Annotated in this window: 40 protein-coding genes and 1 tRNA gene; 27 read left to right on the top strand and 14 right to left on the bottom strand. The window is 38.8% G+C overall.

What is annotated here, in order from left to right; all coding sequences use genetic code 11:
* From VK541_RS08625 to VK541_RS08595, 7 genes are all read left to right on the top strand, one after another.
* Positions 1-359: S8 family serine peptidase (locus VK541_RS08625; RefSeq protein ID WP_324368944.1), on the top strand; the 359-nt coding region annotated here is incomplete at its 5' end.
* 927 nt (positions 360-1,286) lie between these two features.
* Positions 1,287-4,475: a SusC/RagA family TonB-linked outer membrane protein gene (locus tag VK541_RS08620; protein WP_324368940.1), complete on the top strand. Its 3,189-nt coding sequence runs from the start codon at positions 1,287-1,289 to the stop codon at positions 4,473-4,475.
* A 13-nt stretch (positions 4,476-4,488) separates the two neighbouring features.
* Complete coding sequence (locus VK541_RS08615; protein ID WP_324368938.1) at positions 4,489-5,961, top strand: SusD/RagB family nutrient-binding outer membrane lipoprotein; 1,473 nt, start codon at positions 4,489-4,491, stop codon at positions 5,959-5,961.
* A gap of 20 nt (positions 5,962-5,981) precedes the next feature.
* Positions 5,982-6,641, top strand: a complete 660-nt coding sequence (locus VK541_RS08610; protein ID WP_324368936.1) for an immunoglobulin-like domain-containing protein — start codon at positions 5,982-5,984, stop codon at positions 6,639-6,641.
* 10 nt (positions 6,642-6,651) lie between these two features.
* Positions 6,652-7,137 (top strand): lipid-binding protein, encoded by a 486-nt coding sequence (locus VK541_RS08605; protein WP_324368934.1) that lies wholly within the window; start codon positions 6,652-6,654, stop codon positions 7,135-7,137.
* A gap of 379 nt (positions 7,138-7,516) precedes the next feature.
* Positions 7,517-10,666 (top strand): TonB-dependent receptor, encoded by a 3,150-nt coding sequence (locus VK541_RS08600; RefSeq protein WP_324368932.1) that lies wholly within the window; start codon positions 7,517-7,519, stop codon positions 10,664-10,666.
* A gap of 11 nt (positions 10,667-10,677) precedes the next feature.
* Entirely contained in the window at positions 10,678-12,183 is a 1,506-nt protein-coding gene (locus VK541_RS08595; RefSeq protein ID WP_324368930.1) for a RagB/SusD family nutrient uptake outer membrane protein, read from the top strand.
* A 230-nt stretch (positions 12,184-12,413) separates the two neighbouring features.
* Here VK541_RS08595 and VK541_RS08590 read toward each other — a convergent pair whose 3' ends face one another.
* The 3 genes from VK541_RS08590 to VK541_RS08580 form a co-directional block, all read right to left on the bottom strand.
* Positions 12,414-12,584, bottom strand: a complete 171-nt coding sequence (locus VK541_RS08590) for a hypothetical protein (RefSeq protein ID WP_324368928.1) — start codon at positions 12,582-12,584, stop codon at positions 12,414-12,416.
* A gap of 94 nt (positions 12,585-12,678) precedes the next feature.
* Positions 12,679-13,317, bottom strand: coding sequence for a hypothetical protein (locus VK541_RS08585; RefSeq protein ID WP_324368926.1), 639 nt, complete (start codon positions 13,315-13,317; stop codon positions 12,679-12,681).
* Between the two features lie 229 nt (positions 13,318-13,546).
* On the bottom strand, positions 13,547-14,488 hold the full coding sequence (locus tag VK541_RS08580; protein ID WP_324368924.1) for an LD-carboxypeptidase: 942 nt from the start codon (positions 14,486-14,488) through the stop codon (positions 13,547-13,549).
* Positions 14,489-14,528: 40 nt separating this feature from the next.
* Here VK541_RS08580 and metG point away from each other — a divergent pair, with 40 nt between their 5' ends.
* The 7 genes from metG to VK541_RS08545 all read left to right on the top strand — a co-directional run bounded on the left by metG (position 14,529) and on the right by VK541_RS08545 (position 21,168).
* A complete protein-coding gene (gene metG / locus VK541_RS08575) occupies positions 14,529-16,637 on the top strand; it encodes a methionine--tRNA ligase (protein WP_324368922.1) in 2,109 nt (702 codons plus the stop codon).
* Between the two features lie 99 nt (positions 16,638-16,736).
* Positions 16,737-16,808, top strand: a tRNA-Arg gene (locus VK541_RS08570).
* Between the two features lie 247 nt (positions 16,809-17,055).
* A complete protein-coding gene (locus VK541_RS08565; RefSeq protein WP_324368920.1) occupies positions 17,056-18,285 on the top strand; it encodes a site-specific integrase in 1,230 nt (409 codons plus the stop codon).
* Positions 18,286-18,380: 95 nt separating this feature from the next.
* Positions 18,381-18,635 carry a hypothetical protein gene (locus VK541_RS08560; RefSeq protein WP_324368917.1) on the top strand — a complete coding sequence of 85 codons (255 nt, stop codon included), beginning with the start codon at positions 18,381-18,383 and terminating at the stop codon, positions 18,633-18,635.
* On the top strand, positions 18,622-18,753 hold the full coding sequence (locus VK541_RS08555) for a hypothetical protein (protein WP_324368915.1): 132 nt from the start codon (positions 18,622-18,624) through the stop codon (positions 18,751-18,753). Before VK541_RS08560 ends, VK541_RS08555 begins: the two co-directional genes overlap by 14 nt.
* Before the next feature lie 523 nt (positions 18,754-19,276).
* Positions 19,277-20,626, top strand: coding sequence for a hypothetical protein (locus VK541_RS08550; protein WP_324368913.1), 1,350 nt, complete (start codon positions 19,277-19,279; stop codon positions 20,624-20,626).
* Between the two features lie 71 nt (positions 20,627-20,697).
* Positions 20,698-21,168, top strand: coding sequence for a hypothetical protein (locus VK541_RS08545; protein ID WP_324368911.1), 471 nt, complete (start codon positions 20,698-20,700; stop codon positions 21,166-21,168).
* Positions 21,169-21,323: 155 nt separating this feature from the next.
* Here the strand turns inward: VK541_RS08545 and VK541_RS08540 are convergent, their stop codons facing one another.
* Positions 21,324-24,119 (bottom strand): S8 family peptidase, encoded by a 2,796-nt coding sequence (locus tag VK541_RS08540; protein WP_324368909.1) that lies wholly within the window; start codon positions 24,117-24,119, stop codon positions 21,324-21,326.
* A gap of 3 nt (positions 24,120-24,122) precedes the next feature.
* Entirely contained in the window at positions 24,123-26,111 is a 1,989-nt protein-coding gene (locus VK541_RS08535; protein WP_324368908.1) for a hypothetical protein, read from the bottom strand.
* A gap of 204 nt (positions 26,112-26,315) precedes the next feature.
* On the opposite strand from VK541_RS08535, the gene VK541_RS08530 reads away from it, so the two are divergent.
* The 3 genes from VK541_RS08530 to VK541_RS08520 all read left to right on the top strand — a co-directional run bounded on the left by VK541_RS08530 (position 26,316) and on the right by VK541_RS08520 (position 28,660).
* Entirely contained in the window at positions 26,316-27,557 is a 1,242-nt protein-coding gene (locus VK541_RS08530; RefSeq protein WP_324368905.1) for an O-antigen ligase family protein, read from the top strand.
* Between the two features lie 526 nt (positions 27,558-28,083).
* Entirely contained in the window at positions 28,084-28,362 is a 279-nt protein-coding gene (locus tag VK541_RS08525; RefSeq protein ID WP_324368904.1) for a helix-turn-helix domain-containing protein, read from the top strand.
* 4 nt (positions 28,363-28,366) lie between these two features.
* Positions 28,367-28,660: a hypothetical protein gene (locus VK541_RS08520; RefSeq protein WP_324368901.1), complete on the top strand. Its 294-nt coding sequence runs from the start codon at positions 28,367-28,369 to the stop codon at positions 28,658-28,660.
* Between the two features lie 449 nt (positions 28,661-29,109).
* Here the strand turns inward: VK541_RS08520 and VK541_RS08515 are convergent, their stop codons facing one another.
* The 5 genes from VK541_RS08515 to VK541_RS08495 form a co-directional block, all read right to left on the bottom strand.
* Positions 29,110-29,910, bottom strand: coding sequence for a hypothetical protein (locus tag VK541_RS08515; protein WP_324368899.1), 801 nt, complete (start codon positions 29,908-29,910; stop codon positions 29,110-29,112).
* A gap of 8 nt (positions 29,911-29,918) precedes the next feature.
* Positions 29,919-30,140, bottom strand: coding sequence for a hypothetical protein (locus tag VK541_RS08510; protein WP_324368897.1), 222 nt, complete (start codon positions 30,138-30,140; stop codon positions 29,919-29,921).
* Positions 30,141-30,203: 63 nt separating this feature from the next.
* Positions 30,204-31,697, bottom strand: a complete 1,494-nt coding sequence (locus VK541_RS08505; protein WP_324368895.1) for a ThiF family adenylyltransferase — start codon at positions 31,695-31,697, stop codon at positions 30,204-30,206.
* Positions 31,694-32,074, bottom strand: coding sequence for a hypothetical protein (locus VK541_RS08500; protein ID WP_324368893.1), 381 nt, complete (start codon positions 32,072-32,074; stop codon positions 31,694-31,696). The genes VK541_RS08505 and VK541_RS08500 overlap by 4 nt, the downstream gene beginning before the upstream one ends.
* On the bottom strand, positions 32,074-32,517 hold the full coding sequence (locus VK541_RS08495; RefSeq protein ID WP_324368891.1) for a multiubiquitin domain-containing protein: 444 nt from the start codon (positions 32,515-32,517) through the stop codon (positions 32,074-32,076). The genes VK541_RS08500 and VK541_RS08495 overlap by 1 nt, the downstream gene beginning before the upstream one ends.
* Before the next feature lie 255 nt (positions 32,518-32,772).
* Between VK541_RS08495 and VK541_RS08490 the strand changes: the two genes are divergently transcribed.
* From VK541_RS08490 to VK541_RS08480, 3 genes are all read left to right on the top strand, one after another.
* Positions 32,773-33,195 carry a hypothetical protein gene (locus VK541_RS08490; RefSeq protein WP_324368889.1) on the top strand — a complete coding sequence of 141 codons (423 nt, stop codon included), beginning with the start codon at positions 32,773-32,775 and terminating at the stop codon, positions 33,193-33,195.
* Between the two features lie 11 nt (positions 33,196-33,206).
* Entirely contained in the window at positions 33,207-33,620 is a 414-nt protein-coding gene (locus VK541_RS08485) for a hypothetical protein (RefSeq protein ID WP_324368887.1), read from the top strand.
* 412 nt (positions 33,621-34,032) lie between these two features.
* Positions 34,033-35,493 carry a hypothetical protein gene (locus VK541_RS08480; RefSeq protein ID WP_324368885.1) on the top strand — a complete coding sequence of 487 codons (1,461 nt, stop codon included), beginning with the start codon at positions 34,033-34,035 and terminating at the stop codon, positions 35,491-35,493.
* 767 nt (positions 35,494-36,260) lie between these two features.
* Here VK541_RS08480 and VK541_RS08475 read toward each other — a convergent pair.
* The 4 genes from VK541_RS08475 to VK541_RS08460 form a co-directional block, all read right to left on the bottom strand.
* Positions 36,261-36,866 carry a hypothetical protein gene (locus VK541_RS08475; protein WP_324368883.1) on the bottom strand — a complete coding sequence of 202 codons (606 nt, stop codon included), beginning with the start codon at positions 36,864-36,866 and terminating at the stop codon, positions 36,261-36,263.
* Positions 36,844-37,305 carry a hypothetical protein gene (locus tag VK541_RS08470; protein WP_324368881.1) on the bottom strand — a complete coding sequence of 154 codons (462 nt, stop codon included), beginning with the start codon at positions 37,303-37,305 and terminating at the stop codon, positions 36,844-36,846. The genes VK541_RS08475 and VK541_RS08470 overlap by 23 nt, the downstream gene beginning before the upstream one ends.
* Positions 37,306-37,674: 369 nt before the next feature.
* The gene (locus VK541_RS08465; protein ID WP_324368879.1) at positions 37,675-38,424 is read right to left on the bottom strand and encodes a metallophosphoesterase; all 750 of its coding nucleotides are present in this window, start codon (positions 38,422-38,424) and stop codon (positions 37,675-37,677) included.
* A gap of 4 nt (positions 38,425-38,428) precedes the next feature.
* Entirely contained in the window at positions 38,429-39,046 is a 618-nt protein-coding gene (locus VK541_RS08460; protein WP_324368877.1) for a hypothetical protein, read from the bottom strand.
* Between the two features lie 476 nt (positions 39,047-39,522).
* Between VK541_RS08460 and VK541_RS08455 the strand changes: the two genes are divergently transcribed.
* The 7 genes from VK541_RS08455 to VK541_RS08425 all read left to right on the top strand — a co-directional run.
* The gene (locus VK541_RS08455; protein WP_324368875.1) at positions 39,523-40,566 is read left to right on the top strand and encodes a hypothetical protein; all 1,044 of its coding nucleotides are present in this window, start codon (positions 39,523-39,525) and stop codon (positions 40,564-40,566) included.
* 95 nt (positions 40,567-40,661) lie between these two features.
* Positions 40,662-41,840 carry a site-specific integrase gene (locus tag VK541_RS08450; protein ID WP_324368872.1) on the top strand — a complete coding sequence of 393 codons (1,179 nt, stop codon included), beginning with the start codon at positions 40,662-40,664 and terminating at the stop codon, positions 41,838-41,840.
* Between the two features lie 102 nt (positions 41,841-41,942).
* On the top strand, positions 41,943-42,494 hold the full coding sequence (locus VK541_RS08445) for a hypothetical protein (protein WP_324368869.1): 552 nt from the start codon (positions 41,943-41,945) through the stop codon (positions 42,492-42,494).
* 165 nt (positions 42,495-42,659) lie between these two features.
* Positions 42,660-42,998 (top strand): hypothetical protein, encoded by a 339-nt coding sequence (locus VK541_RS08440; RefSeq protein ID WP_324368867.1) that lies wholly within the window; start codon positions 42,660-42,662, stop codon positions 42,996-42,998.
* Positions 42,999-43,345: 347 nt separating this feature from the next.
* Positions 43,346-43,855, top strand: coding sequence for a hypothetical protein (locus VK541_RS08435; RefSeq protein ID WP_324368865.1), 510 nt, complete (start codon positions 43,346-43,348; stop codon positions 43,853-43,855).
* Between the two features lie 255 nt (positions 43,856-44,110).
* Complete coding sequence (locus tag VK541_RS08430) at positions 44,111-45,439, top strand: protein kinase domain-containing protein (RefSeq protein WP_324368863.1); 1,329 nt, start codon at positions 44,111-44,113, stop codon at positions 45,437-45,439.
* A 7-nt stretch (positions 45,440-45,446) separates the two neighbouring features.
* Positions 45,447-46,104, top strand: a 658-nt coding sequence (locus VK541_RS08425; protein ID WP_324368860.1) for a PP2C family protein-serine/threonine phosphatase, incomplete at its 3' end; no start/stop codon positions are given.

The raw sequence follows: 46,104 nt of genomic DNA, 5'->3' as shown, positions 1-46,104 counted from the left end.
AGGGTAATAGACAATCTTATTCAAGCTATGGAGCGGGGATGGATCTTGTTGCACCGAGTGGTCTTCCCGGACAAACCGGCTCCAATGGTCAGCTTCAATTAAACGGGGATGTTTATAGTACAGACAGAATGGGGGCGTTGGGATATGTTACCACTACTAGTTTTTTAGGCGGACATTATGTAAATTTATTTGGAGGGACCTCTGCGGCTGCGCCTCAGGTTTCGGGTGCCGCTGCTCTGCTCCTATCAGTCAATCCTGATTTGACCGGCACTCAAATTGCGGAACGACTGACTGCTTCCGCAACAGATATGGGAACGGCTAACTGGGATCAATATTTTGGTTATGGCCGATTAATGTAACCTCTGCTTACAATACTTTATTTGATGATTCATTCCGGCTTATTACATCCGATTGGCTGAATTTTCCCTATTTCTGTGCAAATATGGACGGAGAGCAAATAATATGGAGTATTTACGTGCCACCTGGCGCCACAGTTGCCTGGACCGGACTTAAAGTCAATTTCCTGGGATCAACAACATCGCCAACTGTGACTATGATACATAAACCGGGATATACTAGTGGTGTCGCGAAGGTCACCGCAACGATAACAATCCCAGGATATGGCATAATAACCAGAACAAGTTCACCCATTTTACTTAAAGGGAATTGTATATAATTCTACTATTTGCCGACTTGCTGATCAATACGAAATCTTTCAAAGCAGTTATTGCAAGCTAATACCTAGTTAGAACTTTTTCGGTGAAATCAATTAATAATTTACCAGTAAAAGAGAGCTGCTTTTTTGGTTAAAGTGAACGAATATCCCATATCCTTTTCGCTTCCATCGCGAGAGGGATATGGGATATTAGTAAAAACGCAGAAGTATTATTTATTTAATTCTTTAAAAGCCGACCTTTGGTTAAATGCTGTTTTTTAGTGGATTAGTCACGGTCTTTTAATTTCAGATTAATTGTCAGAAATCCAAAGTTTATAGATATCTGACAGGCTAGGGCAACGTGTATTTTGTTACAATCAGTATTTCAGATGTTAAAAAAAGTTAAATATTTGGTGAAAATCTACATTATACCGTCATTTCGAAATAATATTCTTTTTTGATTGCTTAAGGACAATATTGTTCTGCAAAACCTTAAAAAGGTGGTGCTATTGAGTCCATTAATCTGTCATTGTATTGTCATATAATATTTCAGTATTATAAAATAATTATGCTTGCATACCAAAATCGGTATATTTAGCCCAATTATTAACTAACCTAAATTTTATTTTTTATGAAAAAACTTTTACAAAGTTTGTTCATATTGCTGTTCGTCGCAAGCTCTGCGATGGCGCAAGACCGAACAATTACTGGTACAGTTACAGGAAAGGATGATGGCCAGCCACTTCCCGGAGTAACTGTTTTAGTTAAGGGAACAAAAATTGGCACTCAAACAGGCTCGGATGGTAAATTTGCATTATCAGTACCATCAAACGCAGCTCAACTGGAATTTTCTTATTTGGGTTATGCTACTCAGACGTTAGCCGCTACAGGTGCTGTTGTAAATGTTGCGTTGGAGTCTGATTCCAAATCACTTACAGAGGTGGTTGTAACAGCTTTGGGTATCTCTAAAGAGAAAAAAACCCTGGGTTACTCTCAAACCACTGTAAAAAGCGATGTAATTAACGCTTCATCTCCAGTTGGTTTATTAACCGGTTTGCAAGGTAAGGTTGCGGGTTTGAACATTTCAAACGTATCTGGTTCACCAGGCGGTACAACTAAGGTTATTTTACGTGGATATTCTTCAATATTCGGTAACAACCAGCCATTGTATGTAATTGATGGGGTACCATTTGACAACTCACGTTTGGGTTCAGACAACAACTATGATTTTGGTAACAGTGGTAACGATATCGATCCGAACATTATCGATAACATGAGTATCCTGAAAGGTTCTGAAGCGACAGCACTTTATGGTGGTCGTGGTTCAAACGGTGTTATCATCATTACAACCAAAAAAGGTAAAGCAGGTAAACCTATTGTTGATTTTAACTCAAGCACATCATTAACAAACGTGGCTATCACCTATACGCCACAGGATGTTTATGGACAAGGCTGGGGACAAGAGTTCATCCTATCTGAAAACGGTAGTTGGGGCCCTAAGCTGGATGGTGTTGTAAGGCCTTGGGGTGCAACAGGCGCAACATTAGGCTCTAAACAACTGATCAAACCATTTGTTGCGATAAAAGATAATGTAGCCGGAGCGTTTGATAACGGACTTGAGCTGAACAACAGCGTATCAATAAGAGGCGGTAGCGATGTGTCTACCTATTTTTTGTCATACGCTAATGTGTACAGTGATGGTGTTTTGCCAAGTAAAGCAGATTTGTATAAAAAGAACAACTTTACATTTAGCGGCAGTACCAAGTATAAAAACTTTACAGCAGATGCGTCTTTAAACTACGTTAACAACGTACGGAACTTTGTCGCCACTGGTCAAGGTAGTACTGCAGGCAGCACTTTTTATGAGAGCTTACTGCAGATGGCTGTTGACGTTCCAATTAAAGATCTAAGGGATTATAAAAACGAGTTTTTTAATGTTGATAATTATTTCACACCATTTGCTGAAAACCCTTTCTATTCATTGTATGAGAATGGCGCAAAGCAAACCAGCAACAGGGTTTATGGTAACATTAACTTAAACTATAAAGCAGCCAGCTGGCTTACTATTAACTTCCAGCAAAGTGCCGATGTATCTAATCGTTATGATAAGATCTGGAACAACAAAAACAAACCTTCTCCGGGCAGTTGGAATGATGGTAATAACGTTGAAAACGCACCAAGAGCAGCGGATATAGGTAGTGTTACTGATGAATCATTCAATCAGTTTGAATACGACACAAAATTGCAGGCTTTATTTACTAAACAATTGAGTTCGGATTTTGATCTTAATGGTCTGGTTGGTGCCAGCTATAATGACAGGGGTACACGTGCTTTAAGCACAAGTATTGAGGATTTGGCTATACCGGGCTTTTACCAGATCAACAATTCGCTTAACAAACCATCAAGCGCAGAATCTAATGTTCACAGAAAGATCATGGGTTTCTACGGACAGGCAACTGTTGGTTACAAAGGTTATGCTTATGTGACTGTTACCGGGCGTGAAGATATTACTTCAACGTTATTCCCGGGTAAAAACAGCTACTTCTATCCTGCGGTGAACGGATCATTCATTCTTTCAGACGCGTTGAACTTCACCGGAAGCATTGTAACCTTTGCTAAGATAAGGGCAGGTTATGGTGAAACAGGTGCCGATGCCGATCCTTACAGTATATACAACACATTGTCTGCGACCAATATACCATTGGGTTTTGGTAATACATCATTCCCAATAAACAATGTGGCTGGTTATTCTATTAATAACACCTTATATCAATCTTCATTAAAACCAGAGCGTGTTTCTGAATATGAAATAGGTGGTGATTTCAGGTTCCTGGGTGACAGGGTTACCTTAGATGTTACTTACTATAACCGTATTCGTAAAAACCAACCGCTTCCGGCCCCTATATCACCATCATCTGGTTATACTTCAGCCTATATCAACTTTGCCAAGGCAAGAAACCGTGGTGTCGAGCTTGCCTTAGGAATAGTACCAGTTAAAACAGCAGATGTTAGATGGGATGTTAACTATACTTTCAGCAGAGACAGAAGTCTTGTGCTTGAACTTTCTCCGGGTATAGAAAGGCTTACATTACGTAGCGCTTATGATGCAAGTTTAGTTGCCCTTAAAGGTCAGCCGCTTGGTGTTATCCAGGCGCCGGTTGCAGCAACAGACCCTGAAGGTCATATTATTGTTGACAGCCAGGGTTTCCCAACTCAGAAATCTGATGTTGGAACTTATGGTAATATCCAGGCTGATTTCAGAATGGGTGTTAACAGTACAGTAAAATATAAAAACGTTTCTTTAGGTTTTACAGTTGACTACAGCAAGGGCGGTGTATTTTACTCAGGTACGGCAGATTTGCTGAACTTTGTGGGTAATGATACTAAAACGCTGTATAACGATCGTAACCCATGGATCGTGCCAAACTCGGTACAAGCTGTTAAAAACGCGGCGGGCGAAACAACCGGCTATGTAGAAAATACTACCCCGCTTAGCGAAGCCAACGTAACCAGTTATTACTATCCAACAAGTAATAAAGGTACTTCATACCAAAACCGCATATTAGACAGGACTTTTGCAAAACTACGCGAGGTTGTTATCACTTATGACTTACCTAAATCAGTAGCGGCAAAAATAGGCGGTTCAAGTGCATCCATAAGAATATTTGGAAGAAACCTGTATACCTGGTTGCCTTCGTCAAACAGGACTGTTGACCCCGAGGTATCTAACTTAGGCAGCGATTTGGGTAGTGAGTTTGGTGAGTTCAGAACTTCGCCACCATTAAGAAACTACGGCGCATCTTTAAGGGTTTCATTTTAATATTAGAGACATCATGAAAAGAAAGAATATATATATAAAAACAGCCATCGTTACATTGTTAGTAACGGTTGGTTCGGTAGGATGTAAAAAAATTACCAATATAAATGAAAGTCCTAACAATCCAGCGTTAGAAAAAGCTACGCCACAGGTATTATTCCCGTCGGCCGTACTATCAACGGCAGGAAGGGTTGGTGGCGAGTTAGCCATCATAGGTAACATTTGGTCGCAATTTTATGCACAAAACAATGTTTCCAGCCAGTACAGGGATATCGATTCATATAACCTGCAACGTCAGGACAGAAACGGTAGCTACAATGAGTTGTTTGCCGGTGCGTTAAGCGATTATCAATTAACCATAACACAAGCTAAAGCGCAAGGTTTAAATAACTATCTGCTGTTTGCAACACTTATGAAAGCGTATACCTACCAGGTATTGGTTGATTTGTATGACAAGGTTCCGTACACTGAAGCATTACAGGGCGAATCCAACAAACAGCCAAAGTTTGACGATGGGTATGCCATTTATACATCTTTATTAGCTGAAATTGATGCCGCATTAGCAGCAAGCGCATCAGCTGATGACCTTATAACCGAGGAGAAAAAGATAGATTTCGTATTCAATGGTGAAATAGCAAAATGGAGACTTTTTGCCAATACCTTGAAATTGAAAATGTATTTGCGTATGGTTAATGCCAAACCTGCTGAGGCAGAAGCCGGGATTAAAAAACTTTATGCGGATGGCGCTGAGTTTTTAACAGAAGATGCGGGTATTATAGATATCTATACTGATGCCCCTGATTTGGGAAACCCGATGTACGAGTACAACATCCGGCGGTTAAATACAACCACTAACTTAAAAGCCAGCAAAACCTTTGTTACTTGGTTGGCTGATAATAACGACGGGCGCAAATTAGCTTATTTTAATACAGCTACACCGGTTGGTATTGAGCAAGGCGACTTTAACAGTACAGCTACCACTGCATTTACTAATGCATATCAGCAATCTACAGATCCTGTGCTTTTCTTCTCAGCTGCCGAATCTTATTTTATGCAGGCCGAAGCAAGGTTACGTTACTTTAACGGCGCGGGCGCTGAAGATTTATTTGATACTGGTGTTGAAGCTGCATTTGCACAGTATGATTTAGCTGCGCCGGCAAAAACAGGTGTTTATAAATATCCTACTGCCGGTAACCTTCAAGATAAGTTAAAGGCCATCATCATTCAGAAATGGGCATCGTTACCAGGTTCACATGCATTAGAAGCATTTTTTGAACAGGAGCGTACCGGCTACCCGGAAACCACTACTAAATATACAACTGATCCAGGTTACATCGGCGGCCAGTGGGTATATTCAAAAGGTGGTGTTACAGGTGGAAGGTTGCCTAAGAGATTGGTTTATCCTGATTCGGAAAGGAGTAAAAACCCAAATACACCGGCGGAAGTGCCTATTACTACACCAGTATGGTGGGGATTACCTAATCTATAACCTATTAATCAAGTAAAATCATGAAAAAGTATATAAATTATATAGGATTAGCATTTGTTGCACTGGTATTATTTTCATGCGGCAAAGAAACATTTAGCTATCCCGAGGGGCAAGTGGGTATATCTAAAATAACAAATTACCCCGAAGTTGAAACAAAAGGCGATCACTTAACGCTAGTAAATCAGGGTTCTGTTTATACAGATGCAGGTGCTACATCTACCGCAGGTGGTAAGGATATCGAGTATAAAACAGAAGGCACCGTTAACACAGCTGTACCGGGCGTATATAAGATAAGCTACACTGCTTTTAATGCAGATGGATTCTCTGCAGGAGATTTCAGAACCGTTGTAGTTATAGGCAACAATGTAGCTGCTAACGATTTTTCTGGTAATTATGCCCGTAATACAAATGCCTCAGTAGCCAAATGGACCAAAGTGTCAAATGGTGTATATAGCGTATTTAACCCGGGCGGTGCACCAGGAACAAATCTTACTGTTAAGATCATCAACTATGAAGGCAATAAGATTGTTATACCTGAGCAAATATCAAGTGATGGATCTATAACCAGTTCTGATCAGGAGTCAACTACTCCGGCTGCCGGCGGTAAATTATCACAATATAAAATGATAATTGTTAACGGCGGTTATGGCGCTGCGCTTAGGATTTTTGACAAAATTTAAATTTAAAGACATGAAAAAAGCAAATATATTATACTCTTTACTCTCATTACTGTTAGTAATGACAACGATGTCATCTTGTAAAAAAGACCAAGAAATAGGTGGTACCGCTGTACAGGAATTATCAGGAGAATGGTGGGTTACTGCGGATGATGGCGGCGGCGCAACTGACTATTTTAAGATTTCTACCTATAATACAGCAGCCAACATACCTACAGAAATGTGGATCGATGATGCAAAGAATTTTTATGGTCTTAAAGCCAAAATAAAAGCAGATGTTGCAAATAAAACATTCAGTGCTACGGACGCAGATGAATTGTATTTTGGTGTTACAGTAACCATTACTGATGGCAAAGTTATAAAAGACGCTGCTACAGCTTCGGGAACAGGCAATAAAACAGATTCGATATATTTTAAAGCGGAGTACAGTGATGATCCGGGTACTATTTATACCTACTCCGGTTATAAAAGAACCCGTTTCAGTCAAGACGATCATTAAAATGGCATAGCTTTTATACAGTAATAAAAAGCAGTGTATCTTTCAAAGATTACACTGCTTTTTTTATTTAATCAAATCCCGATAGTGAGTTGGCAATACAGGGCACCACGTATAACTTAGACGATTATTGTGAATAAAATGTTAAAAAAAGTTAATTGTTTTGTTAAAAATCACTTGGAGACAATCATTCGAAATATTGTTCTGTTATTTGTTGTTTTTTAGATTATAATTTTTAGATTTCAGCCTTTATAGGCCATAATTGCGCCTTTCTTTTGTCGGTATACTGTCATTATTTTTTAACGTGTAGCGAAAAAATTATGCTTGCATACCAAAAGAATTATATTTAGCACAATTATTAACTAACCTAAATTTTATTTTTATGAAAAAACTTTTACAAAGTTTGTTCATATTGCTGGTTGTCGCGGGCTCTGCGATGGCGCAGCAAAGAACAATTACTGGTATTGTTACTGACCAAAAAGATGGGAATCCGCTTCCCGGGGTAACAGTAAGAATTCCCGGGTCTCAAGGAGGCACCATTACATCCGCATCTGGTAAGTTTGTTTTGCAGGTTTCGTCTAACGCAACTAGCCTGGAATTTTCTTATCTTGGTTATGTAAACCAAACACTGGCAATCGGAAATTCGAATGTTGTTAATGCCGTTTTATTGGAAGATTCGAAAATCCTCAATGAAGTAGTTGTTGTGGCTTATGGCACATCAACTAAAGCAGCTCTTACCGGATCTGTTGCATCATTGAGCGCTGAAGATCTTGAAAATAGGGTAATTACCAACATTAGTAATGTTTTGGCTGGAGTTGCTCCCGGGATTCAGGCAAATGCGGGGAACGGGCAGCCTGGAACAGGTTCAAATATTAGAATTCGAGGATTTGGATCGATTTCAGCTTCAAATGCACCGCTCTATGTTGTTGATGGTGCTGTTTATGATGGATCATTAGCCGACATTAATTCAAATGACATCGAAACAGTATCTTTATTAAAGGATGCATCTTCGTCTGCTCTTTATGGAGCAAGGGGTGCAAATGGTGTAATTATCATTACTACAAAAAAAGGGAAGCTCGGAGAAGCAAAACTAAGTATTAACTTAAATCAGGGAATTTCGGAAAGAGGTATTCCTGAATATGATAGAGTTGGTACTTTGGATTATTATCCTGCAATGTGGCAGGCGTTGCGAAACAGTTTGGTTTATCCAAGAACAGGCACTCCATTGAGCCCTGCCGCTGCTGCAACACAGGCGTCAAATACAATTCAAACTCAATTGGTTTATAATCCTTTTAACGTCCCTAATAATCAAATCGTTGGAGCTGACGGAAAATTGAACCCCAATGCCTCATTGTTATACGATGACTTTGACTGGATCGAGCCGCTAGCAAGAACCGGAAAAAGAAGCGATTTTAATATGAGTTTGGGTGGAAATACAGGGAAATCTGATTACTATGTTTCTTTGGGATATTTAAATGATAAGGGATACATTGAGAAGTCGGATTTCAACAAGTTCAACGGACGTGTAAACGTAAATTCACAGATTAAACCCTGGTTAAAAACCGGATTGAATGTTTCCGGAACACTTTCTAAAGGAAATCTCGCCAGTGATGCTTCAACAGGGAATGCAACAAGTTTTGTAAACGCTTTTTCGTTTGCAAGAGGCATAGGGCCAATATATCCGGTAAGAGCATATGATGCAACCGGAAATCCCATCTTTAATGAAACCGGAGAGCAATGGTGGGATTACGGAGCACATCCTGGTGCAGTTGCCCGTCCTGGGGGTGCATCACAAGGCCGGCATGTTGTTTATGAAACAAGGTTAAATGACAACCTATTTAACAGAACGGCATTAAATGCCAGAACCTTTGCCGAAATAAAATTTTTAAAGGATTTTACATTTAAAACCAATGTGAGTTTGGATGTGAGCGACAGGCTGGAAAGCACATTTTGGAACAGAACCGTCGGTGATGGAGTTTCAAGTGACGGTTATGGATATAAAGAGTCAACCAAGACACAAAGCTTTACATTTAACCAGTTGTTAAGCTACGATAAGACTATTGGTGAACATGCATTTAATGTATTGGCCGCCCATGAAAATTATGACCTGGATGTCAGAAGCCTTTCGGCAGATAAAACCGGACAGATTTTGGAAGGAAATACCGAATTTCCAAACTTTGTAACCCCAACTGGTGCAGGTGGTTTTAGGGATACCTACAGAATTGAGTCCGTATTTGGCAGAGCGACTTATAACTATGCAAGTAAGTATTTTGTAGAAGGTTCATTAAGAAGGGACGGGAGTTCTAAATTTTCTGCTGACTCAAGATGGGGAACGTTTTATTCCGCAGGGGCTTCCTGGATCATTTCGAAAGAAAATTTCATGAGCGGCACTACCTGGGTTAACAATCTTAAACTGAAGGCTTCTTATGGGTCGGTAGCTAACGATGGCCTAGAGGGTTACTATAGGTATCAGGCATTCTACGATTTAGGCTGGAACAACGGGACTGAGCCTGGTATTTTATTATCAACAGTAGCTACTCCGGATTTGAAATGGGAATCTCAAAATACACTAAACTTAGGCCTGTCATTCTCGTTATTTGATAATAGAATATACGGAGAGTTTGAGGCGTTTAAAAAAGGGTCGTCTAATTTGTTATTTGACGTACCACAACCATTATCAGATCCTGTTACTACAATAGCCCAAAACATAGGATCCATGTATAATAAGGGTTTAGAACTCCAATTAGGTGCTGAGCCAATTAGAACCAAAGATTTTTCATGGAATATTTTGACAAACTGGAGCATAATCAGAAATAAGATTACAAAAATGCCTGAGAAGAACCCGGTAATTACTGTTGGTACCAAACGCAGAGAAGTCGGTAAGGATCTTTACAATTTCTGGCTGCGTCAGTGGGCCGGTGTTGATCCTGCTGATGGATCTTCGTTGTATATTCCTAATGACGGGGTAACAACAGACCTAAGGACAGTAAATGGTCAAACTTATACTACGAACTTTAACAACGCAAAATTTGCGTATTCAGGTTCGGCACTGCCAAAGCTTTTTGGTTCTGTAACCAACACATTGGACTATAAAGCTTTTTCTTTTTCCTTCCTGATCAACTACCAGATAGGCGGCAAATTTTACGACAGTAACTATGCAGGTTTAATGAGTGTCGCATACGGTTCTGCATTACACAAAGATGTATTGAAATCGTGGACACCGGAAAATCCTAACTCAAATATTCCAAGATTAGATATAGGAAGTACGACATTTATCAATGCGGCTTCAAGCAGATGGCTAATTGATGCTTCTTACGTGAGCTTCCGCAACGCAAGCTTATCTTATAAGCTTCCAAAAAGCTTGCTGGGTAAAATAGACGTGTCCGGCGCAAGGATCTTTGTGCTTGGAGAAAATCTCGGTATAATATCAAAAAGAAAGGGCATGAACCCAACTGAATCCTTCGATGGAACAAATAGCAGCACGTATTTGCCAAGCAGAATGATTAGTATAGGCTTAAATGTTTCTTTATAAAAAGGTAGATTATGAAAAAGATTAAAAATATATTATTTGGAGGGCTATTGACTTTAGCCCTTGCAGCCTGCAAAAAGGAATATCTAGCTACAAAACCAACGGATGCGGTAGATAATAGCCTGGTATTTACTACAACTCAAAACGCAGACGTAGCTTTGAATGGAATTTACCGATACATGTTTGAAAGAACAACAGCGGTAACCGTGAACCAGCAAAATAAACCGGGAGTTGGCGGCATCATGTTGCTTCAGGATTTTCTTGGGGAAGATTTGCACATATCTACCACGAACTGGTTTTCGGCAGAAGCTTCCTGGAATGCCCATAGGGCAGACAATAACATCGCCGTATCTTATCCTTATCGGACGTTCTACCGCATCATTGGAAACGCAAATTATATCATCGACAATATAGATGGTGCCTCAGGATCTGATGAAGATAAAAAAAGAATAAAATCAGAAGCCTTGACCTTGAGAGGGTGGGCCCATTATTATTTGGTACAGCTTTTTGGAAAACGTTACGATGCGGGTGCAAAACCAAATGCTCAACTTGGGGTCCCTTTATTGCTTTCCTCAACAGATTCAAATAAACCAAGAGCTACAGTTGAAGAAGTTTACGCAGCAGTTAACAAAGATTTGGATGATGCGATTGCTTTAAGCAGTGTCTCCCGTTCTAATAAAAGCCACATTAATGTTTGGGTTACTAAAGGGATTAAAGCGAGAGTAGCGCTAACAATGCAGGATTATCCTAATGCGATTAAATATGCAAAGGAAGTTGTGGATGGTAATGTCTTTCCTTTAATGAGCATAGCTGATTATCAAAAAGGGTTTAATGACAATGCGTTAAGTGAATATATGTGGGCATCAATGCCTTCTATTGATCAGGATGATACCTTCGGCTCTTTTTTCGGACAAATTGCATATAATGCAAATACTTCATTTATGAGAGCCAATCCTAAAAGAATCAATTCTGCATTGTATAATCTAATACCTGCAACTGATGTGCGCAAGTCTATGTGGGAACCGGCTCCTACAGTGGCAAATTTTCCATTACCTGCCACTAATTTTAGCAGACAGCCGTATATGAGCAGGAAATTCTCTGTAAAACTAACGGAAGGAAGTAGTTTAGGCGATGTTCCTTTAATGAGGTCTGCAGAAATTTATCTGATCCTGGCCGAAGCCTATGCAAATACTCCTGGTTCTGAAGCATCAGCCCAAAGCACGCTATTTACCTTAGTGAGTAAGAGAGACCCAGGTGCTGTAATTTCAATAAGCACAGGACAAGCTTTAATTGATGAAATTATATTTCAAAGAAGGATTGAACTTTGGGGGGAGGGTGCCAGATGGTTAGATTTAAAGCGTCTAAACCAACCCCTTGATAGAACCAAAGCTCCGAATTTTGTTTCTACGGCTGTAGCATCAACAATGACTATTCCTGCTGGGGATCTAAAATGGCAGTACCTAATCCCGAGAGCTGAAATGGAAGCTAATAGCGGAATTGCAGGACAACAAAACCCATAAGGATTTCAAATAGAATATTAAAAGGCCTCCAGTTTATATTGGAGGCCTTTTGTGTAAGAGAAAGACTAGGGTTATTTGTTGATTAAAGAGCTAGTGCTGCCATCTACGCTTTCCAATCACCATCGCCCTGTTATCCTCTATATGGCCCACAGGGAAATTAAACATGCTGGAATATGTATTGGTTAGGTAGCCAGAGGCCAAAACTTTTAAGAGCAGGATCGGCTGATAGTTTAATGCACCCGAATATGATAGGCCTCGAGAAGAGGAGCTACATTAATCGCATTGATAACCGTATCCACTACCCTGACGGTATCAGCAGGGATGAGTTCATCAAAAGTTGGTGGAAAAGCCATGAGCTGATCCTGGTAATAATGTTTGAAAACAGGTTTTTTTGAGGCCATGTTGTTCTGGTGTTTGTGACTTAAATATCTGAAATCGGATATTTAAACCAAATAAAACCCCGATCATGATTATGATACGGACTCTATGATATTATTATTCTGGCATAGGTGCAACAGGTTCGAAATTTATGCAAACGTTATATCCCGCGAGACGGCCAGCATCAAAAGAAACTTGATCAGGGGCTCGCCCAGGATATGAATTATTAAATTCATATTGCATTCTAAGCCATTTAGGAGAAGCCTGATTTCTTAATATACAACGTTTCAAAACCCAAGAGATAATGCATCCACTACTAACAACAATAGGCCCTAGAGTTGTTTCTCCGGGCTGCAACACATATCCCAAGTTTACTTGTTTTTGCATTCCAGGAGAAGATACATTTCCGACCAGCAATTTGACCTGCATATCAGTACAGATTGAAGTTTCTTGACTTGTACCAAAGTAGTTATGATAAAAAACACCGTCCATGTAACCTGCTTTATACCCTCTATCATATGCATCGTCTGCATATCTTCCAAATCCTGGGTCGCTATTTAAATTCACTGGGCTTTCCACACCCTGATAGGACGTGATAGGGGACACATAATCGTAAGGGCATGAAGAATAAACTTCAACTACCTGTTTCAACTTATTGTTAGGAAGAGTGTACTTCTTTCCGGGAGGTTGAGAGTCATTTGGTTTGCATGCGGTCAAGGCTACGAAGCCGAAGAGCATTAACTTAAATGGTTTCATATTAAACAATTAAGGGTGATCTATTAAATATAACGCAAATAATTCACGCAATCAAAGAGCAATAGTAACGATTCTGTTACAAGAAGCCTTCTAAAGGAGAAACCACAACTCGATTTACTAAATGTCGCCAGCGGTCCTGCCAGAGACCTGGAGATTTATATTCCGGAATAAATGAAGAGCAGCTAAACACTTTTGTTTAGCGCATGTGTATTAAAAAGACTCTAGATCATCACTTATGATGCAGACTCTTTATGTTTATTCCATCGTTTGTTATACTAAGGGTCACCTCACTCCCCACCACCATCGCCCTGTTGTCCTCGATATGCCCTACAGGGAAATTAAAACATACCGGATAATCATATTCCTTTACAATTTCCCAAATGATCTCTTCGGGAGATTGGCCGAACGGTATTTTTTCTTCTTTGATCTCATTGAATGCACCAACGATAAGCCCTTTTAGTTTTGCCAGCTTACCGCTGCGTTTCAGCATGCGCATCATGCGGTCTATGGAAACCTCGCGCTCCCCCACATCTTCAATGAAAAGAATCTTGTCTGTATAGTCCATTTCCGATTGGGAGCCCTCTACCATGACCAGTAGGGTCAGGTTGCCGCCTATTAGTATGCCGCTCGCCTGGCCCAGCCTGTTTGCTACAAGCGCTGAAGGGCTCCTATCTTTAGACTGGGTGATTGCCTTGTAGTTATATTCTATTTTTTCACCAAATAAGGCTTTTCTTAAAGATTCCAACGATTCGGGCATGGCTTCGTCAAATGTATATGGCATCTGTGCATGGATGCTCTGGATTCCAAAACTTGCGAAGATATGAGAAAGCAGAACCGTAATGTCACTAAACCCGACAATCCATTTGGGATTTGCGGCAAATGCGGTAAAATCGAGTTCGTCAATGATCCTGATGGTGCCGTACCCGCCCCTTCCGGCAATAATTGCCTTAATATCAGGATCATCTAAATAATGCTGCAGATCTTGTGTCCTTAATGCGTCATCACCGGCAAATTGGTGATGCTCAGCGCTTACGGTTTGTCCTGTCTCTACTTCCAGCCCCCAGGATTTGAAAATAGCTATTGCTCCGTCTATGCTTTGCGGAAGCTTACTGGCGGGACAAACTATTGCAATTTTATCACCTTTTTTTAAATATGCCGGCTGTTGAATCATTACTAAAAGACTTATCTTTGCCAAAATAATAAAAATAGTTTTGGATAGCAGTAAAATAAAAAGATATACCGTTACGGCCGCTTTGCCTTATACCAACGGGCCGGTGCACATTGGTCATTTGGCCGGAGTTTACCTGCCTGCTGATACTTATGTGAGGTATCTTCGTTCGAATAAAAGAGAGGTAAAATTTGTTTGCGGATCTGATGAAAATGGTGTGCCCATTACCCTAAAGGCAAAAAAAGAAGGAGTGAGCCCGCAGGTGGTCGTAGATAAATACCACAAGATCATTGGCGATTCTTTTAAAGAATTTGGTGTTTCATTTGACATTTATCACCGGACATCCTCTTTAATGCACCACCAGACGGCTTCTGGTTTTTTTGAAACGCTGTATGAAAAAGGAGTGTTTACTGAAGAGGTTACCGAACAGTACTATGATGAAAAGGCGCAGGCCTTTCTGGCAGACAGGTACATTACCGGGACTTGTCCGAGATGCGGAAATGAAAATGCGTATGGTGATCAGTGCGAAAATTGCGGCAGCACCTTAAATGCAACTGACCTGATCAATCCAAAATCTACCTTGTCTGGTGAGCCGCCGGTGAGAAAAGAGACCAAAAACTGGTTTTTGCCGCTCGATAAGTATGAAGATCAGTTAAGAAAATATATAGAGAGCCACAAGGAGTGGAAACCAAATGTGTACGGCCAATGCCAAAGCTGGCTGAATGCGGGTTTGCAGCCGCGGGCGATGACCAGGGACCTGGACTGGGGAATTAAGGTTCCGCTTAAAGATGCGGAAGGCAAAGTACTCTACGTCTGGTTTGACGCGCCTATCGGCTACATTTCTGCTACCAAAGAATTGTTTGAATACGCCCGTCTGGATGTATGGAACCCGATGGCTGAGGAGTACTATATCAACCAGAATGAAGTAGAGAAAGGAAGCTGGGAGGAGTACTGGAAAGATGATGAAACCAAGCTGGTGCATTTTATTGGTAAGGACAATATTGTTTTTCATTGTATCATTTTTCCTGCCATGCTCATGGCTCATGGAGGTTATATTTTAGCGGATAATGTGCCGGCAAATGAGTTTTTGAATCTGGAAGGGCAGAAAATTTCGACTTCAAAAAACTGGGCGGTCTGGCTGAACGAATACCTGGTGGAGTTTAAGGGCAAGCAGGATGTGCTGCGGTATGTTCTGACGGCTACTGCGCCTGAAACAAAGGATAATGATTTTACCTGGAAAGATTTTCAGGCCAGGAATAACAATGAGCTGGTTGCTGTATTTGGCAATTTCATCAACCGTGTGGTGGTGCTTACCCATAAATATTTTGAGGGTAAGGTACCGATGTGCATGCATGTTACGCCTGAGGATCAGCAGGTATTGGACGACCTGGCAGCTTTCCCTGCTAAAATAAGCGCTTCTATTGAAAACTACCGTTTCAGAGAGGCTTTGTCGGAAGTGATGAATGTCGCACGTCTTGGCAATAAATATCTGGCAGATACTGAACCCTGGAAAGTGATCAAGACCGATGAAGACCGTGTACGTACAATTCTGAACATCAGTTTGCAGATTGCGGCGACACTGGAAATATTGATTGAGCCCTTCCTGCCGTTTACTGCAGATAAGCTGATGAAAATGCTGAACTATGGCGGGCATATGTGGGAAGATGCGGGTAAGACCAATTTGCTGCACCGTGGTCACCAGTTGAACGAGCCGGTTTTGCTGTTTGAAAAGATTGAGGATGAAGAGGTACAGGCGCAGATAGATAAACTGAACAAAAGTAAAGTAGATAATATTGCGGCGACGGCAGTTGTTGCTTCGCCTAAGGAAAACATTGATTTTGATCAGTTTAGTGCGGTCGATATCAGGGTAGCGACGGTTATTGCGGCGGAAAAGGTAGAGAAGACCAAGAAGCTTTTGAAGCTTACTTTAGATACCGGGATAGATCAGCGCACGGTGGTATCGGGTATCGCAGAGTATTATAAACCGGAGGATATCGTCGGACAACAAGTGAGCCTGGTGGTAAACCTTGCCCCGAGGGAGATCAAGGGAATTGTATCGCAGGGAATGATCCTGATGTCTGAAGATGCGGAGGGTAAACTGGCATTTGTGGCTCCTGTTGACAAGCATAACAACGGCAGTGTAGTAAGGTAAGCTCAAATTGTTTGATTACTTTTTTAATTTTAAAGGCATTGTTTTATTATTATATTTGCGCCTGCGATTTGAAGCTTTATTGCTTTTGAATCGTAAATTGGTTTCGTAGTTCAACGGATAGAATAGAAGTTTCCTAAACTTTAGATATGGGTTCGATTCCCGTCGAGACCACTAAAATGAGTATCAAAACGTATAAAAGCCTGCAAATCGTTGATTTGGAGGCTTTTTTGTTTTAGTAAGGCATCAAATTATTCAATTATTGTCATTCAAATAGTGAGTAATTCGGTGAGTTACGAATCCAAGTGGCTTTACTCACTGGAAGTGATATAAGGCATTGATATATAGGTGGTTCGAAAAATGGACATCTTGATTACGAGTCGCTGCAATTCTAATTTTGTTCACTTAAAAATTAGATATTATGAGCGCGAATTATTCTTTGCTTTTCTACTTAAAAAAACCCAAAAATTATGTACAGGGAGACAGGGTGCCTGTGTACATTCGGGTTACTGTCAATGGTTTACCAAAAGAATTGTCAGCAGGACGTGAATGCAGTCCGTCGTTGTGGTCATCCAAGGCTGGTAGAGCCATTGGCAATAAAGAAGAAGCACGATTATTAAACCGATACTTGGAAACCCTCGAGATACGGATGAAGGAAATCCACACTGAGCTAGTACGGGAAAAAGTTGAGATCACTGCTCAATTAATGAAGGATAAATATTTAGGGCTCGCTGATCGGCGGCATTATTTGTTGGAAGTTTTTGCAGATCATAATGTAAAAATCGAAGCTTTAATAGGTAAGGGCTTTAAACAAAGTACCCTCAAGGGGTATAAAACTTCTTTTGCGCATATGAGTTCTTATTTACTGAAGTGCTACGGAAAACCTGATGTCGACGTGTGTGTTATCGATTTTGCTTTTGTAACTGGATATGAATTTTATCTTCGGTCAAATAAAGGCTGTTGTCCAACGACTGCCGCTAAATACATGGTACATTTCCAGAAAATTACAAACCTTTGTCTCGCCTACCAATGGATTAAAGCAGACCCCTTTGCTTTTTATAAAAATACAGCCAAGGCTAAGGAACGGGAATATTTGACCCAGGAAGAGCTGGATATTGTTGGCCAAAAACATTTTAGTATACAGAGACTTGCCCAAGTACGCGATATATTTGTTTTCAGCTGTTACACTGGACTTGCATATATAGATGTCAAGAAGCTCCGTCGTACAGATCTTAAAAATGGAGTGGATGGTAATCTTTGGATTTTTACTGATCGGGAGAAAACGGGAACGGAAACTCATATCCCTTTAATGAATGGGGCTATTGAACTAGTTGACCGTTATAGGGATCATACCGAGTCCGTAGATAAGGGTCTTATGTTTCCAGTGTTAAGTAATCAGAGAATGAATAGTTACCTGAAGGAGATCGCAGATGTCTGTGGAATTACTAAATCTCTGACTTTCCATATGGCCCGCCATACCTTCGCTACAACAGTTACCCTGAACAATAATGTGCCCATTGAAACAGTTTCTAAAATGCTTGGGCATAAGAGTATTAAGACTACCCAACATTATGCGAAAATTCTTGATTTGAAAGTTGGAAAAGATATGGCTATGCTTAATCAAAAATATGGGAGAACTAAAAATGCGTAGAAACCTTGATATAGATAAAGGAATGGCTGGCCTGCAAGTGATAGCCCTGCTAGATGTAATATGATAAATACCTTAATTAAAGCTAACTTGATAACATGAAAGATTTGCTTAATTCGGTTATCGACCGAAAAAACATACTGAATAACCATGATGTGCTTAGGGAACTTTACAAAAGCCTTAAATTTTTAGAGGTATGCTTTTTGAGCAGAAAATACAGTTATACCAAACAACAGGTCGCTATTTTTTTCAGGTCGATGTCCGCACGATTAACAGGCTTCTGGAAGTCAACAGAATGGAATTGGAACATAGAGGCCAATGAAGTTTTTACCGGTAAGGTTGAAGCAGTTTAAGGATCTGCTTGAGAAACAGAAGGACATGCATGTCCCGCAGTTGACGGAAGATGAAGAAAATGAGCTGGTTGGCGCACGTGCGGCAAGATTAAATGTTTTATTTTTATGGCCTTTCTAAATGTAGCCATTCTATTGTAGGTGGTCTTTATTATATGGCCCGCGCGCATTTGTGGCCTGCTAAAAAGGGAACGGTTTTTCAAACGTTCCCTTTTTAGCTTTGGGCATTTACGTAAAAATTTCCGAAATGTTCAGAACGCCAAAACGGTAAATATCATCTATAACTGTAGAGTTTCTGAGACCTACTGTAGGTCGGACTTTTAGCAGCCTATTAGATAGTCTTGTTGCAATTGGTAAAATCCATATTAGGATTCTGAAATTGCCAATTTTGGATTTTCCCCAATCTCAACATCAATTTAATGTAAACGATATCATTCATGATATAATTTCCATTTTAGGTTTTCTCATGATTTGGTATATTATTGATTGAACGGAATTATCTTTATTGATGAATATAAATCACACGGCGACCACACATACTAAATTATGCCAAATATTTTCGTTGTAACGCTAAAAAATTTTTGAAATAAAAAGAATGTGACTAACTTAGCAAAAACATAAAATTTTAAATTAAACGCTTCATCATGAAAACAAAGCTCAGTGCAGTTTTTTTAGCACTTCTATTTATCGGCATTTTCTTCGCATGTCGTAAAGATTCCTCAAGTCCAAATTCTGCAGTAGTAAAAGAACAGTTGGCAGATCCTAATTACCCGATGAATGTTGCTCAGGGTAAGATGTATTATAAATCCCTTATAAAGAAAGAAGGTAAAATTGTACTCAAATCGGCGATCTCCACTTCTTCCGAGACGCGGAAGAACAAGAAATTCGCAATTTTCAGTAAGGCAATAACAACTGAAAGTTCCAAATTTACTTATTTGGAAATGCCTTTGGTTTATAACAAAAGGCCGTCGGTTATCTTGTCGTTTAACAACGTCAAGGAAAGTAAAGATGTCATTCAAAAAATACTTCGTGGAAGCTTTGACAGATTGGTTATTTATAAAGATAAGGCAACGGGTAAAGTCAATCAGAGGATTATCACCTTTGTTCCTGATGTAAGCTGTCTTGGAAAATTTTCCAAAGATGTTAAATCTAACAGAACCGGTAAACTTGACCGAAATTTTAGTGGCTGGTTAGTCTATTCTAAATGGGATGGTACAAAACTGTTTGCTATTAAGATCAATAATGGTAGGGCCAAACACAGCATTAAATACAAAGGTAAAAAGAATATTAAAGAATTAGCTTCAACTAGCACCGAAAACTGTGTTACTTATGAGACTATTGAATATGAAATAGATTGCTTCACAGTTACCGCCGAGGGCGGTGAGGAAGTAGAGATCTGTAATTGGTCGGAAACGGGAGCTGTTTGGTATGAAACGATTTGCGAACCAGTGGAGGATGAAGAATGGGAAGAACCTGGAGATCCAGAGTGTTATGAAGATAATACCTGTTCTGAAGGTGGAGACTATGACGATGCAGAAGCAGTTTTTGATACGGATTGTGAGAGCTTTTCTTTTAAAAAAACTACTGCTGCCAACTGGCAGGAAGCCGGTCTGAATAAGATTTCGTTAAAAATGGCGTGGATCGGTAGTGGTGGTTCTGTTTTGGCATACCGGAACATTCAAGTGAATCATCTGGTTTATGGACTTCCGACATTTTACACAAATGCAAACGGCACCACAACTCCACTGAGTGGGGGTGAGGCAGCAAACATTGCCGCCGCTGCTACAGAATGGGCACGAAACATGACATATACAGAATTTCGGGCTTCGCCGACGTATCCATCTGATGCCGCCATGCAAACCTATTTTAAAGCTCAGGTAAATACCTATATGTCGAGCCATATGGGCACGGCTGGTGTAACTGGAAGCGGTAGTAGCGCTATTGTTTTTAACGATGAGGAAAGGAGTCATTATACAGACCCAAATGATTGTTAATGAAATTCGTTCTAATTTTTATTTGTATTTTGATCAGTTGTTCAGATATATTTGCTCAATCTAAAAAAAATATGGAACTGCAAGAGGTAATTTTTGACACCGCAAAACTACGGACATTTGTTGACGATAATTTTGTAGACATTAAATTGACCAAGTTGGAAAAGACCGCGGCAGGACATCCGTTGATATTATTGCAGTTCAATAAAATGCTGGCACCAATGGCGACCAAATTCTCTTGTTTTGGAATCCCAGTAGACAGCCTGTATATCTATCAAAAAAGTGAGAATGAATATTGCACATATATTATTTTGCAGATCGACAAAGCTAGTTTTAATAAATTGAGTATTCACCTTGGTTATCCAGAAAATGTTCCCAAGGAGGATTATATAAAACGAGATTTTGATTTTCTTTTTTGGCCGCTCAAAAGTTTTAATATGTTTGTCAATAAGGCATATTTTCGTGATTCCACATCCGATACGTATATAATTCAGGCATATAATATGCCATACAAGGAAATCTTTGATAAAACAACGATTTATTAATCGAAACTCTTAATCAACAAGAGCCCGGACTATTTATGTTCGGGCTCTTGTTATACTAACATTATATATGACAGGGGGGAATTATATCTGAATGCTCCTCTTGAAATATTTGTCACATATTATTAGAAAGATCCCACATCTGAGAAAATATCTGCCTATTTTATAACAAGCATTTTTAAAGCCTTGCGATAAGATTTATATTTCATTTCATAAAAGTACATTCCGCTAGCTAAATCAGCAACTTTGAGATCTATGTGATTCAAGCCCTGAGGATAATCTTGGTCAGAAATTGTTTGGAGCCTTTTGCCAAGGGGGTCAAACAAAGTCAGACTTACCCTTCCAGACTCTGGGATAAAGAAAGCTATAGTTCCTGTATTATATACGGGATTTGGAAAAATAGTTTTTAATTCTGGTTGGATCTTACTGTTCGACATAACTTCATCATAAACAGATTTCTTACTTGCGTTTCGTCCGCTGGCTATTATATCTTCGAGGGAATTTCCGGCTAATAAAGCAAAGCTGAAAGAAGTGGTTGATTTCGCTTTTATCAGAACAGGTCCATAACCTAAGTATGAACAAATATCTGATTTTTCGGATATATTTTCTCCCAATTCGGATTTTTTTATCCCGCTAGAAATCAATTCAAATTTTTCATTTTTAGTAAGTCGACTATCTGAGAGCGGATTACCTGGCATACCATCTACGAGAGGGTAGTAATTAGCAAATAAATTTTCATTCAGGAGCTTAACGCCGGCAAAGACGGTCGGATCTTTTTTGGCATAAGCATAGGCAACTTTATCAGTTTTGTCAAACTTTGTTAAATCATTTGAGTTATCACTGATATCCCAGTCCGTAAATAATCCCAGGTAAAAGTTATTTAACGGGAAATTATTGGTGTTGGTTACCGAGTAGGTTACAATAATATAGTTTTCCGCGTTAATACCTTTAAAGGCTTTATGTTTTTGATCGATTATTATTTTGAGTCCGTTATTGTTGCTTAAGTCGTCGAAAGAGGCCGATAGGATAGCTATCGTGTCGCTTTTAAGTTGCTGGTGAACTTTTAGTTTTGTCTGAAAATCCTCATCAGCGAAGGTTGACGAGTTTCTAGTGTTATTAGATAGTTGACTGCTTGACATTCCTGCAATCAATGAACATTCATATAACAGATTCTCTGAATTATAGATAAAGCCCTTTCCAAGAGCTGCATCTGTATTCCGATATCCAACCCTGCCATTGCTAGTGGCGGTTGTTGTTATTTTATTGAAACTATAGTCGAGATAATCGTTATTTATTAACTTATTGAAGTATTCGCTATAAGAATAGCCGTCATCATTGCTATAAGTTATTTTGAACTCGACAATAGTATTGATTGATAGCTCTTCATCGATTTTAAATTTAAATGAGCCAATTTTCTTTGTTTCAAGTGATTGAAGATTGCCTACAAATATTATCGAGTCTAATAAAGTGATTCCTGGACTATCTGTGCTTAGAGTTGCTCTTATATTTGTTGTTGACGCAAGAAAGTTTTTTATGCCGAGCTCTAATGAAACTGTTTGCCCATTAACAGTAATGTCGTCAGTTGAATATTTTAATGTTTGGTAATGTATTGATGGCAATGTTTTGGTAAGTGCATGATATAAGTTTAATCGTCCCACCCCAAGCTTGCCTTTGTAGGAGGTATTTATTTCATCTATGTGATCGCTCGTAACTTTTAGTTTTTCAGCGATTTGCTCTAGTGTTAATGACGGAAAATGCGATGATAACAATGCGATGGCACTCGATATGATAGGGCTAGCCATTGATGTTCCTGATTTGAGACCGTAACTATTACCATATGTTGTACTAAGAATATTTGTGCCCGGAGCGGAAATGCCAATATATCTGCCATAGTTGGAGCTTGTGCCTTTTAAATCGTCATTATTTACGTTGGAAACTGCCAATACTCCTTCGTATGCTGCAGGATACTGAGGAGTTTCAAGATTGTCATTTCCGGCAGCTGCTACTACTAAACATCCTTTGCTTATCGCATATTTGATTATATCATTACCAAATGAAGAGTTTACTGTATTGCCCCATGAGCAGTTGATTATTTTGGCGCCATGATCAACTGCATACTTAATCCCTTCATAACCTCGAAAAATGGTTAAGCCATTATCATCTGCGGCGCATTTCACAATCAGCATCTTTGCATTTAAGCTTAAACTCGCAGTACCCATGGCATTATCTGATACTGATGAAACTAGTCCGCTAACATGGGTTCCATGTTCAAGCTCCTTAGAAAATATTCCCGGGTCATTGTCTTCGTTTAAAGTGTTTTGGTTATTTCCTGCGAAATCCCACCCGTAGAAATTATCTGTATAACCATCGTCGTCATCATCTATGCCATTTAATGGATCAGCCGTATTGTATAATATATTTTCGGAAAGATCCTCGTGGTCCAAATCACATCCTGTATCTACGATACCAACAATCACCTTCGCTGAACTTTTATGTAGATCCCACGCCCGATATGCATCAACCTGCTGAAAATATTTATTTGACGATAACAGTGGATCGTTGGGTGTAGAATAAACCTTATGTACATAACTTGGCTCGCAGTATTCTACATTTCTATTTTTCCGTAGCTCACTAGCAACCATCTCAACGGAGACTTTATTTGGGAATTTAATGATGAAGATATTTTTTAAAATAGAAGATGTATCGTTAAAAGCTTTTTCAACGGTAAACGTAGAAGTGCTGTTTAACTCTAAAGAAGGCATCGTTCCAGGATTATTCGCTGCATTTACCTTTTGCCGATATTTGAAGATAACTACGCCGGGAATATGGTTCGGAACTCCAGTTACCTGATGCACTTTGTCAGATTGCATGCCGATGGATCCTTCATTTCTGAGGGAGTAACAAGCGGTCATACATAACACAAGAATTCCGGGAATGGCTAAGCGCAGTCGCATCTATTACCACCAAATTTGTTCGTCGTGTTCATATGTGAAAATTCGTTCTTCATTACCTCTGGTGTGATTGTGGAGGAGATATAATCCATTTGATGGAACTTTCTTGAAGATCAGGAATTGATTCGGCGCTTTTTGTTTGCCCAAAGACATCCAAGAACCATACTTCCAGATAAATAATTCATACAGATCACCCACCAAAATAAAATTCGTATCGCTTCTTGGAGCGTACCGAACCTTGGTAATTACAGATGGTTCTTTCAATGACAATCCAGCCCATCCAAAGGTTTTCTTTCCACCCATGAAAAAGGTAGCTGGATCATTATCAAAAGCATTTGAGTAGGGTGAGCCTGCGTCTTTAGTCACTTCGGGATAGCCTATGACTCGCCCTTCAAGTTTACTTTCCAGACCAACTTCATTTTTTGTAAAAAATTCAAGCTCTGCGATAACGGCGTTTTTTTTCATTGGCCCGATCATCCTCACATATCGGAATTTTTTGCTTAGCTTGAATTTAATTTCTTCAAATTTTGAAGGCATATTCACAATAGAATCCAAAGTAATGGCATCGCTAAAATCTGCTTTATTGGAGACTTGAAATTTTGCTCCAATGGAGGTTTCCATGTTTTTCTTATTAACCGGCCAACTAGGGTTTTTTCGGGTGACTTTCATGTCAAGTGTTGCCGTTTTTTTTGGAGAGAGAAAATGAATTGACCCATTTTTAGATAAAATGAAAGGATCAGAAGCCGGTATGTATTCGTCATTTAAATAGAACATAACAATATAGGCCAAGTTCGATCCAATGTCTTTAAACGAGGCATTATTTCCTGACACTTCACCCCAATCCTGAGCTCTCCATCCAGCTTTAGCGTAAGAACAAATGACTGCCGAGGTAAATTTGTGAGTATTATTAATCGGATTAGTCACCGGAATTTTGAAAGAATATGCCTTTACATAGGTCTTGGTGACATCTTTTCTTCTATCATCTAGTAGAGCCGCCGGGACTTCGTTGGTATCGCGAGGTAATAGTAAAGTTTGGCGCTTAAAAGTCATTCTAAAGACTTTTGCCAGCCTATAATGGAATCGCTCTACCCCGCCGAACGGGACAGTGACTGCATCAAATGAAACGTTTTTGCCGTTTTCCAGAACAACAGTATTCCAAAAATGGCTGTTTGGCCTGTCTCCCCATTGGGGTGTGTAATCGATCCCAACCGGAACACCATTTGCTCTAAAAATCCTGGCTGTCTGGGCTACTATTTGCTTGCATGTGCCCCTCTTGGCGAGAATCATATTAGAAAATGACATATCAAATGGATATTCCCAAAGTATATGGTTCGTATCATAGATCTTTTCAAGTGCGCTGTTGGCGCTGTCTACCAAATTCAACGTATTCAAATTTTTATATTTGTCAAAAATTGGCTTATGCATTAAATACGTCTGCTGTTGCCAAGGTTCTGGTTTCTCATTCAATAATTTATAAGGGAGAAGGTATTCACAAAATTCTTCAAACGAGAGGTTTTTACTCCAGCGCGTTTTATAGCTTTTAAATGCGTAGTTGATGTTTTTTATAAGATCGTCACCTTTCAAAACCTGGTAATCTTTTACAATATTGAGTTCATCAGCTGTTGGTGTTCCATATTTATTAACTAATGAATCCCATTTCGCTTTAATAACCGGGGAGCTTTTATAGACGAACTTCTTTTTTTGAATGTATTTGCCAAAAACCTTAAAAATGGCATCATAATTATCGATTTCATCCCCCTGCAAACTATATTTATCCTCAAGGTTTTGGAGCATATAATAATATGCTTTTAACTTGTCCGAATCTTTCTGCTTTTTAAAGTATTGGATAGGCTTTAACAGTTCGGATTTATTGTCTCCAGAAAGGGTTAATAGGTTTTCTACTTCAGCCGGTATAGGTTCCGAACAAGATGAAATGACAGCAAAAGTAACAAACAGGAAAGTTAATTTTCGAGCGTTAAAGTATTTAGGGATCATACTGAGTGAAAATTTCGCTAAAGATAGTTATTGAGGAGCTAAAACTAAAATTATAATAATTGATAACAGGAATTAAGAAATTCGAATTAATCACAAATTTATGTTTTGTCAAAAAAATAGGCGTTATTTATTTGTTTTTATAAATTTGACGGTTAAAATTTACATTTTTGAGCAAAATACTTCTAACGATTAATCGATATAGAAATGCCGTCTGTCAGCTCATTAAAAAAAAACAAGTACCCGTTGGGGTTTTATATTTGCTTTATTATAGTTTTAAGTTTACTATTCGGAAGTAGATCGTTTTTGATCGGCGCATTCACGGCAATCACAATCCTAATTTTTATTAGTATAAATGGAAAGGTTTCACGGCGACTTCAATATTGTTTACTTGTGATACCAATTATTGCCCTTCCGGTGGTCTCAATATTTATCAAGGTGGATTCTTCAAAAGGTCGGTTGTTAATTTATAAGGTTTCGACTGAAATTGCAAAAGATCATTATTTCCATGGTGTTGGGATTCACAATTTTCCAAATTATTATTGTCATTATCAGGAAGTGTATTTTGAAAGGGGTGACTTCACTCAATCGGAACTTTTGTTGGCAGATAGCGTCAATTTTGTATATAACGATTATTTTCAGTTGTTTATCGAATTAGGTTTAATCGGGATTGCTATCTGTCTCTGCTTCTTATGGCTGGTCTGGAAAACCGTAGATACCGTAAAAAGTCACTTACATAATAATCTAATGACTATAACGGTGTTTAACATAATTACGATCGCAGTGGCTGCGCTATTTACTCATGTATTTGATGTAAATTACTTTCAGTTGGCATTTGGTTGTTCATTGTTGATATTTTGGGGATTTGTTTTAGGATTACAAAAGTTGAGACATACCATAATTGTAGTTGGTTTTGTTGTTGGAGTAACGACTTTTCATTCCTATGACCGCATCTTGTTACACCGGGAGTATTCAAATATGAAAGAGGCTAAAACGTTATTTAAACAAGAGTTTTATGGAGAAGCAGACTCAATTTGTAAATTGTTATATCCAGCATTTAATGGAAATGAACAATTTTTAGATCTTTATTCACAAGCCCTTTTTTATAACTATAAAGTCGGGCAAAGCAAACGTATTCTTAAGAGATTAATCGCCATACGTGACAGTTATGTTCTGCAAAGAAGGTTGGCACTCTGTTACTTAGATGAACGGAATATCAGAGAGGCCGAAAATGCACTTAAACGGTCCATCAACATGGTACCTAATCGTTTTTTATCAAGATACGATTTGTTCAATTTGTATTTTGACAACAAACAATATGCTCTAGCGCAAACAGTTGCCTTAGCAATCATCAAACTTCCCGTCAAGGTGCCGTCTCCGATTATCAGAAAAATTAAGCAGGAAACATCCCAAAAGCTTTTAACACTTAATAAACTTTCGCTTCGGTAAAATCAGCCGTTCTCAAACTCGTAAACCAGTCATTAAAATATCATCACTATTCCGGTCCAGTGATAGTTTCCGGGTCTTCCTCACTCATATCTTTGAAATCAGGAAGAAAATTGATTGAAAAGCAGCCTTAGATCTAAATACGGCCACTTTGCGCCGAAATTAGGTAATCCGTTTGGAGCGAAACAGGGCGCAGTCAAAAATGCGGAACGAATGGCCTTATTTGGTGAAATGCCGATCTAATGACAAATTCTGCCTTTATTTTGGATATGGCTATTTTTTAGCAATTATTAACCCGTTTTATTTTACCAATCTTTCCAATATCAGATTTATATAATCGCTTGTCACTTATTTTGACGAAAGTATTAGTATACCTCAATGACCATTGGAAAAAAGGATCGCATGTAAGTAATTTAAAAATAGCAAGGTGGTAACAGGGTGTGAAAAATATATTGATCTCTACTAGAGATTTGAATAATCAAAAAATCTATTATTGCCGGATACGATTAAAAATATAAATATAATGCCTATGACAACATTGGATTTAATTACCAAAGAGGATCTAGAAAATTTCAAAAAAGAATTTTTTGAAGAATTAAGGAATCTCAAAATGGATGGTGCGGATAAGATCTCAAAGAAATGGCTGAGAAGTTCGGACGTAAGGACGCTGCTAGGCATATCGCCAGGAACACTACAAACCTTACGCATCAATGGCACACTTCGTTTCAGTAAAGTGGGGAATATCTTTTATTACAAAAACGAGGACCTGACTAAAGTCCTTGAAGAAAACTTAACCAAAACTAGTTAAGCCAATGAAACTGTCATTTCCTATTGAGAATTTTCTGGAACGGGCAACAGGCGACTATCGGCTGCTGCCCTCACACCTTAGTCTATTCATGGCGATATTCTATTATAGCCCGGCTAATGCGAAAGCTGAGTTTCGTGTTTGTCGGCGAAAGCTGATGCAGTTTTCACGGATCAGGTCTTTATCCACCTACCACAAGTGCATTGCGGAGCTGGTGACCTATGGTTATATTGACTACAAGCCGTCTTACGATCCGATTCGCGCCAGCACAGTTTCCTTAATTCAGGTGGACAGTGGTTAGTGGTCTACAGTGAAGTTGTTGTTTAACGCGATAGTCCTTTTCCAAAAAGAAAAGGAGCAAGCGGAAGTTGGGCAGAGCCCTACTTTATGCCCTACGCTGCTGCTGGGGCATGTTGAAGTATACTCCTGGTATACTTTGATGGGCTGGTGCTAATAAGAGGATAGAAAAAAGGAGACTGCTGAGTATACTTTTATTGGAAAGAAGCCACGAAGGCGGTTCTCATTTTCATTCATGATTAAATGGCATACTGCACCAGTTTTTAAAGGCGCCAGGCGTTTGGTGCTCATCCCGCCGCTCGCTTGCGGCCTGCGAAACCTTTGGGGTTTCGCTTTTAACACTACGGAAAGGCATTTTTCTGCAGAAGATCGCCTTAGATTGTGCGTGTCTATCTTGCCCTGATTTTGTTTTCATTTAACATTCATGAACTACAAACTAATGCAGGAAAGAGACTAAGGCTTTCTGTTTAGTTTTTCTAAATAATAGGTTTTGAACCAATATATGTTATTCATATCCTCGAGCTCATCCCATACTTTTTCATTATCGATCTGTTTGAAATGTCCGATCAGTTTTAACGGTTCTTCAAGTCCAGAGTTGTCGAAAAAATATGTTTGATATGATATTTCAGCCGCGGCATGAAGAAGCTCAAGAGACCTGTAATATCGTTTTTCGATTTTATCTTCGTCCACATCGTGTCCTCCCTGTAGTACTCTAAGTTTTACACGGTATTTGTTGATTTCAGGGGACTCAGTTGAAACGAAATACAAATATACCTTGTAGCCCTCTTTGGCGGCCTGTTCCATAAACTCAATGTTAGATTCATGGGAGAAGACGGTCTCAAATGAAAATCTTTTTTTTCTAGCCAGCAGGGCTTCTCTTAAAAATCTGGCGATAAGTTGCGCAATTCTGTCTTTAAATAATGGTTTTATCACCAAAATATGATTTTCACTAATCGCGATAGCACTTTCCAGATCTTCAAGGCTAAAGTCTCTCCCCAGAAGACCTGAGCTCTTTGCGAAGGCTGTAAATTCGCCCTGGTTTGAAGTGATTTCGTAAGTGGTTAGAGAAAATGTCCCCTCGGATAAGTTTTTGGCAATGTCATCTGCATTGATATAGATCCCAAAATCTATTTCTTTTCCATTGACTTTACTTTCTCTTATTTCTTTGATAACGGTGCTTTTGCCGGAGCCGTTTGGTCCTGCAAATATCCTAAGACGAAGTTGCGGACTGTTTCGCGTTGCTGTAGCCATCAAAGCTAGTCCTATTTAGATCCCACTTCTGAGACTTTCTCGATGTCCCCATTACTATACTGCTTTACCAGCCATCCGTCTTTCACAGCTACGACATAACCCATGGTTTCCATAGCATTTTTAGCAGCAAATTTTCCTGCACTTTTAGCTTTTGCAACCAGCGTGCGTTTAGTAAGATAGGAAAACCCATCGCTTGTGCTGTCTTTTGAAACGTTGTTATTAGCTTTTGACATGATATAAAGTTACAAATATATTAATAATGTAGTGTTATTAATTTGGTGATTAAAAAATCTGCGCTAGTCAATTCGACTGAACATCCTGCTAGTCCAATCTTTTAACTGTTGTAGCCATGTTTTTCCTGGGCTTTCCAGGACTATTTTTTCTGCTGAGTTTCTTGATGCGGCAGCGGCCTCATGGGTAGAAATTAAATGTTTGTTTATCTTATCTCCCGTAGCTAGGATAGGTAAGTTATCACAGTTGTTTTTGCATGAAAATGGAAAATCAGCATCTATATTACCAGAATTAAAGTCATATTCCTTCGGTCCGTAATATTGCCCTTTGGGCATTAAAACCATGGAAAGAAACTGATGCATTTCCATTGCAGCTACGCCCATACTGAAAGCATACACATTTTCACCACCGTTGACGAAATGTTCTTTAGGCAGCCCTTTAATGTAGTGTTGGTCCTCTAATAAGCCTGACATTTCCAATGATACATCCTCGGGGGTATATTGACCAATGCATTTCATGCAAATTCGGCCAGGTCCGCAAGCATGTGCTTTCCATCTGGCCTGATGCAGATTACTGTGCTTTTTATTGATTTCCGCATCTATGCCTCCGTCTATAATAGGGATCAGGTTTGCAAACGAAATTCTATCTAGGATGTATCTAGGCCAAGGCCGGTCTACGCAGCAAAAGAGCAGGTCACAGTCCAGAGCAGCTAACATGCCCTCAGACTCGACAATGCTGTAGGGTACTGCGCTGATGTTACCCGCTGTGCCGGAGGAAATGCTTTCCATGTATTTTTTAATCTCTTCTACTTTCAACTTACCTATTGAAGCCGGTCCTATGCCCTGTAGCCTGTCCAAATTTTTACGTTCAACTTTGTCAAAATCAATAAGTACAATTTGCTGTACGCCAGTTCTAACTAGGGATTCGGCAATTATAGATCCGACACTTCCTAAGCCGACAATACCAATTCGGAGTCGGGCGATGGCTGATTGTTTTGCCTCTCCCCATGAGGAAATGGTTCGGGTGAATTCTTCCCCAAAGAGTACCTTAGGGGACAGTTCGTCATAAAAAGAAACATGCAGACCTTTTCCGACCACTCTGACCTTGTTACAAAAGTGTCTTTTATAACTTTTTGGCGCATCTTTAACCCAGAACCTTGCGCTCCATAAGCCATCCTGGCTCAAAGTCATCCCCAATAAGGGTAGTGCTGTAATTGCTTTTACTCTGGGCGCAAGCATACTTTCTGCCTCAACATCATCCTGGCTCATTCCCTGCCATCCATAAGAAGGGTGGCTGTGCATAAAACAGATACCGCATTTTTTTGCAATTGCCCTGGAGGTGACCCTATCCAGGAATTGTGGATTGAAACTGACATTACCATGTACTTCCCTATCTCCCTTTTCTGGTAATATTATTTCCAGTATTGATGCAAAAGTGCTGCTTTTGGAATTGCTAATTTCATATAATGCAAAGCAGAGGTCTTCCTGTCCATCCCTGCGGATCAGATGGTCCAATAAAATTTTGTTATTTTCTTCTGATATGGCTACAGCGTAATTCATTCGAAATCTAATAATGTTCTTAAAAATGCCAGGTAAGTTTTCATATTCTTATCGGTGTTCTCCCAGTCACTAAACGGTCTGCTCCAGTATTGAAATTCTCCACTGGGCTGCTCACGAGCGTGTATACCTCCAAACGGATGACTCCCCCCGCCGCCTGTTATCGGTAGAATATGCGGTTTAATGTGGGGCCCAGATGGCGGTATGACGGGAAACTGAGGGGCATTAATTGCCACCTCAATTTCTTGTCCTTTAAAGCGTCCTAGAGGAATTCGGAAGAGAAATCCGATAAAGTCTAGCACCTTCCCATTCGGAGATGAGTAGGTTATCACCTGATAGCCCAGTTTTTCAAGTTGATCTTTTATTTCACTAGTTCCCATCACGAAACGGTTGTACTGGAAAGTTTGCAGCTTACAAATTTCATCTTGTTAACTATGGCTATGGTATAGTCCATGTCGTTCTTGTAAGTGATTTCTTTATGTTCCTGAATTTGTTTCAGGTAATGATTGTCGGCCTTGATTCCGGCTAACACCAGTATCTCCTTTGGTGTCATGAAAATTTGCGCAATTGGATAGCGTTCATCATCCACTTCAATTGTTGTGGAAGGAAGCGGCTTGATTAAAAACGTTTCAATCTCGGGATTGGTCAGGTCAACAATCTCATCTAACTGAATCGGTTCAAATTCTTTGTGATTTAGCTTGAACAATATTTCATAGTCCAAAGAATGGGGTAATCCTACCAGTATTAATAATCCTTCTCCCGAAATGTTGGGAGCGTCATACTGGAATTTTTTTTCGTTTACAAGGATATCAAATGGTTTCATAATGTAAAAGGAAGTTTAATAGCCCTCCATCAGTATATGCTAAGTAGATTATTTTTTTTGCCGCCAGATGGAAAAAAAAATTAAGTTTACAGCATATATAGTTGAACGCTAATGAATTTTAACAAAAATATATTGTCAGGTCAAGCCCTCTTAGACAGGTTGAATCAGGAAAATTGGAGCAGTATTATTCCAAAACTGCATTATTATTCTCTGAACAAACTCCAGCGGTTCGATTTTCTTCATAACTTGTATGATGTGAAAAACTTATCGGCACATTTTGCCGATGAAGCAATTCGACTGGCATGGGAGCAGGAAAGGAAATGGAACATTGATTATTACCCTGATCTATATTCTTTTTTAAAAGGGATTGTTGACAGTCTCAGGTCGAACTTTTTGCACTTAAAAGAAACTGAAATCACCGATGCACTTCCAGAAAATGAAGAGATGCTGATGTCTCAAATCACCAGCGACCCGGAGAAAGATTACATCATTAAGGAAATGGAAGAGGACATTGCCAGAATACTGGCGAGTGATGAAGAAGCATTATCTGTTTTTGAGTGCCTGAAAGACGGGCTAAAGCCTCGGGAGATTTCCAAGGAGCTGGACATGGAGGTTGAAATAATCTACAATATTGTCAAAAGAGTACAACGCAAATTAAAAAAATACGACATCAATTAACAACCAAAAACATGGGAACTAAAGACAAAAGCCTCCAAAAGCATTTAAATGATGCGCTTATAGAGATTAGTGACAGTAATGATGTTCATAGCTTAGAGCTCCTTCGGGAAAGCGGAATAAATACCACTTCGCTATTGACCAGCTCTCTGGAGAAAATCAAGGAATATAGTGCGGCGCTCTCCGGACGCATAAAGGATGACACTAGACGGATTAAAGTAACAGAATTGAAAAACAAAATAAGTGAGTACCTAATGCTGCACCCTGAAAAAGCTAACCGCATAGTTCAAACTTTTATTCACGGCAAAATCCCTGCTAAGCAGTTTCAAAGCTATTCCAAGCTCGAAAATTCCATGTTCGAGGCAATCGAGGATGAGTCGATACTTGAAGATCTAATCGAAAAGCTAAATGCAGAACTCAAGTCTTAGTCGGGCGAAAATTCAAATAATTAAAACATTATATTACAATTACGCTTAATAATAAATAATTATTTATTCATATATATAATTAGTATATATGTTATTTCCATATATTTATATATGGTATTTGTTATATTTGCGACCAAATAAATTTAATATGAATTCTATTAATAAGCTAGGTTTCACTGATATTTTGAAAGCTAATACAACTTTCAAGTCAGAGAAAAACATAGAAAGTAAGAAAGAATTGGATCGATTTATTGTCAGTACGAGAAAAGAACAAGAAGATGTGTTAAGGTTGAAACACCTGAATGATAATCAGCTGAAAGTTATTATCAAGCTATAATTTCTGGTGGACGTTCTCAAGTATAATCCTTCGAATCTCTCGAAGGAGCTTTCCAATAAGCATACCGATGTCGAAATGGTTAAAACTAAAAACCATTTTTCATATTTCAAGAATTACTTGGGGGTTGATGGGCTTAACGCTAAAACAATGGTGATTGAGGAGGAGTATGTCAGCAAGGATTTTTTGCATGATTATGCCAGTTATTATGCCTTCTGTTTTACCCATTACCATAAATTTTGCAGGAGAATTCATTTTTTTTCGAGAGCTTTTACCTTGGAGGACTTGAACAAAGCGATTGTTGGCGAAAATCATAGATTGTGGAATTCCTATTTGGGATTTATTGTGGTTAACCCAATTCCAATTACCATGATCGGATACACAGTTTTAAAAACTTACTCCGCTGGTAAAAAGAAAGACTTGAGAAAATACTGGGGATTGAGGGACTACAAAATTCACTTGTTCGGTAAAGTCTTAACAATTAATTCTTTAGCTTTCCAAGAGCAGGACAATGTACTGGCAGCCTGCGCAACAACGGCTATCTGGTCCATGCTAAACAAAGCCTCAGTTGATTTGCATACGACTTTAAAAGTTCCGAGTGAAATCACTAAAGATGCAGATCGCCTTCAAAATGACGGAAACAGGCTATTTCCGAACAAAGGTTTAGGTACACTGCAAATTTGCCAGGCAATCAATAATTCAGGTCTAGCACCAGAAGTAAGGACTGGGGTGGTTGAAGTTGATAAACACAAAGAGGAGGGAGATTATTTTATTAGTAACACCTACCTTAAGAAAATTATCAACGCCTACGAGTTGATAGGCATCCCTATTATCTTAGCGATCAAAGTTCCTTACAAAGGTGCGTATGGCTATCATGCAGTCGCGGTTTGCGGTCATAAAATAGCTGATAAAGGCCATGCGCTTTATGATATAGGTCCTTATGTAGCCAACAGGATTGAAAAAATCTATATACACGATGACCAGTTCGGACCTTTTGCCAGGGCGCCTTTCATAGAGCCGAATGGTCTGGAGACACAATGGACATTAAATGATAAAGATAAGCTGCCTAGTTATGTAATGAACATGGTAGTGCCGGTATATCCCAAAATCAGGATATCCTATGAAGATGTAGAGGCTATCATAATCGGGCTGCATAGAATATTGATTAGGGCGTTCAAAGAAGAATTCAAAGATCCATTATTTTGGGACATCAAGTTAAATTACAGCCATTGCTTCAAAGCGCAAGTACTTGGCTTTGCCTTGGAGGAAAAGGAAAAGCTGGATATTGTTAGTGGGAGCTTGCCTAAATACATTTGGATTGCGACTTGTTACGTAGGAGAAGATAAATTCATGGAATTGACCTTCGATGCAACTGATGTGAGCAATGCGATGCTTGGTAAAAATGTAATTTGCTATTTTGATACAGATGTCAAGTCTTACCTTAAGAGTTACCTTATTGATAATAAATTAGGGCTAAGAAAAATTTTCAAAGACAGAAGCGGTGAAAATTACTTGGATTTTATGATCAACAATTTGTAAGTTGCCTTACAAGGACTCCCGTCAAATCATTTTTAATTGCTTTTCAAGGCCTAGCAAAATAAACGGCGATCTGAAATAATTAACTAGCTATTAAGCTAATAATATCGTTTTTCAACATTAAGCAAACTTGACAGCATTTTTATTCGATAGGTATCAATCATAGTAGATACTTCAGTCGAACATCAAGGCAGTAAATTCCATTTTTTTCGTTTAGCATATTATCCCCGCGCATTTGGGGCCTGCAAAACCAGAGGTTCTTGCTTTTGGTGGGTACGAATTGGATTCCATTGCGATGTAGACAACCCACCTCGGCCAGACCAGTTTATCGCCTAACCGTGTACTTCCTGGCGCAAAAAAAATTGACCGAATTACAAAAAATCCATATATTTGATATATAGCATTTGCAGTTATAACGGCATTAAAAATCAGTGAGTAATTCGGTGAGTTTTACCTGAAAAACGTGAAAAAAATATTGAATTAGAGGCCATGAAATGGTGGGGTTCGAGTCCCGTCCGGTCTCTATCTAAAACTTGCCAGTGAATATTTGCATAATTTCGCTTCCCAATCTTTGTATTACTATTTTTTTTTGGTAATTTTATTATATAGCAATTGCAGCTAAACGTATTCTAGGTGAGGTGAGTTATTCGGAGAGTAACAAGTTTTAAGACTTGCTAATTCATTGAAAATATGATGGTTAACGAAGGGGTTCGATTCCCGTCGAGACCACTTACTTTGCCAGTAGTTATACATAACTGCTGGCTTTTTGCTCATTCTCCGTTTGTCTTGCGTAGTTCTGCTAGCACATTATTTCCTTCTTCAAATAATTTTAACCACGGAGAGGAATTGTTTTCAATGTTTTTCATTTGTTCCATGCCAACATAAATCCCCTTGTTTGTTAATAGGTAAAAATTAACTTCATCTGTTGATGGTAAAGTTGTCTTTTCAGCTTTTGTTGTGTTTTCAAGAAAGGTCTGCGCTAAGCTTACAAAGTTCTTAGCGGCACTACTTACGTTTTGATGTTGTCCTCCACCAATAACACCGCCGCCTGAACTTAAATACAAACTTGCGTCTCCTGTGTTGTAGGTAACTATTGATGCTGTGGCATCATTCATCCCCCAGTCCATGATAGTTCCATAAACGACAGTTTTGTTTGTTGGCAATGAAATACCAAGTTGTTCTGGAGTTACTGTAAATGCGATCTTTCTAAGATCTCCAAAGGCATTTTCTTCTGATTCCTGAGCTTTTGGTTTGGAGGAGTCTTGGGTTGACGTTAATTGATTGTTATTAACGGCTGATTTGTTTTTACACCCTGAAATGTAGTAAATAAGTCCAATTGCTAAAATCACCCTACTAATTTTGATTGTCATTTTCATATTTAATTAGTGCATCTATTTCTGAAGCAAGGTCATCCAACATGGATTTGTGCCTAACTAATGCTATAATCCAGTTCATTCCGCATAGCCAAAGAAAGGCAGCTATTGGAATCCAAAGTATTTGTGTAAGTATCCCAGCAATCACAGACATAATTCCAGTAGTGATAAAGAGACGATACATAAAAAACTCATAGGTCAAAATTACATGGCCTTCTTTTTCAATTATACTGAAAATTCCTTTTTCAATTGATACCATTATGTTCCAACTCCCATAATAAGCACCGGGCTTAAAACTTAATTTGTTGCTTTCTATAATGATATCCTTAGCTGGCTTATTTATAATAAAAGTCCTTATATGTTGTAGGATTTTTGGGTAGTTTTCCGGAACTATTTTTTCTTTAAATGTTGTTGAGTATTTAATCGAAAATGGGAAAGGCATTGCTTGAGAGTTATTGAACGCTAAAAATCTAATTTATAAAATATTAATTAGGTATTGATATTTAAATTGTGGTTTGATAGGTGCGCTTCATATTGTAAATATATAAAACTAAATAACATCGTTAAACAGTTTGAAATCTGTCTCGCCGAGATATTTAAAATCATCCTTCCTGGCCTAGAATATCAATAATGAGCTGTAAATCCTCCAAAAAAGAGTTTGAAATCGGTGTCTTCGAGACCACTCGTTTTGCCAGTAGTTATACATAACTGCTGGCTTTTTTGCTTCAAGGGGCTAAAAAAGGGGCGAATTTTTTGGGCTGATTTGGGTAAAAATGGTTCGTTTTGAACAGATTGAATGTATCTGTTTTGATTATGGTATTTCAATTATCAGCTCACTGTTATACCCATTGTATGCCTCATTAATGTACCCATGTGGATTACAGATAATTTCGGTCTGATCTATCTTATACCTTGCTGGTGTATGGATATGTCCGTGTATCCAATATAAAGGTTTATACCTGATAATAAGTTCTTTAAGATTAGAAGCGTAGGCTGATGTCACGGGATCGTCTTTGTAAATCTCAGGCACAGATTTTATACTTGGAGCATGATGGGTAATGACAACATTCTTTTCATTTCGGCATTCTTCAAGGCTCTCCTGCAACCAAGATTTCGAAAACTGATGGATTTTATAAGTGTCAACAGTTCTCAATTTTGAATAGGATGGGTCTCTGCGGATTTGCTTATAGTCATTCATTTTTGCCTGACAGATGTTCCCATATTCAACAGGGTTTCCAAACAAAGAAAAGTCTGTCCACAGGGTTGTGCCATGAAAACAGATTCCATCTAGTTTAATTCTTTCATTTTCAAGAACATGAATGTTGGAGTTTTTTGATGCTTCAACAATTTTGTGCAGTGTTTTGGGATAAGAACCTTTATAGTATTCATGGTTGCCGAGAATATAAATCACTGGCTTATGCAGAATGTATTTCTTGACCCATTCAATGCCTTTAATACCAAGATTGGTGTCTCCGGCTAAAACAACCAGATCGGCATTGTCAAATGTGAAATCTGAGATTCCGAACTCCTGGTGTAAATCGCTTATAATTTGAACCTTCATTTCTTTACCAGATTTTCCACCATCTCCTTTTTGCGGGTTGGTGTTTATGCATCAGATTTGCTTTTTCAACAGTAGGTTTAAATTCGTGATGGCACCAGCTTCCACCTCTGACATTTCGTTTTTCAAGATCGACAACAAATTCCACCCATTCATCAGATTCGGCAGTTGGTCTATAAGCAACCCCTCTTACTAGATTTCCTTCAATAATTAATTCTTTGATTCCATCCCATGAAATTCTTTCGGTACTCCAGTGTTCTCCGCTTATCTCAAAAACTGTCAAATGTGTCGAGTCCTGAAGAATAAGCCTTCCATCCAAAGTTTTAATAGCCGTTTCATAAAGTGCTCCAAATATCGAAATAGGCTTATGAAAGTCGGGGTTCATCAAATAACACGTTCCTCCGGCAATTACCAAAATATAAGGATCATCCTCAAATTCATAAACTGCGTCCAGTCCGGTTAATCCCGGCTCAAAGTTGCCAACCCAAGTTGTGTCTTCGGAAGTATAAAATCGAGCAACATAACCTTCGGAATAATATGCTTCATTGTTTTCGCTAACAGGAATATACATTGGTCCATACGATGGCAATGATTCTAGTATTTCATATCGCTTGGTCTGTTGCATCCTCTTGCAGAGTGTGATTTAAGTAGCGCCTAATATCGCTCAATTTACGCAACACTTTGTCATCGATCAATTTTCTGTTGAGCGCAACGCATTTATTTCGAGTGACCTTAGCCCTGACTTCGGGTGAGTTCATCTCTCTCGGGCAAGAAAAAGTGACAGAAACGCAAAGTTCTTTGGGTCACTTCATGATATAAAGTTTAACGATTAATCGTCTTGGCCCCTTAATGCATTAGGTTCGCAAATGGTCTTGATTCTTCAGAAACTTGATGTGCCTTTATAAGGCATTCAGCGAAATGGACTTGAGTATGAGGCAAATTCGCCCCCTTCTTTTCACATACACACAACTTAATTATCCCCAGCCGAACCGATCCGGAACAATCTCCGAATTTGGGTTTCAAGGGGACTTTGCGATCGGGAAGTTATACAGAGTATCAGGCTTCATGGTGAAGCCTATTAATTAACATAAATCATATAAAATGGAATTGAAAGAAACATTTCAAATGATCACCACGCAAGAGAAAATTAATGATGCTCAGAAATTGCTTCTTCTGTGGATATTCATCAATAGTGGTGATGATTTCTACTGTAACTCTTCGAACCAGGAACTCGCTGAAATATTGTTAAAACATCCCACAAATATCAGTAAAGCAGTTTCTGCCCTCAAAAATCAGGAGTTACTTGTCGAGACAACTATTGATGCCAAAAGGACTTTAGCTCTTAGCGATTTCGCTAAACCCCTTATTATTAAGAATAAAGTAAATAATTCTTATTTATCTTTTAATAAGAACAAAAAAATAACTATTAAGGATTGTGATGAAATCGCAATCAAACTCAATCACACTTTTTTTACATGGGACAGCCATGATGTTCGTAACTACCTGCTTGAACGCACAAAAAATCACCCTGGTTTGAAAGGCAATAGAACTCCTGAGCAATTGAAGATAATTCTCACTTCGATTATAAAGGGGGCAATTAAAGAGAGGGCTTTGGTTGAAGAAATACAAATTGATTATGAGCGCTCCTTATTAATTATGCAAAACGTTGTGAAAGAGGTGTGCGGATACACTTCTGTCGCTCCAGTCGAAGAGATTGATGATATAGCATTAAGAAGAGAAAGAAATGAAAGGAACCTGCGAAAAAGTATTAAAAAAAGTTACCAAGAAAAAATGATAGACATTTCAATGAACCCTGCTCAATTACAAGAATTTTTTACAGGTAAAAAGCTTGTATCAGTTACAGGACATATTAGCCGCGTGTACGAAGCTGGTTATCCGCCATTTTGCAATATCGTATTAGATGCAAATGATAGCGACGACATTATATATGCAACCATATTGTCAAATCACTATGAAAACTTAACTGCGGAGCTTCGAGGTTACACAGGGTTGATAAAGATCATGGGCCAGGTAGCTGTCAGCGGGTACCATCATAAAAATATAATCAAAAGTATTGATGAGCTAAAACCGATTGAGTTTTTAGAAAGGTCAAGCTTTGTCAATCCAAAATTGAGGCCAAAATAATTTTCTCACAAACCCTGTTAGTTACGAAATAAACATATAAATAAATTTTTAGAGTGAAAAAACCGCTGGAACTTTCCAGCCTAAATTAAAATGTTATGAAACTTACATACAGTATTAAAGCAGTCCTGAGATCGGATAAGAAAAAAGCTGATGGCACATGTCCAATTCATTTCGCTGTAAGAGTTGGCCCTTACGTGACAAGAATATCATCAGGTAAGTCCGTTTTGCCAAAAGAATGGGACGAGAAGGCAAACAATGTTAAGCGTACTGATAAATTCAATCAACAATTGTCGGTATACATCGCCAGTAAAGTGAGCGGTTGGGAAATGTTTATGCTGAAGCAAGAAAGCCTGGGTAAACCTACAACTTTAAATGTGGCGCTTGCTTACCTTAAGGGTAACGCAGAAATCACCCTATTTGGATTTTGGACCGATCAGATGAAGCTCTGGGAGTTTGAGAAAAAACCTGCTACGCTCAAATCGTATCGATCAGCTGCGAGGGTTTTACAACAATTTAACAACAAGCTCAACTTTGGCGATCTAACGTATGACTGCATTCAGAAGTTTGATTTGTTCATGCGCAAAGAGCGAAATAACTCCACAAACGGATGTTTTGTGAAACACAAATGCCTGAAACACATGATTAGGGAAGCCATCAGCAAAGGTTTGATGGATCATTCACCGTATGAACACTTCAAAATAAGAACAACAAAAGGAACCCGGACATTCCTTTCGATCGAAGAAGTGAACTTGTTAGCCGATTTAAAAGTACCTGAAAAAGAGGTCTTTCTTCAGATGGCAAAAGACATCTTTCTATTTAGTTGCTATACCGGATTGAGGTATTCTGATATCAACAATCTAGCATGGGGTGACGTCAAATCCAATCCAGATCGAATTGAGATCAAGATTGTGAAAACAGAGAAGCCTTTACTGATACCCTTAATGGTCAAGGCCAAAGATATTCTGAATAAATATTCAAAATTGACCATAAAGGTCGAGATCAAGAAAGCCTTGCCTCAAATGGCAAACCAGGTTGTTAACCGCAATCTCAAAGACCTGATGAAAATGGCCGGAATAAGCAAAAATATCAGCTTCCACTGCGCCAGGCACAGTTTCGCTTCCAACTTGGTTGAAATGGGCACGTCAATAATATATGTAAAAGACCTTCTTGGGCACGCCAAGATTGAGCAAACCATGATTTACGCGAAAAGTCTCACTGGAAATCTATTTGATTCGGTCAACAACCTCAACGATAAATATAACCATGCCGTTTGACATGGTAAAATCATCGCCGAGAATAGTTAACGCCATGAAAAATGATATCAGATTGGAAATATAAATTAAGCATGTAAAACACCAGAAGACAATAGAATGAAAATGACCCAGAATATTGACGCAACCATACTTCGGTATGTTCAATCACCAAATATTGACAGCTTCAAGCGCAAAATCAAATCGCTGAGCACAAACGAGGAATTGATACTGTTTCTTGAAGAAACCTCAAGTACTATTAAGGAAACCGATGTCAAAATCCTGTTCCTACATTATGCCAAAAAGCTCATTTCTCAGATCGAGAGACCAATCGATGAGGAACATTACAGAGCCTTTCAAGTTGAATATGATCAAGACAGGATGAATTTTAATCCAGAATTGTGGATAAATGCAGAACTGGAGTTTCTGAGGGTATTGCATGAATTCACTCGTTTAAAAAATCAACCTGAGAATTTAGAACTGGGTAAGGCTTCAAATTCGCCAATGCCATTAATCAGACACGATGCAATGCAAAAGCTTTTCAAATGGAGCAGAACTACTTTGAACAGGAGGATAGCACTCGGGTTACCCTATCACGAAGACCCTGCGAAAGCCAAGTTCTTCGATGTCAATGAAGTAAATGAATGGATCAAAGAAAACAGCAGTCTCATGAATTAATTTTCCCTGATTTAAACTAAGCCTGATTCCCGAAAAGGAATTGGGCTTTTTCATGCCTTTTCTCACGCAAGGCAAAAGAAGTGGTGAGGCGATGGATAACGACCTGCCGAAACCTAGATCGCACGACTCTCAACAAATTTCGATGTAAAAACTAAATCAATACAGATGAATCATAAAAAAGAATTCCCAAAACAACAGCACTGCCCAGCCTGCAATAGGTATGTAAAGTACTCTGAACGTTACCCCAATTATGCCTGTGCAAAATGTACAGCTAAAGCCGTTGATAAAAACGGGGAAACCATCACCTTTTTCAATACAACTTTCGACGGACATGGATGTCAGGGAAAATTGATAGCGACCGATACACTGACCAGTTCAAAGATCTGTTTCATCAAAGGAATTAAGTTTAGAGCTGATGAGGCTTATCTGGGTGGTATTGTCCTGTTACCGGATGTAAAGCTTAAAAGAAATCGTAGAAAGTCTGATGCAGTTAAGGCGATATAAATACCTCCGCTGTTTCACGTTAATGGAATAATCAATGAGCGATGGTGCGAAGGATCATTTTTACTTATCACATTTATTTTAGACCTTCGTCAAATCAAAATTTATTGCATATAGAATAGACAAAAGAAACAAACATATCATCTAACCGCATTGCGTTAGCTTCAACTTGTAGAGAAAACTGGTAATTTTTAAACGAACAAGAGAAGTAGCTATCGCTCACGTCACAGGCGTGGGCTTAGTTTACTTGTTCGTGGGTATACCAGTACCTCTCTACAGTAGGCTACAGTTCCACGCCTGCCTTTTTTAACCGCCTTTTTTGGAACTGGAGGTATCAAACCAACCTTCACATGAGTAAACTCTTTACATTCACCATGACCATTTTATTGTTTATCGCTACATTGCATTCTGCTAATGGTCAACAGAAAAAAAAGTCGTCAATTCCCTCCACAGGGTTCATCTATGTAACCGACACAGATTCGAGAATACCATTCAGATATAAAGCGACATATGTTACCGATGAAAATGGAAACTATTTATCAAAATACAAAGTACTTATTCATGGTGACTACAAGTTTGATGTGATCGCTAAACACATCAAATCTGAAAATAAAATTATAGTAGAGGTGCATCAAGCTGGTGGTGGAATTTTAAGCTTGGTTAGCAAACAAGAAACCACATATTCAACCCCCACAATGTCCGCCTTCGGATTTAAAGGTGTGGGTCAAGCTTTGGGTGGGAACCGAGTACCAAATCAATTGGCCGTAAAATTTTCAAATAAAACTTACACCTACATAAAGGTGATCGATGTTTTGGGATACCATGGAGGAGACGGAGCGGAATATTACGCATTTAATTGAACTTTATCTACAGGCTTTTACAGCAAATCCGCCCTATAGCTTTACCTGTTGGGGCGGATTCACCAGAAATATGGCTTATTGCACCAAAAAATTGCCTTAAGTTCTAGCCCTAGTTCGACTATCTGCTTTTCTTGAAACGCCACCTTTGTCAACGCAGTAGTTGGGACCAATGTTTAATGCCAGAGATTTGTGGTAAATATTTCATTCAATTTAGGTATGTTTATTTAAATATAAATTAACTTAATCTCTTGTCGAATGAAATATGAATTTGTTGACCACATTGCAACTGGTGGATTTGGTAAGGTTGAAAAAGTCCGAGGTGAAGACGGCCAATTATATGCCAGAAAGACCTTTGAGCTAGACAAAAAAATGATTGATGACGGATTTGAAGAAAATGCGAAGAAACGATTTATTTACGAAGCTAAATATCAAGCCGGCATTTCACACAAAAATGTTGTGCCCGTCCTGGAATTGTTTGTCAAGGAAAACCCTCCTTATTTTATAATGCCACTAGCTCATAATTCATTAGAAAAAGATACTAAAAACGGCCATATAGATAGTTCCAATTTCATGTTCCCCGTGTTGGACATACTTTCAGGCCTTGAAGAAATTCATTCTTTGGACGTTTATCACAGAGATCTTAAGCCAAGTAATGTTCTCCGCTTTTCTGACAACGAAGGTGCAGATTACTATGCAATAGGCGACTTTGGCCTAATGAGTGTAACTCAAAGAACTGGATTAACTGTATTGACATCGACGGCTATGGCCAAGAATTCGGACTTATATACCGCGCCAGAAATAACACAGCACTTAAAAAATGGTACAATAGCGTCAGATATTTATTCTGTAGGCTGTATAATTCACGATTTCGTCGGAACGGGGAGCCGGGTTCCTTGTAATGAGATAGTAGATGGATCAACATACTCGGATATATTGTCCACATGCACTAAAAATGATCCAAAAAAACGATTTAAAAGTGTAACATCTTTACGGGATTTGCTTGCTACGTTTGATACGGAATCATTTGAGGCTAAGACGGAGATTGGAATAAGAATTACGGAGTATTTATCTAGAAACCCGGTTCTACTAAATGAAAATGAGATTGAAGAAATTACAAACTATATAAGTTCCCAAGAAGATACTGGTGAAAGACATAATGCTGTTCTTCAAATCGACTTAGATCACATCAAAGTCATTAAGGAGTCCAACTCGCTTGGGAGATTTGCAAGTGTGTATTTTGATTTTATCAAAAGCAGTAGTTTCCAATGGAATACTTGTGATGCGTTGGCATCAAGAATAAATTTCTTAATTTCGGGCGAAAGCATCAGCGTACAAGCTGAGGGTATAATGGCTTTGCTATATATGGGCACAAGACATAATCGATGGTATGTAGAACGTTTGTTTGTTGACAAGGTTGGTCACTCAGCTGACGAAAAATTAATTCGTAGATTAAATATTCAATTTAGTGTTGATGATAAAGAGCTATGTTACGCTTTGAGTCACTTGACATATTCAATTGACTTTTCATATGAATCTTTGCATCCAACATTATACAAAACGGTTAAAACTATTTGCAAATTATAATAACATCATGGAGAAATTTGGCTACACCAACGCTGGCCCAAGAAAGACAAACGAAGACTATTTAGGATATGAGATATTTGGGGAAACTGGATTCTTTTGTATAGCAGATGGTGTAGGCGGGAATAATTGTGGTGAGTATGCCTCAAAATTCTGCGTTGAAAAATTTATAAAAAAAATAAAAGAGCAGCAACATGAAGCTTTAAATCTGAAATTGATGATGCAGAAGGTCAATTCCGAGTTAATTGCTGAAGCCTCCCTCAAGCCGGACTGCAAAAACATGGCTACTACATTCATTGGTGTATTATTTGATAAAAAATTAGCAAATATAGTGCATACAGGCGATAGTAGACTTTATGTTTTGAGAAAAAATGGACTTAAACAGCTAACAGAAGATCATACGGAAGCTAAAAGGCTGGTAAAGGAAGGGTTGCTGACTTTTGAGGCTTCCTTGACATACCCAAGAAAACATATCCTAGATAGTGCATTAGGTATGGAAGGTGATATCCTAGTAACACATATTCAATTTGAGTACGAAAAAATGGATAGATTTCTTTTGGCCACGGATGGATGCTATGATGTTTTTACAAAAAAAGAAATACGAGACATTTCGATTACAAACAACGTATTTGAAAATTTTTGTAATTCGCTTCAAGAAAGGCTGGAGT

This window comes from Pedobacter sp. (assembly GCF_035317785.1).
In the GTDB taxonomy this organism is placed as follows: Bacteria; Bacteroidota; Bacteroidia; order Sphingobacteriales; family Sphingobacteriaceae; genus Pedobacter.
This window is presented reverse-complemented; position numbering and strand designations above follow the sequence as displayed.

Coding starts and splice junctions, on each gene's coding strand:
- VK541_RS08520 (WP_324368901.1), top strand. CDS start 28,367: ATGAAACTGTCATTTCCTATTGAGAATTTTCTGGAACGGGCAACAGGC.
- VK541_RS08540 (WP_324368909.1), bottom strand. CDS start 24,119: ATGCGACTGCGCTTAGCCATTCCCGGAATTCTTGTGTTATGTATGACC.
- VK541_RS08445 (WP_324368869.1), top strand. CDS start 41,943: ATGACCCAGAATATTGACGCAACCATACTTCGGTATGTTCAATCACCA.
- VK541_RS08505 (WP_324368895.1), bottom strand. CDS start 31,697: ATGAATTACGCTGTAGCCATATCAGAAGAAAATAACAAAATTTTATTG.
- VK541_RS08435 (WP_324368865.1), top strand. CDS start 43,346: ATGAGTAAACTCTTTACATTCACCATGACCATTTTATTGTTTATCGCT.
- VK541_RS08550 (WP_324368913.1), top strand. CDS start 19,277: ATGAAAACAAAGCTCAGTGCAGTTTTTTTAGCACTTCTATTTATCGGC.
- VK541_RS08525 (WP_324368904.1), top strand. CDS start 28,084: ATGACAACATTGGATTTAATTACCAAAGAGGATCTAGAAAATTTCAAA.
- VK541_RS08475 (WP_324368883.1), bottom strand. CDS start 36,866: ATGAAAATGACAATCAAAATTAGTAGGGTGATTTTAGCAATTGGACTT.
- VK541_RS08495 (WP_324368891.1), bottom strand. CDS start 32,517: ATGAAACCATTTGATATCCTTGTAAACGAAAAAAAATTCCAGTATGAC.
- VK541_RS08580 (WP_324368924.1), bottom strand. CDS start 14,488: ATGATTCAACAGCCGGCATATTTAAAAAAAGGTGATAAAATTGCAATA.
- VK541_RS08600 (WP_324368932.1), top strand. CDS start 7,517: ATGAAAAAACTTTTACAAAGTTTGTTCATATTGCTGGTTGTCGCGGGC.
- VK541_RS08470 (WP_324368881.1), bottom strand. CDS start 37,305: ATGCCTTTCCCATTTTCGATTAAATACTCAACAACATTTAAAGAAAAA.
- VK541_RS08440 (WP_324368867.1), top strand. CDS start 42,660: ATGAATCATAAAAAAGAATTCCCAAAACAACAGCACTGCCCAGCCTGC.
- VK541_RS08620 (WP_324368940.1), top strand. CDS start 1,287: ATGAAAAAACTTTTACAAAGTTTGTTCATATTGCTGTTCGTCGCAAGC.
- VK541_RS08615 (WP_324368938.1), top strand. CDS start 4,489: ATGAAAAGAAAGAATATATATATAAAAACAGCCATCGTTACATTGTTA.
- VK541_RS08510 (WP_324368897.1), bottom strand. CDS start 30,140: ATGTCAAAAGCTAATAACAACGTTTCAAAAGACAGCACAAGCGATGGG.
- VK541_RS08460 (WP_324368877.1), bottom strand. CDS start 39,046: ATGCAACAGACCAAGCGATATGAAATACTAGAATCATTGCCATCGTAT.
- VK541_RS08500 (WP_324368893.1), bottom strand. CDS start 32,074: ATGGGAACTAGTGAAATAAAAGATCAACTTGAAAAACTGGGCTATCAG.
- VK541_RS08605 (WP_324368934.1), top strand. CDS start 6,652: ATGAAAAAAGCAAATATATTATACTCTTTACTCTCATTACTGTTAGTA.
- VK541_RS08480 (WP_324368885.1), top strand. CDS start 34,033: ATGGTTAAAACTAAAAACCATTTTTCATATTTCAAGAATTACTTGGGG.
- VK541_RS08535 (WP_324368908.1), bottom strand. CDS start 26,111: ATGATCCCTAAATACTTTAACGCTCGAAAATTAACTTTCCTGTTTGTT.
- VK541_RS08485 (WP_324368887.1), top strand. CDS start 33,207: ATGGGAACTAAAGACAAAAGCCTCCAAAAGCATTTAAATGATGCGCTT.
- VK541_RS08595 (WP_324368930.1), top strand. CDS start 10,678: ATGAAAAAGATTAAAAATATATTATTTGGAGGGCTATTGACTTTAGCC.
- VK541_RS08610 (WP_324368936.1), top strand. CDS start 5,982: ATGAAAAAGTATATAAATTATATAGGATTAGCATTTGTTGCACTGGTA.
- VK541_RS08430 (WP_324368863.1), top strand. CDS start 44,111: ATGAAATATGAATTTGTTGACCACATTGCAACTGGTGGATTTGGTAAG.
- VK541_RS08560 (WP_324368917.1), top strand. CDS start 18,381: ATGAAAGATTTGCTTAATTCGGTTATCGACCGAAAAAACATACTGAAT.
- VK541_RS08565 (WP_324368920.1), top strand. CDS start 17,056: ATGAGCGCGAATTATTCTTTGCTTTTCTACTTAAAAAAACCCAAAAAT.
- VK541_RS08450 (WP_324368872.1), top strand. CDS start 40,662: ATGAAACTTACATACAGTATTAAAGCAGTCCTGAGATCGGATAAGAAA.
- VK541_RS08585 (WP_324368926.1), bottom strand. CDS start 13,317: ATGAAACCATTTAAGTTAATGCTCTTCGGCTTCGTAGCCTTGACCGCA.
- VK541_RS08465 (WP_324368879.1), bottom strand. CDS start 38,424: ATGAAGGTTCAAATTATAAGCGATTTACACCAGGAGTTCGGAATCTCA.
- VK541_RS08530 (WP_324368905.1), top strand. CDS start 26,316: ATGCCGTCTGTCAGCTCATTAAAAAAAAACAAGTACCCGTTGGGGTTT.
- VK541_RS08590 (WP_324368928.1), bottom strand. CDS start 12,584: ATGGCCTCAAAAAAACCTGTTTTCAAACATTATTACCAGGATCAGCTC.
- VK541_RS08455 (WP_324368875.1), top strand. CDS start 39,523: ATGGAATTGAAAGAAACATTTCAAATGATCACCACGCAAGAGAAAATT.
- VK541_RS08545 (WP_324368911.1), top strand. CDS start 20,698: ATGGAACTGCAAGAGGTAATTTTTGACACCGCAAAACTACGGACATTT.